Origin of the sequence: Corynebacterium sp. KPL4015, from assembly GCF_040225725.1 — a bacterium.
Taxonomy (GTDB): Bacteria; Actinomycetota; Actinomycetes; order Mycobacteriales; family Mycobacteriaceae; genus Corynebacterium; species Corynebacterium rhinophilum.
The window spans coordinates 1-54,857 of sequence record NZ_JBEHGF010000017.1; the positions used below are offsets into that span (position 1 = coordinate 1).

Consider the following 54,857-nt stretch of genomic DNA (forward strand, 5'->3'; position numbering starts at 1 on the left):
GCGCAGAGACACCATCCCGCCCCAAGTTGTGCACCCAGCTCGCTAGCGGGCCGCGATGTCCGCCACTGTCAGAGTGGTCGCAGTGGTGGAGGGATGGGGCGTCGGCAAGCTCCGCTAGGCGATGGTGCGTGTGCCGAGCGCGCCCTGAGCGGGCTTTATCGAGCAACCCTAGAGAGCTCCTTTTCGACGATATCCTGTGAGTTGATGAATCTAAGAGGCACCTTTAGGAGCTCGTCGCCGAACTGCACCACCAAGCCTCACTAAGAAATTGAGAACCGCAGTCATAGGAATAGTAGCGATTGGCTCGGACGAGCTTGGTCGCGGCCGCGACTGCGTCCACTGTATGACCCGCTCGATTTCCGCGACGAGGTGTAGTGTTAGAAAATAGAGTTGATGACTACTTCCAAGCCCCACGCAGATGACACCGGCGATAGTGCTGCCGGGGCGGCGTCGACAAGCAGTGCAGCCACCAAGTCCGAAGGTACTGCCTAGAGTTGGGTGCTCGCGCTGTTTCGGATGGCATTGGGTGCCGGCATCCTGTTCCTGTCTCTACAGGCGCTCATCAGAAAGCGCCGACTTCACCGCGGAGAGCTGATAATCCAGCGGATCCGCCAGCATCTGCGTGGCCACCTCCAACCGCTTTTGGTACAGCGGCACCGGCGTGCGGCGCAGCGTCGACTCCAACCACAAGCGAGTATGCCGAAAGTGCGAAGACTCATCCGGGGTCACCGCGACATTGGCTGGGTCAAAGACCGTGATGTCATCAAGCGCGGTGAAGAAGGTCGCGGTGGTATCCCGCACGTAATCACTGACACCACGCGCACGAATGCGGAACCCATCAGTGGTGCGGGTGACGTTGCTGACCAGCCAATGCTCATCGCGGCACTCGATGGTCACACCGGGAGCGAGCTGGGAGAAATCGGGAAGACTCATGGACTCCAAAGTAGCAGCCAGGGGTGGGCTCGGACGTGGATTATACGGACCATAAATTCGGGCTATGCGTAACCGAGTAGGTGCTGATCCAGAGCTCAAAATCGTGGCCACGGGCAGCAGGTTGTGCACGCCGGCTGGTCAAGTCCGGTTGAGGAAATCTGCGGCAAACCATGTTGATCCGTCACGTACTTCGGTCCGCGTGCCGGACTGTGAACAAGACCTGCCACAATACTCACTTGCCAGAAAGCGCCGGTGTAGTTAGGTAAACTAGAAAGGGTTGACCATTATCCCCGATTAGTACATGGATTGAGACTACTTACGTGTCTGAAGAACCAACCCTGTATCCCGATACGCCCATTGAGGATGTCACCCTCGAGCGCATCGGTGAGATTTTTGACTCCGAAAAGCTCGAGTACCGCGTAGAAGAACAGACCGTCGGCGAAGGTGGAACGGTAAAGATCCTGCGCACCGGCTTTTCCAATATCGCTATTGCCCTGCAGGTGCGTGACGATGTCCTCGTGGCGGACTCCGTCTGGCGCGGTAATGCCCCAGCCTCGGAGGGCCCACAACTGCTCATGGTTCTCAACAAGTGGAACCAACAGCACTTCGCGCCCACCCTGCGCTTTTTTGAATCGTCCGAAAATAATCTGGCCGTCTCCGGCGTGCGCGAAATCAACATTTCCCATGGCCTGTCCCGCAACCAGATCGGTGCCTTCGTAATGTCCACCTTGGACTCCATGCTGCAGTCCATGGCTTTTGTTGAAGAGCACTACCCACAGCTTGTCACCTGGGAGGAGCATAACCATGACTAATGCATCCACCGCATCCACCGAAAACAACTTGCCCGAGGTCGATCTGGACCGCGTCGTTGCCGCCATGGGCACCTTCGATATTGAGCTGACCAAGGTGGAAGGCGAAATTGACGCCGCCACCGCCAACCTCAATGGCCTGCCCACCATGTTTGCTGTCCTGGATTCCGTTGTCATCGTGCGCTGCGATGTGCCAACCGATGCCTCATTTTCCAAGGCCGATGCCGGGCTCTTCCTCGCCGCCAACCAGATCAACTCTGTCGCATTTGGCGCGCGAGCCGTTATTTCTGAGCACGATGACATGCTCGTCGTCCGCACCGAGCGCGATATTCCCGCCGCCGCCGGAATGACCGATGAGCAGCTCACCACCGCTTTGAAGAAGGCCGTCGACGCCGTCATCAACGGCCAGGACGCCATGGTTTCTGCCGCCGAGGAAATGGCCAAGCTCGGATCTGAAACCGCCGCGAAGGCCGGAAACGGCAGCGAGGAAAACTCCACGCCGTCTGACAACGCTTAAGCCGCCTTACCTAAGGCCTTCTCCCCCGCACTTGTTTCGCCCCGCCTCGCGCATTCGCGTGCTAGGGCGCGGCGACAGTGCGGGGATTTTTTGGGCGCCTTGCCCTCTTGGGCTCTAGGCGCCGCGGCTAGTGCCTAGTCCGCGTCGAGGATACGCTGCTTTTCTTCCTCCGGATCGAATTCGGGCGCAGGCCACGACAGGTTCAGGTGCCGCAGTGCATCAACAATGAGGTACTTCAAGGCCATGCGCGCGTATTTCTTATTATCCGTGGGGATAACAAACCACGGCGCCCAAAGCTCATCCGTCCGGCGAATGGCATCCTCATAGGCGGCCATGTATTTATCCCAATAGCCGCGCTCTTCAAGGTCTGAAGGATCGTACTTCCAGTACTTATCCTCACGCTCGGTTCGCTCGATGAGGTTTTCCTTTTGGAACTCCGGTGAGATGTGCAAAAAGACCTTCAATATCTTTACCCGCTTTCCGGCGAGCTCTTGCTCATACTCACGAATCGCCTCAAAGCGGCGGTCGATTTCTTCCTCATCTACCCACTCGTGCACGCGTTGGATCAAGACGTCCTCGTAGTGGGAACGGTCAAAGGCCACTACCTGGCCGGGAACCGGATCGTGTTTGCGGATGCGCCACAGGAAATCGTGTTCCATTTCCTCTTCCGTGGGCTTACCAAAACCCACGGTCTTGGTACCCTGCGGATCGAAGACGGAAAAGACGTGACGAATCGCCCCGCCCTTGCCGGAGGTATCCATTCCTTGCAGGACCACTAAGAGCGAAGGTGCGTCATCGCTGTGTGCCCTGCCATTGGCAAAAAGGCGCTCCTGCAAATCATAGAGCTCATCGTCATAGCGTTCGAAGCGGTCCTCTAAGTCAGACTTTGAGCCATCGAATCCTGGAGTCGCCGTGGGATCGACATCCGCAAGCCGAAAGGTTTTACCGGCGCGCAGGTCTAGCGCATCTTTGATCTTAAATTTACCCATGACACACAGTGTACAAACGCCAGGGTGTGGAGCGGGTGGAGCGGGCGAACCGGGGCTGGCTCCCGCGGCTCCCCGCGGTGGGAAGGCAGAAGCAATTCCCCGGCTGTTGTTTACCTTTTACTTAGGAAGCCGAGGAACTAGGACTGGATTAGGAGTTGTCCTCGTCCGTTTCGGCGCTCGGGGACGACTCTTCTGGCGTCGCTGACTCCTCTGGCACCTCTGCATGCGCCGAAGGCTCAGAGTCCTCCCGGGAATCCTCGGCTTCCGCGTCGTCGCTTTCTTCCTCTTGACCGACGTTATTCATCGGGCTTAACTCAGAACGAGATTGCGCGACGTCATCCAGGACCGCGTGGATATACGGTGCGGCTTGATCGTGGGAATACTGCGAGGCTAGCTCCACGCCTTCGACGACAGCCGTCGCGGTGGGAACGTGCGGATTAAATAGCAGCTCCCAGACCGATAGGCGCAGGATAGCGCGGTCGACGGCGGGGATCCGGTGCAGCTCCCAGTTCTGGGAAAGATACCGCGAGATCGTGTCATCGATAGCGTCTAGCTCTTCTGCGACACCTTGGACGATGACCTTGGTGTAGTCCGCAATCGGCGCTACCGCGTGGCGATCTTCGCGCGCCAAGGCAACGCGATCCTCAACGATAGCCACGGGATCAACGTCCCGGTTCTCCGCTTCATAGAGGATATCCGTTGCGCGCCGGCGTGCGCGGTAGCGCGCGGTATGGCGTTTATGATTGATATCCCGCTTAGCAGTGTTATCAGACAAGATAAAGCCCTAGTTATTGACGCGGGACAGGTACTCGCCAGTGCGGGTATCGATCTTTAGTACATTGCCGATTTCAATGAACAGCGGAACCTGGATCTCGGCGCCGGTCTCCAGCGTCGCGGGCTTGGTGCCGCCTGAGGAACGATCACCCTGCAGACCTGGTTCGGTGTGCTCTACCTTGAGGTCGACGGAGATAGGAAGCTCTGCGAACAATGCCTCATCCTCGTAGAAGGAGACCTGCACGCGCATGTTTTCCAGCAGGAAACGGGCGGCATCGCCAAACTTCTCCGGCGAAAGCTCGAACTGCTCGAAGGTCTTTTCATCCATGACGACATAGCTGGTGCCGTCGTTGTACAGGTAGGTCATATCGCGACGGTCCACCGTAGCGGTTTCTACCTTGACGCCCGAGTTCCAGGTCTTGTCCACGGTCTTTCCGGAGACAACGTCCTTGAGCTTGGTGCGCACGAACGCTGGGCCCTTGCCCGGCTTCACATGCTGAAACTCGGTGATCTGCATCAGCTTGTTGTCAATCTTGAGAACGAGTCCGTTCTTGAAATCAGTAGTATCAGCCATTGCGGTTAAACTCCCGAATATTGTGGTTGAAAGGTTGAAAGCAAAGTATAAGCCTACCGGATAGCCTGCACCCGCTGAGCCACCGGTACCCCCTAAAATCTCCGCCCCTAGGAGGGAGGAGTTACGGGACCAAGCCTACCTATGCCGGCAGCTCCGTAAAGTCCTTGGAAGCGGCGGTAATGATCTTTGGGGCTCCATTGGTGATGATGAGCGTATCTTCGATGCGTACGCCACCCTTGCCCGGCACATACACGCCCGGCTCGATGGTAAGGGTCATTCCCGGGGCCAGTTCTCCCTTACCGGTCGTGGCGGCAAAGGGGGCCTCGTGCACGTCCAAACCCACGCCGTGCCCAGTGGAGTGCACGAAGTAGTCGCCGTATCCGGCATCGGCGATGATGGTGCGGCAGGCGGCGTCGACATCGGAAAGCGACGTGCCCGCAACCGCAGCCTCGACACCGGCCTGCTGGGCGCGCAGCACCACATCGTAGATCTCCTTGGCAAAGTCATTTGCCGTACCCACGACGTAGGTGCGGGTGCAGTCAGAGTTAAATCCGCGCAGGTGAGCGCCGAAATCGATGGTGACCAAGTCTCCATCTTCAATCACGCGATCGTCCGCGCCGTGGTGCGGCATCGCAGAGTTCGGACCAGAGGCCACGATGGTATCGAAGCTCACCCGCTCCGATCCCAGGATGCGCATGCGAAATTCTAGGTCAGCAGCAACTTCGCGCTCCGTGCGGCCCGCCCGCAGCTCGCCGACGGAAATGAGGTCTTCCAACGCCTGATTAGCAAGCGCCGCGATCTCCTCCAGCTTTTCCAGCTCTACGGGATCCTTCGTGATGCGGATATCTTCGATGATTCCAGAAATGGGTACCAAGGTGACCCCATCCGGTGCAGAATCCTTCAGCTCTTCCAATTCCGATACAGACATGTAGTCAGCCTCAAAACCGACGCGAACCGGCGACTGAGCATCATCGAACTGCTGCAAGAGCACCTTGCCTACAGCACGGCCCTCTACAGCTTCTAGATCCGGAACTTCCTGGGCAATCTGGGTGGTATAGCGGCCATCGGTAGCCATGAGCGCGGAGAGATCCTTGCGCAGCAAAAGCCCACCGTTGGAACCGGAGAACCCGGACAAGTAGCGGACGTGGATTAAGTGGGTTACCAATACCGCATCAATGCGCTGACCAGCTAATTCGGCGGCTAACTTCCGGCGGCGATCGCTGAACCGGGTATCTGCAAGTGCCATAGAATCATCCTTTGCGGGAATCGTATTGAAGTGTAAAAATTTATTCTTCCACTATATCTATTTCCGCGGCGATGATGGCTAGGTTCAGTACCTACGTACCGCCTGCACCCGAAAAGGCGCGATTCGGGCCGGCAATTATTGGCACAAATAATCCACCGCGGCGCAGTACCCAAAGACCCCCAGGCCGGCGATGACGCCGCGGGCAATGGGGCTCAAATAAGAATGATGGCGGAATTCTTCGCGGGCATGCACGTTGGAGATATGCACCTCGACGAAGCCTGCGCCATCGGCAATTTCCGCCAGGGCATCGCGCAAGGCGACGGAGGTATGCGTCAGCCCACCTGGGTTAATGATGACGGCACTTCCGGCATCGGCGGCCGCATGGACCTTCTCGATGAGCTCGCCTTCAAAATTAGACTGGAAAAACTCGATGTCTGCCCCGTGCTTCGCCGCATGCTCGGACACGAGCTTTTCAACATCGCTTAGCGTCGTGGAACCGTATACGTCCGGTTGGCGCTTGCCCAACCTATTTAGGTTCGGGCCATTGAGAACAACGATTTTCATATCTACTCCGTGATGGCGGTATATGCCGCTTCTAGCTCTTCGCGCGTCGGACCCTCTATCCGCGTCGTCGCGCCGATACCGGTGAGCGCCACGAAACGTATCTTCCCATCGCGGTTTTTCTTATCGTGGGTCATTGCCTCATATAATTCCGCGAATTTGCCCGGTTCATACGTCGTAGGCAGCCCGATATTGCTCAAGATACTGCGGTGCATATCCACCAGTTCTGCATCTATGAGGCCCCGGTGGTGGGAAAGATGGGCAATGAACATCATTCCTACGGCTACCGCGTTGCCGTGGCGCCACACATACTTTTCCTGCCTTTCCACGGCGTGGCCAAAGGTATGCCCATAATTGAGGGTCTCGCGCAACCCGGCTTCCTTGAGATCTTCTCCCACCACCGCAGCCTTTACCGAGATAGATCGCTCGATCAATTCAGGCAGAACACCGCGTGGGTCAAGGCAAGCACCTGGATTTTCCACGTAGTGCTGCACAATGACCGGATCATGAATGAACCCAGTCTTAATGATCTCAGCAGAACCAGCCACGATCTCCGCCTGTGGGAGGGTCTCTAGGCGCTCCAGATCGACGAATACAGAGTCCGGCTCGTGGAAGGCGCCGACGAGATTCTTCCCGGCCTTCGTATTAATTCCAGTTTTCCCGCCCACTGCGGCATCAACCATGGCGAGAAGGGTCGTAGGGACCTGAATCACTTTGATTCCGCGCATCCACCCGGCAGCGACAAAACCCGCCATGTCCGTGGTTGCCCCGCCGCCGACGCCGATGACGACATCACTGCGGCTAAAGCCCGCCTCACCAAGGCGGTCCCACACGTTTCCCACCACGCTAAGTTGCTTCGCCGCCTCGGCATCCGGCACCTCGAACAAGACTGGGATGACGCCGTGTGCTTCAACGGATGCTGCGAGCTCTTCTGCTGCGGTGCGCAGGGCCGGCTGAAAGATGATTGCTGCCTTATCAGCGCCTGTGTCCGCGCAGCGCCGTGCGATATCTTCGCTGAGTCCAGCTCCTATGCGGACCTCATAAGGGCTCGGCCCGTTAACGGCGATGGTGGGCATGATGGTGTCCTTTCTACGGAGCGATAGCCTGCAGGATTGCGCGGGTAGGTGTAACTCCCCGCCTAGAGGGTTTCTAAAAAGCCCAGGATATCCCCCACCACCTGCTGCGGGGAGCGAGTATCCGTGCGCACGCGGAAATCGGCCACCTCCAGATAGAAGGGCCTGCGCGTTTCCACAATAGACCGATAATGTTCAACCGGATTATCTGCCGCTAACACCGGACGATTGCGATCGCCGGCCGTGCGGCGCGCGCCTTCTTCTGCGGAAATATCGAGGAATACGACCGTGTGGCGCTCTAGAAGCTCACGTGTGGAGGCCGTCATCACCGCGCCCCCACCAAGGCTTACTACCCCACCCTTTTGCAGGGCTGCAGCGACATGTTCGGCCTCAAGCTCGCGAAACGCTGGTTCGCCTCTCTCACTAAAGACCTCACCGCAGGGTTTTCCCTCGGCCATTTCAATCAGGTGATCCGAGTCCACCAGATCGCAATTCAGCGCATGCGAAAGCCGGCGGCCAATCGTGGATTTTCCCGCACCTGGCGGGCCAATCAAAACGACGCAAGGATGTGGCTGTCCCGTTACATCGGTTGGCGTTGTCATCATTTACTCCTGGTTAAAGGCGAGACGCTGCGATACGTATTCTTCATATGCAGCAACGGCGCGGGAGGTTTCGCTCAAGCTATCTCCGCCAAATTTATCTAAAACTGCGCGCGCTAGCACGAGTGAGACCATGGCTTCAGCCACCACTCCTGCTGCCGGCACTGCGCAGACATCTGAACGCTGGTGAATTGCCGTGGCATCCGCACCTGTTTCCATGTCAATCGTGTGCAAAGCGCGCGGCACCGTGGAAATCGGTTTCATGGCGGCCCGGACACGCAATTGCTGCCCGTTGGTCATGCCGCCTTCCAAGCCTCCGGCCCGGTTGCTGAGCCTTGTGACACCATCCTCGGTGCGGACCATCTCATCGTGGGCTTCGGAACCGCGTCGACGTGCCTCTTCGAAGCCATCGCCGATTTCTACGCCCTTGATGGCCTGAATACCCATCAAGGCTCCGGCAAGCTGCGCATCCAAGCGGTCATCGCCGGAGATATGTGAGCCGAGGCCAATAGGTAGACCATCGACGATCACCTCTACGATTCCGCCTAAGGTATCGCCCTGCTTCTTTGCGGTTTCAATCTCTGAAATCATCGCCGATTCGGCGTCTTTGTCAAAGGCGCGCACCGGAGAATTATCAATATCCTCGATATCCGCAAAGCTCGGGGAAGCTCCGGTATAGGGCTGCGATGCGCCGATAGAAATCACGTGGGAGAAGACCTCAACTCCCAACGTTTCCCGTAGGAAGTTCCGCGCTACCGTCGCGGCGGCAACACGTGCGGCGGTTTCCCGGGCAGAAGAGCGCTCCAAGATGGGGCGGGCCTCGCTGTGGTTATATTTCACCATGCCCGCGAAATCAGCGTGGCCTGGGCGCGGGCGCTGCAAGGGTGCACCCCGGCCCGAATTCATCGCCTTCGCTACGTCCTCATCCTCCATATCGATGGGATCTGCGGACATGACGGTAGTCCACTTCGGCCATTCAGTATTGCCAATCATGATGGCAATGGGGCTACCAATCGTCAGCCCATGGCGGACGCCGCCGAGCAGCGTTACCTCATCGGCTTCGAATTTCATGCGCGCGCCGCGGCCATATCCTAGGCGGCGCCGTGCAAGCTGATAGGAAATATCAGCACGGGTAATGGGCACTCCGGCCGGCATGTGCTCCAGCATGGAGATCAGTGCCTGGCCGTGGGATTCACCAGCGGTAGTCCAACGAAGCATGCGGGTATTATCGCACGGCCCCTATCCACAAGGAGCAACTAGGCACCTCAATATATTCGCCTCCCCCTCAATGAGGGGATAAACCACCATAACCAGCCCAGCGGATACCACCATCGAGGGACCGTGAGGCACGCCGCCCTTGACGCGCGCGATACCGCTTGCCAGCAATGTGACTACAGCGGCGCCACCACAGGCCATGAGGACGGCCAATGGTCCTGCTGTGGCACCAACGAGCATCCCCAGTGGCAGGGCCAATTTAATATCTCCCCCGCCGATGCCAGCACCCCGCAGAGCCACTAGGAGGTACAATACTGGCCACAATAAACCGCCCCAATTGAAAAAAGTGACAGATAAAAGCCCAGCCGGGATGGTCAGCACATCCGGCAAACGCCGCTCGCGGATATCCCACCAGGACAACGCAGACGCCCACAGGCCATAAACTATTCCCCCGAAAATCCCCATGACATAAGGCTAAGCGCCGCCCTGCCACTCTTCATGGCATGGCGGCGCACATGGGCGTATTCCCAGAAAGGTTAGAGATTGCGAAGGCGAAGCTCTTCTTGCAGTGCCGCAACCATCTCTTCGCGCGGTGCGGTAAGACCGGTGAATTGCTCGAATTGACTAAATGCTTGATGTGCCAGCATGACGTGCCCACCCACGGTGAAATAGCCATTCGCAGCGGCGCAGGCGGCGAGCGTCGTGGGCCACGGATGATAAATCACATCGAGTACTGGGGCGTGGGCAAGCTGGAAGCGATAATCCTCTAACGCTGCCGAAGGAACGGTAGAAATAATCAAATCCGCGGAGCGAGAAAGATCCTCGAGATCATCGTCAAAAGTAGCGTACTGCAGATTGAGTCCCAGCCGGTCCGCCAAAGGCTGGAGCTCTGCTTGGCGGTTCGAGCGGTTCAAGATGGTTACCTGGTCGATTCCGCGTTCTGCTAAAGCCCACAGCGCCGGACGGGAGGTTCCACCCGCGCCAATGATAAGGGCCTGAGACACGGGCCGGAGCCCGATGAGTTCTTGCAGCGCGCCGCGCACGCCCTCAGTATCTGTGTTGTCCGCGCGCCAACCGTGCTGGGTGCGAACCAAGGTATTAGCAGAACCGATGAGCTGTGCACGCTCGCTTTGTTCTTCCGCAACCTCGAGCGCGGCGAATTTACCGGGCATGGTCACGGAAAAGCCGCGGTACTCGGGGCCGCATTCTTCTAGGAATGGGGCGAGGGTATCGGCCGTAACCTCAAAGCGGGTATAGGACCAGTCCTTGAGCCCCACTGCGGCATACCCTGCGTTGTGCAGGATAGGCGATAAAGAGTGAGCGATGGGGCTACCGAGTACTGCGGCGCGCGGCATGAAGAGCGTCTACCTTTCTGGCTGCGGCCTAGTGCCTACTCAGCCGGTTGATCCGAGGCGGCATCGCCGTTGCCGGCTCCTGCTCCCTCACCCTCGCGCTGCGAGTCGAGGACGCCGGAGCGGATGGCATCGTCCACACGGTCCAGGTGCTCATCGTAGGTATCAGAGAACACGGTGGTGCCGTCCTTATCCACGGTGACGAAGAACTTCCAGCTACCTTCGGCGGGTTCTTCCATGGCGCGAATTGCCTCATCAGAAGGCGAGGAAATCGGCGTATCCGGCAGGCCTTCCTTGGCGTAGGTATTCCACGGAGTCTTTTCCGCACGAGCCTCATCGGTGGTGGCAAGCTCAACGTCTTCCAGTCCGTAGTTCACGGTGGAGTCGAACTCTAGGCGCATGGGCTCGTCAAGGCGGTTCAGGATGACGCGAGCGACCTTGTCGAATTCGCCGGCAGGCGCCTCACGCTCAACCAAGGACGCAGAGGTCAAAAGCTCGTACGGCGACAGGCCGATGGCCTTGGCGCGATTTTCGATATCGGTTTCCTCATAGCGCTTGGCAGAGCGGGTAATGAGGTCCTTCAAGATATCCTTGGCGCTCATATTCGGGTCCAGGACGTACTGACCAGGGGCAATCAGGCCCTCAATACGCTTCGGGTCATTGCCGCGCTTTTTAATCGCGTCAAGTGCCCATTCGGGTGCGCCGAGCTCCTTAGGATCAGTTTCTGCCGCCGCCTTTTCCAGCTCTTCCTTGTCCAGGCAATTGCCGTCATCGCAGCTGACCTGGGAGATCAAAGAGTAGATACCAAAGCGCACGTCACCGCCGACGACCTTCACGTCCTCCAGGGTGGCACCGCCTTGGACCTCAAGCATGTCCACACGGTTGTTTTCATCGAGCAATGCCTCTACCGCATTCGCCGCGCTCATTTCTTCCTGCAGGCGGTAGAAGCCAGGCTGAATCTGGCTGGCGCTGTGGTTCATCGACGCCGCGGAGTCGAATGCCTCTTGGGTCTTGACCACATTCTTATCCACGAGCGTGGGGCCCAGCTCGGACATAGACGACCCTTCGGGGACCTCCACCAATTGCGTGGTGCCGTTACCGGCCCCTTCGTAGTCGGCCGAAGAAGTGCCGATGCGTACTCCGATGTAGATCAGAGCTCCTAAAATGACGATGACGGATGCGACCACCACGGCGATGCCGCGCTGGCGCCGCTTGACGTACTTATCATCCATCGATCGCCCGAGGCGTTGTTGGTTACGGCTCACGTGTTTAGTCTCCTGAGTTTGAAGGCTGGGCTACTGCATCATCCGAGCGGAGCGCGTTAGCACGCCCATCCAGCCAGGACTGTAGTATTTCCACCGCTGCAGCTTGGTCAATGATTTTTCTGCCCTTCTTTTCGGACACGCCGGACGCGCGCAGCGCGGTGGTTGCCGTTACCGTCGTCAAACGTTCATCAGCCAAGCGTACTGGTGGTGGAACTTTATCTATATTTTCATCTTGATTCAAGCGGCGTCGAATCCGAAACGCAATTTCTTTCGCGTGTTTTACACTTTTTGACCCATTTCCTTGTAAATCACGCGGCAAACCAACAATGACTTCTACCGCGGAATATGCCTCAATAAGCTCCAGAATTCGATCAATGTCTTCTTGATCGCGGTCTTTGAATCCGGTCTTCCTGGGAACGGTTTCCACAGGGGTAGCGAGGGTGGCCTCCCGGTTGGATACCGCAACGCCAATTCGCACTGTGCCTACGTCGAGTGCTAACCGGCGGCCCTCGCCTGGGTCACCTACTCCCGGGGAATCTGGTTTAACTTTTGCCATAATAAGCCCTTAGCGCGACTGCAAAAGGTCCTTGACGGCCTCGAAGCCCCGCTGCGCACCTTCCGGCGCGGTGCCGGAGCCCTGCGCCATGTCCGGCTTGCCGCCGCCGCGACCGTTGACGTATTCGCCGAGGCGCTTGACGATGTCCCCAGCTTTCACGCCCTCGTCCACCGCCTTGGCCGTAGCGGCCGCAATGAACGGGAACTTACCCTTGTCCACTGCACCGAGCACGATGACAGCGGCCGTATCCTTCATGCGGTTGCGGATATCGGTGGCCACGGTGCGCAGGTCGCCGCCCGAGGTGCCATCGGGAAGCTGCAGCGCAATGGTCTTGATCCCATTGACCTCGGTAGCCGAGTCGATGAATTCAGAGGCGCGCGCGGTCAGTTGCGCCTTGCGCAGGACCTCGATTTCCTTCTCAGCGGCCTTGAGCCTCTCCGAAAGCTGCGAAATGCGCTCTGGGAGCTCCTCCGACTGCACCTTCAGCTCGCGAGAAACGCCTTCTACCAGCGCAGTTTCCTTGGAGTAGTACCGGAAGGCATCCATGCCGGAGTAAGCCTCAATGCGGCGGGCACCGGAGCCAACCGAGGACTCACCGAGCACGGAAACGGGACCGATCTCTGCCGAGGAACCAACGTGGGTGCCGCCACAGAGCTCGATGGAAAATGGTCCGCCGATTTCCACCACGCGCACCTGGTTTCCGTAGTTTTCACCGAACAGGGCCATAGCACCCATCGCCTTAGCCTCTTCCAGTGAGGTGTCGATGGTGTTGACGGCCATATTGGAGTCGATCGCCTGGTTAGTAATCAGGGCGATTTCTTCCATTTGCTCTTTGCTCAACTGCTCGGTGTAGTTGAAGTCGAAGCGCAGGTAGCCCGGACGGTTAAGGGAGCCTGCCTGCACGGCAGTGGGTCCCAGCACCTGCCGCAGGGCTGCGTGAATGAGGTGGGTGGCCGAGTGCGCCTGGGTCGCACCGTGGCGCCACTTCTCATCTACGGAAGCCTCAACAGACATGCCAAGATCGAGCCCACCGGCGGTAACGGAAGCCTTGTGTACCCACAGCTTCTTGCCAATCTTCTGGACGTCATTGACCTCCAGAAGGGATTCGCCCGCAGAAATGCGGCCGCGGTCAGCCATCTGTCCGCCGGACTCAGCGTAGAGCGGCGAGTGGTCCAAAATAACCTCAACCTCATCGCCCTCGTGGACCTCGTTGACCTTCTGGCCATCTTTGACCAGGCCGATGACGTTCGCCCCCGAGACCAGTTCCTCATAACCGGTGAATACGGTGGGGTTATTATCTACCCAGTCGCGGTACAAGGAGAGGTCGGTGTGGCCGTGCTTCTTGGCTTGGTTATCGGCCTTGGCGCGGCGGCGCTGCTCGCCCATGGCGGCATTAAAGCCTTCCATGTCCACGTCAAGGCCGGCTTCCTGCGCCATTTCCAGGGTGAGGTCAATGGGGAACCCATAGGTATCGTGCAGCTCAAAAGCCTTATCACCGGAAAGCACCTTTTGGGTCTTCGCGCGGTGGGTAGAGCGCAGGTCATCCACGGCTTCATCGAAAAGCTTGGTGCCAGATTCCAGCGTCTTCAAAAACGCCTTTTCCTCATTGATGGCCACGCGGAGGATGCGCTCGCGGTTATCCGCAATCTCAGGATAAGACGGGGTCATGGTATCCATGACCGTATTCATGAAGCGCTCCATGGTGGCGCCCTCGGCGCCGAGCAGCTTTGCGGAGCGAATGATGCGGCGCAACAGGCGGCGCAAGATATAGCCCCTGCCCTCATTACCTGGGGTAACGCCATCCAAGATGAGCATCATGCCGGTGCGCGAGTGGTCAGCCACCACGCGGAAGCGGATATTATCCTGCTGCGTTGCCTTCTCGCCGTAGGTGGCGCCGGTAAGCTCCTCAGCAACGTCAATAACCGGGCGGAGCAGGTCGGTTTCGTAGACGTTGTCTACTCCCTGCAACAGGCAAGCGACGCGCTCGATGCCCAAGCCGGTATCGATGTTTTTCTTCGGCAGTTCGCCGACGATCTCAAAATCGCCCTTTCCGGTTCCCTCGCCGCGCTCATTTTGCATGAACACGAGGTTCCAGATCTCCATGTAGCGGTTATCATCCGCAATCGGGCCGCCGTCCTTGCCGTATTCGGACCCGCGATCGTAATAGATTTCCGAGCAGGGCCCACATGGTCCCGGCACGCCCATGGACCAGTAGTTATCTTCCATGCCCAGGCGCTGGATGCGCTCTTCTGGCACGCCGATCTTATCCCGCCAGATTTCCGCTGCCTCATCGTCATCGAGGTACACGGTGACCCACAGGCGCTCCGGGTCCAGGCCAAACCCGCCGTCTTCTACGTCTTTGGTCAGCAGGTTCCATGCATTGGAAATGGCGCCTTCCTTGAAGTACTGGCCAAAGGAGAAGTTACCCGCCATTTGGAAGAAGGTGTTGTGGCGGGTGGTAATGCCAACTTCCTCAATATCCAAGGTGCGCACGCACTTTTGGATGGAGGTAGCAAGCCCTTGCGAAAATGGTGGGGTCTGCTGGCCCAAGAAATAAGGCTTGAAGGGCACCATGCCCGCGTTAACGAAAAGCAGGTTAGGGTCATCCAGGATCAAAGAGGCGCTGGGGACAACCTCGTGACCAGAATTGACGAAGTGCTGGGTAAACCGTTCCCGGATCTCATGAGTCTTCACGAGCAATAATCCTAACTGTCTAAGCTTTTATCTTCCATCAAGAAGCTTTCTAACCCATCCAACTTTACCTACTGGTGGGCAGGCCTTGCCCATCGGTGGGGCCAAAACCAGCCGAGCAGGCTCGCACTCAGCGGCGCTTGCCGCGAAGTATCCTGCGCAAACGGCCAATATAGTCAAAGATTCGTTTTTCAGCGCCGTGCTCGGTGGGCTCATAATATACGGTGCCCTCGAGCTCATCGGGCAGGTATTGTTGCTCCACTACCCCGCGCGGATCATCGTGGGGATAGGAATACCCCGTCGCATTTCCCAGCCGTTTTGCGCCCTCATAGTGCCCATCGCGCAGGTGCGGCGGCACGTGGCCGACCTTGCCGGCGGCGACATCGGCTTGTGCCTTAGTAATGGCAGCGATTACGGACGGCGATTTCGGCGCCGTCGCCAAGTGAATCGTTGCCTGCGCCAGCGGGATGCGCGCTTCAGGCAAGCCGATTAGTTGTGCCGCCTCTGCGGCCGCGACTGCGACTTGCAAGGCCGTGGGATCAGCCATGCCAATATCCTCTGAGGCGTGAACCATCAGACGGCGGGCAATAAACCGCGGATCCTCGCCAGCCTCAACCATGCGCGCTAAATAGTGCAGCGCGGCATCGACATCAGAGCCGCGGATGGACTTGATGAAAGCGGATGTCACGTCGTAGTGCTGATCGCCGTCGCGGTCATAGCGCACCACCGCCCGATTCACGTTATCCGTAATCGTGGCCGCGGTGATCTCGCCGCCATCATCAACCGCTTCCGCGGCCGCTTCGAGGTAGGTCAGACTGCGCCGAGCGTCGCCCCCAGAGAGCACGACGAGCTGGTTTAAGGCCTCATCAGTAATGATCAAGTCGCGCTCCCCTAGCCCCCAGTCGCTGTCTAGCGCGCGGCGCGCTACGCCCTTGAGATCCTCCTCGCTCAGCGAGTGCAGCTGCAGGAGGAGCGAGCGGGATAACAACGGCGAGACGACCGAGAAGGATGGGTTTTCGGTCGTCGCTGCAACGAGCAGGACCGTCCGGTTTTCCACCGCTGCCAGCAAGGCGTCCTGCTGGATTTTGGAGAAGCGATGAACCTCATCAATAAAAAGCACCGTCCTGCGGCCGTGGATAAGTTCCTGCCGGGCGTGGGTAATGACTTCGCGCACCTGCTTCACCCCTGAATCAAGGGCGGAGAGACCAACGAAGTTTTGGCCCATCTGGCTCGCGATGAGCGAGGCAATCGTTGTCTTGCCGGTCCCGGGCGGACCATACAAAATGACCGAGGCCTCGCCGGATCCTTCGACCAGCCGGCGCAGCGGCTTGCCGGAAGCAAGGAGGTGGTCTTGCCCCACGACCTCTTCCAAAGTCTGCGGGCGCATGCGCGCGGCCAAGGGCGAACCGGAGTGCGTGGCAAAGAGATTGGCCGTGGGAAAAGACGATGCCGAGCCATCGCCTCCCATGCTGCCGCCGGCATTGGGAGAGGCGCCGAAGAGAGAATCCTGGCTCATGTGGTTTTAGCTCCCCAAAAAGGTGTAGTGATTAGTCGTCGTGGACGCGGCGGGCAACTAAGTTGCCAAACTCCGCGATGGCCGTACACGGTGCGGTCCCGCATTGGGCGGCGTAGCGCGCGAGCGCGTCGAAGGTTTCATAGAGGTCTTGGCGGACCATTAGCTCGTCCTCGTTAAATGGCCCGCTGTCCGGCGGGCGCAGGATCGAGCGCTGCGGGTCATGAACAATCTCTGCGTCCCCGCTAGCAAGGGCAACCAATCCCTCAATTCCCCCAGCGTGCATGGTAGTCACGCTAGACAAGGCCCAACCAATGAGGGAGGCGACGATAAGGCCGTGTAGCTCTTCTTCATCGGCAAAGCGCGGCCATACCTCAGATACTTCGCGCGACCATGCGGCGAGGAATGTATCTGCTTCCTTATCCGTGATTGGTTTAGAAAATAGGAACTGTGGGAAGCCCGCGATAACGCACGCGACGTCAAAGCCCACGTTCCTAAACCCCGCCCATTCATAGTCCAAGAAGTGCAGGCGCTTAGAAACGATGATGTTATCCGGCGAGAGATCGAAGGGAGTAAAGGCCCTATCCTTGCCGGAGGTGAGGGATTCGGCGGCTTGATCGGCCAAGCTGCGAAAACTCTCTGGGGCCTTGAGCCCTGCCTCATCAAGCAGGTTCAGCCCGATACCAATGGAGCGATACAAGGATTGATCGCGCACGGATTGGTGATCGGCGTATTCCGGGTTATGCCGCAAGGTGCGGTTGAGCAGGGTCTCAAAATCCTGCTCGTGATCTGCGGTTCCTACGTGAATATGCCCCAATGCCGTACCCAAAGAGCGCAGGATGCGGATGCGATCCTCATCGGAGGATTCCAAAAGCACATCCGCAAGGGTCTCGGCTTCACCCAAATCCGTCAGGACAATGATGCGCCGGTCTAAATCGTGCGCGAGCAGCACCGGCCCTGGGCGCACGTCTTCTGCTAAGGCGGTGGTAAATTGGTAGGCCACGACCTCGCGCAGCATCGCTGCGTCATCAACGCCGTAGCCGGTTACTGGATTGTATTTGATAACCACAGAGCGATGCGGCAAAAAGGCGCTAGGGGCAACTTTCGCGCGCAGCACTAAGGCATTGCCGGATCCGCCTAAATCCTCAATATCCGACATTTCTGGCGTGCCACCAAAGCGACGCGACAACATTTCCGATGCGGCACTGATGACCTCATCGGCCGAAAGCACTGTCTGTGTATCAACCATAGTTCTATCCAGTATGCCCTCCACCACAAAGCGCGGGGGCTACACCCCTTGCCGCACAAGTTTCTGCTGCGGCGAGGGCGCGCGCCCCGCTTGACCTAAAAATGGTGTCGTGATGGCGAGCCTAAGGGGCTAGTTCTCCTACCCCTTGTTCGCGACCTTTGCCTCTTCGCCGTTCTTTTTCTTCTCCGGCTTGAAGTCCACGCCGGTTTCCTTGCGCTGTGCGGCAGGGATGGGTGCGGGGGCATCGGTAAGCGGATCCACGCCGCCACCGGACTTCGGGAAGGCAATGACGTCGCGGATGGAGTCAAAGCCGCCCAGAAGGGAAACGATGCGGTCCCAGCCAAAGGCGATGCCGCCGTGTGGCGGTGCGCCGTAGGAGAAGGCATCGAGCAAGAAGCCGAACTTCTCTTGTGCTTCCTCATCGCCAATGCCCATGACCTCAAAGACGCGCTTTTGCACATCTTCTTGGTGGATACGGATGGAACCGCCGCCGATTTCGTTGCCGTTGCAGACGATGTCGTAGGCGTACGCCGTGGCCTCGCCTGGGTTCTCATCGAAGGAATCGATCCACTCCGGCTTCGGCGAGGTGAAGGCGTGGTGAACCGCGGTCCACTTGGAGTGGCCCAAGGCCACGTCGCCGGAAGCGGTGGCATCGGCAGAAGGTTCGAAAAGCGGGGCGTCAACGACCCAGGTAAAGGCCCAGTCGCCCTCCTTGATGAGGTCGAGCTTCTTGGCAATTTCGCCGCGGGCTGCACCCAACAGCGCGCGGGAAGACTTGGTGTCGCCGGCGGCGAAGAAGATGGCGTCACCGGGCTTTGCGCCAACGTGCTCGGCGATGCCCTCGCGCTCCGCGTCGGTAATGTTTTTGGCCACTGGCCCGCCCAGGGTGCCGTCTTCTGCGACGGTGATGTAGGCAAGGCCCTTGGCGCCGCGCTGCTTGGCCCAGTCCTGCCATGCATCGAACTGGCGGCGCGGCTGCGAAGCACCGCCGTCCATGACTACGGCACCGACGTATTCGTTCTGGAAGACGCGGAAGGTGGTGTCCTTGAAGAATTCCGTGCACTCGACGATCTTGATGTCAAAGCGCAGGTCCGGCTTATCGGAGCCGTAGTACTTCATGGCATCGGCATAGGTCATGCGCGGGATTGGGGTCTGAATATCGTAGCCGATGAGCTTCCACAGCTCTTTAACGATCTCTTCACCAAGCGCGATGACATCGTCTTGATCTACGAAGGACATCTCCACGTCCAGCTGGGTAAATTCCGGCTGGCGGTCTGCGCGGAAGTCCTCATCGCGGTAGCACCGTGCAATCTGGTAGTAGCGCTCCATGCCGGCCACCATCAGCAGCTGCTTGAATAGCTGCGGCGACTGCGGTAGAGCGTACCACGAACCCGGCTTCAGGCGGGCAGGGACCAAAAAGTCGCGCGCACCCTCTGGAGTGGAGCGGGTCAAGGTAGGGGTTTCGATTTCAGCGAAGTCGTGCTTATCCAGCACGTTACGAGCCGCACGGTTGGCAGCAGAGCGCAGGCGCAATGCCTTTGCCTGGCGCTCGCGGCGCAGATCCAAGTAGCGGTACTTCAGACGGGTTTCCTCGCCTACCTCGCCAGAGGCGGAGGGATCATCTACCTGGAAGGGCAGCGCTGCGGATTTATTGAGCACCTCCAGGTCGGTCACGTTGACCTCGATCTCTCCGGAAGGCAGGTTCGGGTTTTCGGAGCCTTCTGGGCGCGGCTCGACCACGCCGGTTACCTTGACGCAGTATTCCGAACGCAGGTCGTGGGCGCGCTCTGCGACATCGGATTCGCGGAAGACTACCTGGGCAATACCGGAACGATCGCGCAGGTCAATGAAGATGACGCCGCCGTGGTCACGGCGACGAGACACCCAACCGGTTAGGGTTACGGTCTCTTCTGCCAGTTCTTTGCGGAGCTCACCGGCCAAATGGGTACGCAGCACTATAATTCAATCCCTTCTAAAATGGAGTTACTTGCGGGTCCAGCCACGCGTAAACAGCGCGCGCCCAACCAAGCACAAGACTAGGAACTTGGCCAATTCTACATCCCACCGCTACTTCCGCTCCTATTAAGCCCAATTAATCCACAGCACACGGTCACGAGCCCAGTGCCACTGCCCGCCCCGGAAAGGGAGTGCCCGCTGCGCACTGACGACGCTGAAAAGGTGTGGCACTATTTAGTCATGACATTTAAATCTGGTGCCGATTTTGATGGCCAGCGCGCAACCTCCGGCGGTGGCGGTGGCCTCGCAATAGGCGGCGGCGTCGGCTCCGTCGTACTGGTAGGGCTCTACCTCTTATTGGGAGGAAATCCCTCCGATATTGGCGCCCTCCTGGGCAATGAACAGTCACAATCCAGCACCCAATCTGGCGCCGATGATTCTGCCTTCGATCACTGCCAAACGGCAGAGGACGGCAATAAATACGATGACTGCCGGGTGATGTTTACCGCCATGAGCGGGGATAACGTGTGGACCGCCGAGCTGCCAGAGCAAGCCGGCATTGAATACACCAACCCTGGCCGGGTGATTTTTAATGGCTCCACCAATTCCGGTTGCGGCACCGCATCTTCAGCCACCGGGCCGTTTTATTGCCCCGCCGATCAATCGGCATACTTCGACACCACGTTTTTTGATTCGCTGAGCAACTACGGTGCACACAATGCCCCGTTCGCGCAAATGTACATTGTCGCCCACGAGTTTGGCCACCACATTCAGCAGCTTGAGGGCACGCTGCAGCTTTCTGACTATAACGACCCCGGCGCGGATTCCAATGCGGTAAAGATCGAGCTCCAGGCAGATTGCTACGCAGGTATTTGGGCTTCTCACGCGGATAAGGGCGAGGATGCTCTGCTTGAGCCGATTTCCCAACAGCAAGTTGCGGATGCGGTCACTGCGGCGCAGGCTGTGGGTGACGATAATATCCAGCGCCGTTCCACCGGGCAGGTCCAGCCCGATGCGTGGACGCACGGGTCTTCTGAGCAACGCCAGCAGGCGTTCCTTGCTGGGTATAATTCTGGCCGGATGGCTGAGTGCGACACCTTGGGGCGCGGGGTCTACCGCTAATTCCCTTTCTCCGCTTTACCCAATTGGGAACAATCTCCCCTCCTGCGTTGTTGACACGTCACGTACAATGATTATAAGCAGGAATCAAGGGTAGAAAGGGATATCATGCAATTTGGCATCTTTACGGTCGGAGACGTCACCACCGATCCAACGACGGGCGAAACCCCGTCTGAGGCGGAGCGAATCCGCAATATTACGGAAATCGCGCTCAAGGCAGAAGAAGTGGGTCTCGATGTCTTCGCCACCGGCGAGCACCACAATCCGCCCTTCGTTCCGTCTTCTCCGACGACCCACCTAGCCTACATCGCAGCGCAGACCGAGCGCTTGCAGCTTTCTACCTCCACGACGCTAATTACCACCAATGACCCGGTAAAGATCGCGGAAGATTACGCCTTTTTGCAGCACCTCTCTGGCGGCCGCGTGGACCTGATGATGGGACGCGGCAACACTGGCCCCGTCTACCCGTGGTTTGGCAAAGATATCCGCCAAGGCATCCCGTTGGCCGTGGAAAATTACCACTTGCTGCGCCGCCTGTGGCGGGAGAATAGCGTCAACTGGGAGGGCAAATTCCGCACCCCATTGCAGGCGTTTACCTCTACCCCGGCTCCCCTTGATGGCGTCCCGCCGTTTGTATGGCACGGCTCCATTCGCTCGACGCAGATTGCAGAACAAGCCGCCTATTACGGCGACGGATTCTTCCACAATAATATTTTCTGGAATCAAGAACACACAGCCAAGATGGTCAGCATGTATCGGTGCCGCTTTGCCTCTTATGGCCACGGCCAGGCTGACCAAGCCATCGTGGGGCTCGGCGGCCAGGTATTTATTGGCGATACTGAAGAGGAAGCAAAGAAGTTCTTCCGCCCGTACTTCGATAACGCACCCGTGTACGGGCACGGTCCGAGCCTTGAGGAATTTACCGATTACACCCCGCTGACCGTGGGCACTGCAGAGCAGGTTATTGAGCGCACCCTGAAATTTACGGACTATGTGGGCGATTACCAACGCCAGCTTTTCCTCGTTGATCACGCGGGGCTGCCGCAAGAAGTGGTGCTCAAGCAGATAGAAATTCTTGGCACGCAAGTCGTCCCTGAGCTCCGTCGGCGCTTTGAGCAGCGACGACCAGACCATGTACCCTCAGATCCACCGACGCATGCCACGCTCAAGCAACACCCAGATTCCCCACACTTTCGCGTAAGCCCTGGAAAGGAGGACTAAGCAATGCGATCTTTGGTTGTCCTCACGGCCGGGCTCTCGGAACCATCATCTACCCGGCAATTGGCTGAGACCATTGCAGAAGCCACCGAGGCGAAGATTTCCGCGCGCGGTGAAGGCGTAAACACCCACATTATTGAGGTGCGCACCCTTGCTTCTGAATTGGCCACAGCCATGACCAATTGGGCGGCTCCAACGCCCCAACTGGATGAAGCGAAAGAGCTGCTTTCCACGGCCGATGGCTTTATTGCCGTCACCCCTGCCTTCCAAGGCAGCTACTCCGGGCTGTTCAAGATGTTTTTTGATGTTCTGGATGCCCACGCCTTGGAGGAGCTGCCCACCATCGTGGCAGCTACGGGCGGTTCACCGCGCCACGCGCTCATCTTGGACTATGCGCTGCGCCCCCTATTGAATTACCTGCACGCCCACGTCGTTCCCACCGGCATTTTCCAGGCAACCGAGGATCTGGGCACCGCCGAGGGCGCACGCATTCGCAGCCGCATCGAGCGTGCCGCCACCCAGCTTGCAGATCAGATGATTCGCCCCACGGATCGGGTCGCCGGGCTTGCCGATGCCCCCAAACCCAGCCCCCATTCCCGCCCTACCGGAATCGGAGTGGACGAAGAGTTTCTGCCTTTCGAGGAAATTTTGTCCCAATACGACGGAAAGCACTAGCACCGCAATACCTATCGCATATTCTAAAATTGATACATGTCACATATTTCTCTACGCTTGAATTTTAGAATGTTCGACCCGAATCCCCGCGCCTGAGAAAATCTCTTTTTCACGCTCTTGGACCGATAACTCTCTTGCTACGAAGAAAGGTTTCTTAAGGCTTTCACCATGACTATTAGCGTTACTGACATTTTCGCCATCGGCATTGGCCCATCCTCCTCTCACACGGTTGGGCCGATGCGTGCCGCGAAGCAATTTCTAGAATCCCTCAATACCCATCCCGCCCGCGTCTCGGCGGAGCTGCGCGGTTCGCTGTCCGCCACTGGGCGCGGCCACGCCTCCGACCGCGCCGTCATCCTAGGACTCGCCGGCTGGGAGCCGCTGACCGTTCCTATCGATGCCGAGCCGCAAGCCGGCGGCACAATCCCCAGCGAAGGCACCATTTCTGGCCCTTCTGGCAGCGTCGACTACGAAATCACCTTTGACAACGAGCCACTGCCCCAGCACCCCAATGGCATGATCTTCCAGGCCTGGGATGCAGATGGCAATATCCTTGCTGAAGATGAACAGTACTTCTCCGTCGGCGGCGGCTTCATCCTCTCCCGCAAAGAGCTCGATGCAGAGGTCGCCGATAGCCACGAAGTGCCCGCCGGCGTTGCCGCAGCAACCGTAGAAGACACCGTGCCATATGAGTTCACCACCGGCGAAGAACTGCTCAACCTCTGCGAGGCCAACGACAAAGATATTTGGGAAATTGTCCTCGCCAATGAGGAAGTACTTCACAAGGACGAAGGTGGCGCGGATTTTGTCCTGCGCCATTTGGACCTCGTATGGGACATCATGCGCGAATGCGTGACCGATGGTATTTCCACCAAGGGCATCTTGCCCGGTGGCCTCCGGGTACCGCGGCGCGCCCCCAAGATGTATGCGCAGCTGCTCGAGCAGAAAAATGACCCACACTCTGGCTTTTCCGCCATGGAATGGGTCAATCTCTTCGCCTTAGCGGTCAACGAGCAAAACGCCGCGGGCGGCCGCGTTATTACCGCGCCCACCAACGGCGCCTGCGGCATCATTCCCGCAGTCTTGCACTATGCGCGCGACTTCCATGGTGGCTTCTGCCGCGAATCCGCACGCCGTTACCTGCTCACCGCAGGCGCAATCGGCATGATCATCAAACAGAACGCCTCCATTTCCGGCGCCGAAGTGGGATGCCAGGGCGAAGTCGGCTCCGCCTCATCCATGTCCGCTGCGGGAATGGCAGCACTCCTTGGTGCGACCCCCGCCCAAGTGGAAAATGCGGCAGAGATCGCCCTTGAGCACAACCTCGGCCTTACCTGTGACCCGGTCGGCGGACTAGTGCAGATCCCTTGTATTGAGCGCAACGCCATCGGCGCGGTGAAATCCATTAACGCCGCCCGCATGGCAATGATGGGCGAAGGCACCCACCACGTCACCCTGGATAACGCCGTACAAACCATGGCAGATACGGGCCGCGATATGCTCTCCAAGTACAAGGAGACCTCCCTCGGCGGCTTGGCTAAGACGATGGGCTTTAGCGTTTCCCAAGTGGAGTGCTAATCAGTTAAAAACACACAAAAGGGGGGCACCGAATTTAATCGGTGCCCCCCTTTTTTACTCCTGCGTTTAGCTTTCTAGATCCCGTCCTAAAATGGCAACCAGCTGCGATAGCTCAACATCGCGTTGCTCGTGGGCCGCCAAGTCCTTCACCGCAACGGTACCGTTTTCTAGTTCTTGATCTCCCAGGACCAGAGCAAAGCGCGCGCCCGCGCGGTCAGCGCCCTTCATCGCGCCCTTGAGGCCGCGATCACCAAAGGACATATCCGCCGCGATTCCCGCCTTGCGCAGGTCATTGATGATGCCGGTCATGCGGCGCTTGGCCGCTGTACCCAAGGCAATGCCATAGACATCCACGCGGGAATCACTGCCTTCTAAGGTGATTCCCTCAGTTTCTAGGGCGAGGATGGCGCGGTCAACGCCGAGGCCATAGCCGATGCCCGAGAGATCTTGCCCGCCAAGCTGCGCCATCAGGCCGTCGTAGCGGCCGCCGCCGCCAATACCGGATTGCGCACCCAGGCCATCGTGGACGAATTCAAAGCAAGTCTTGGTGTAGTAGTCCAAGCCGCGCACCATACGGGGGTTGATTTCGTACGCCACGCCCATATCCTCCAGCATGCCGGTTACGGTCTCAAAGTGCTCGCGGCACTCGGCATCGAGGTAATCGAGCATCAAGGGGGCATCGGCAAGCTGCTCCTGCATATCCGGGCGCTTATCGTCTAAGACACGCAAGGGGTTGATCTCCGCGCGGCGGCGGGTTTCCTCATCAATGTCCAGCTTGAACAGGAATTCCTGCAGCTTTTCGCGGTAGGCGGGCCGACAATTCCGGTCGCCCAAGCTGGTCAATTCCAGGCGGAACCCGCTCAGCCCCAGGGCCCTGTAGGAGCGATCCGCCAGTGCGATGACCTCAGCATCAAGTGCTGGATCGTCAACGCCAATAGCTTCCACGCCAACCTGCTGAAGCTGGCGGTAGCGCCCCGCCTGCGGGCGCTCATAGCGGAAGAACGGACCACTGTAGTTCAGCTTTACCGGCAGCTGACCGCGATCCAAATTGTGTTGGATGACCGAGCGCATAACGCCCGCAGTTCCCTCCGGGCGCAAGGTCACAGAGCGATCGCCGCGATCTGCAAAGGTGTACATCTCTTTGGAGACCACGTCGGTAGATTCGCCCACGCCGCGGGCAAAAAGCGCGGTATCTTCAAAAATGGGCAATTCAATGTGCTGAAAGCCGGAAAGATGCGCCTGTTCCACCATGGTCTGGCGGACCTTATAAAAAGTCGCAGACTCTGGTGGGTAATAATCTGGCACACCCTTCGGTGCGGACAGTGCCTGGAACCGCTTCTCTTCACTCATGGTCACTAGAGTACCCCATGGGATTTTCGCAGGAATGGGTTGGTCGCCCTCTCCTCACGCATGGTCGAGGTTGGGCCGTGGCCGGGAAAAATGTCCAGCTCATCGTCTAAATCCCACACCGGGCCCGCCAATGAATCAAGCATGGCCTGTGGATTAGAATCCGGAAGATCGACGCGCCCCATTCCCCCGGCAAAAAGTACGTCACCGGTAAGGGCAAAAGTATCCGAAAAGATCAATACGCACCCCGGCGAATGTCCAGGGGCGTGTTGGAGGGTAAATGTATTCCCGATTAGCTCCAGTTCTTCCCCACCGTGGAGTTCGCGGAGATTGGCAATGGGTACCATGCTCGAGGCTTGGAATAGCTCCTGCACCTGGGCAGAGACGCCCTCCCCAGAATCCAACATGAACCTATCTGCGGGATGAATATAAACGGGGATATCGAGCTTTTGTGCCAAGTCCCCGGCCTCGCGGGTGTGGTCAATGTGCCCGTGCGTGAGCACGATGGCTTCATAGTCATAGTCGTGCGCCAGAACCCTCGACATGGAATCCATGCCCGGATCCACGATGAAAGCGCGCTTTCCCTCCGCCACGATATAGGTATTTGTGCGAAATGGGCCTACAGTAAATCCTTGAACGTCCATGGCTCAAGTCTAACGAGAACCGCCCCTTGAGCACCCCGCACGTATCAGCCTTCTTGATCCAAGGCCGCGCAAGCATGCAAAAAGCACCCAGCCTTCGCGCCCACAACCACGGTGGGTTATGGGGAAAGGCTGGGTGCTGGATTTAAATATCCTGCCAGCTTAAAGCTTTATTGCAGGGCTGCAAGAGCCTTGTCGTAGTCCGGCTCAGTGGTTACCTCCGGCACCAACTCGTTGTAAATGACCTTGTGGTCAGCGTCGGTGACTACAACGGAGCGTGCCAATAGGCCCTTGAGTGGGGAGCCTTGCAAGGTCACGCCGAACTTCTCGCCAAAATCGGAGCGGAAATCGGAGGCGGTGTCCACATTTTCAATGCCCTCTGCGGCGCAGAAACGATCCAGCGCGAAGGGAAGGTCGCGGGAGACAGACAAGACAACGGTGTTGTCCAGGCCCGCGGCCTTCTCGTTAAAGGTGCGCAGCTGCTGCTGGCACACGCCGGTATCGATGGAAGGGAAAATCGAGATAACGAGGCGCTTGCCCTCGAAATCCTTATTGGTGACCTCAGAAAGGTCGGTGCCAACGAGGGTGAACTCTGGGATGGACTCCCCTACTGCGGGAAGTTCACCAGCGGTTTGGGTAGGTTCGTCAGAAAATTTAACTTCAGCCATGGCCCCGAGCGTACTGATACTTTTGCTTCCCCGCTATAGCTCACCGCTTTTTGCTGATGCCAATCCCCGAGCCAAGTCAACCCCACGTCCGCAAAGCCGCTAAAATCATCCTAGTTGAGACACGTCACCGATAATCGCTAGAAAGGTTGTCCCACGGTGCCAGATAATAAAAAGCGCGGAGAAGACGCGATGCACAAGCTCGACCGCGAGCTAAAGTCCCGTGACCGCAAACAAAAGACTCGTCCTTTTGGTGTCGCCGTAGCCTCGCTCGTCGTCATCCTCGGCATCGCGGGAGGAATTTACTTCCTCTCCACCCGCGATGGCTCTGAGGGCGAAATCCAGGCGGAAGATACCTCGGAAGCTAAGACCACGCAGGAAGCCCCCAAGGCAGAGTCCTTGAGCGGCAAGCGCGCGGAAGCCCTGCCGGCAACCGTCCAGTGCGAGTACAAGGACAATGGGCAGGATGGCCACGGTGCCAAGAAGCCCGACGGCAAGGATATTTCCACCGAGGGCACTGTCACCGTATCCTTCGATACCACCCAGGGCCCGATCGAGATGAACCTAGATCGTGCCACCGCGCCTTGTACCACCCACGCTATTTCGGAACTGGCTGACTCCGGCTTCTACGATGACACCGTCTGCCACCGTATGACCTCTGGTGGCTTGAACGTGCTCCAGTGCGGCGATCCCACCGGTTCCGGTACCGGCGGCCCAGGCTTCAGCTTTGCGAATGAATACCCCACCGATGAAACTGATGACGAGGACTTGCAGAACCCAGTTGTCTACCCCCGCGGTTCCGTCGCTATGGCCAATAGCGGTCCGGATACCAACGGCTCCCAGTTCTTCCTTAACTACGATGACTCGGAGTTGCCTCCTAACTACACCTACTTTGGCACCATCACCGAAGATGGCCTCAAGACCCTAGACAAGATTGCCGAGGCCGGCGTAGACACCGGCGAGCAGGGCGGTCTCCCAGGCGGCCAAGAAGACGGCAAGCCTGCAGAAGAGGTAAAGATCAAAAAGGCTACGGTAAAGGCCTAGTCTGCGGCATCGGCGCTTGCCGATGCCTCCCCCCTACATTTGCCTCACCCCAGCGCAATGCACGAACTAAATCGTGGCGTGGCGCTGGGGCATTTTCATATCCGATGCTTTGCCTTGAATACCCTCCTACCTGCACTTAACTCCAGAAAGCACATCCTTCCCATTCACACCATCTGTATTAATCACCCCCTCAAAACACCCCTATTCCTTAATGATAATGTTTTTTATTAAAATCAGCTTGGGGTAATTCGGACAGCTACGAAGCCGTCTAATATCTAAAAATTTGAACACCACAAGCTTGATAGGAAACACAATGAAGCTTTTCTCCCGCAAGGCCTTCCTCGCCGGCGCAACCGCCCTATCCGTTACTCTCGCTGACACCACCGTGGCCACTGCCGCAGAGAATGTGGATACCGCCGCTCAGGTCTCATCTGCCACCTCCACCGGCGCTCCTAGCCAGAAGATTGATTCGGACGCAAACAAGCAAAACGACGCCAAGAAAACGCAAGACTTGTCTTCCAAGGACGCGAATCCTGAGTCCATCAAGGCCTGGATCGAAGTTATTACTGCTGCTGTCGGTGCACTGGGTACTCTCTTCGCTTTCGCCAATAAGTACATCAACATCGATGACCTTCTAAAGAACTTCAAACTTCCTTTCTAAACGCTAACGCGCCTTGAGAGTGCTTAACCGCCGTGCTCTTATTGAACTGCACGGCGGTTCTACGAAAGGTAGTTCTGAAGTTCTCCCCCCTCTATCAAATCTTTAAGACTCTTTGGCCTGTTTGATATACCCAGAGCCAACGAGGTCATTAAAGATATCTGGGTCTATGTCCTGACCATTCTTGATGACAGATATGTGCCCGGTGGGTTCTAAAACCATAATCTGAACGTCTTCCATGCGGGCCAAACCAGCCTTTCGCACCGCGGAATACACGTCAGAGCGAGTGATGTGGGACACGGTGAGATTATCGTCAATCATCTCGCCCTGAAAGACGATGAGAACAGGGCGGCGATCCAAAAATCGCGTCCACTTCACCACCTTGCGGATGGTGCCGAATGCAGCTTCCAGGGCCATCAGCGTGGTCAGCCCGATAACACCCGCCGCTAATGTGGGTGGAACACCAATGATCACACGCCCGGCAACGGCACCGAACATAATGATGATGATCGCGTCAGAGGCCGTCATGGAGGTCAATACGCGAGAACCAAAAAGCTTTACCAAGACCATAAAGGCAAGATAGATGCCTAATGTAGACAACATGACAACAGGAACTCGATGTAGCTCGATTCCTAGTTGAAAAGTAGCCTCGCGTAAAAACCGTTCAAAGATATCCACGGCTTTTGAGGTTACTAGGATGCAAGACACAGCACAGAAAAATAAGCGCTTTTCCCCCTTTAAGCGAGGAAAAGCGCTTTTCGCGTATCCGCAGGAATTGGATCCCTAATTAGATGTGAAAAGTCTTGCGCAGGTCATCAAAGATGGCCCGCAGTGGTGCCGGCAGCACCTGGGGATTTAAACCAATAAAGGCGATTCCTGCCGCTAGTGCCGCCACGATGGCAAGGGCTGCGCCACCAAAGGAAGAGCCTTGCGGTATCTTCGGGGCACCATTGGCGTCACCCAATTCCACGGGCAGGATTGCTTGCGTACCAGCGTCGGTGGTGATTTCTAGGTTCTGAGAGCCAGTTAGGCCTTCTGGAACGGTAAGCGTCACTTGCGCACGTCCGCGCTCGCCAAATTGGTCATCGCCTTCCTGCTTGGAGTTGTCGATATCGGCAGATACTTCCTCATCCCCCAACTTCACCGTAACCGTCTTAGCCATTGGCTCGCCCTCACTGGTGTAGTTCAAGCTGGACAGTTCGACGGTGATTTCTTTACCTGGGACAATATCGCCATCGATGTGGGCGCCAATTTGGCCCTGTCCCTTGCGGACCTCGGACTCACCGGACGCAATGTAGTCGATCATGGCTTGGGCGTCCATGTATCCCACATCGTTCTTGTCCTTGATGGAGCCTGCTTCAAAGTAACCATCGCCACCCTTTTCGCTGTCGCTGGAAGCAAGGAAGGAAGAAAGCGCGATGGAATAGTCCTTATTCGGATCGAGGGGCTCGCCATTAACAGTCACCGCCTTGACGCGCTGGCCGTGAGATGCTTTTTGGTCATAGACCACCTGGACATTATTGGACAGCCCCATGGCTAGACGCGGCCTACTACCCTCCTGCCACTGGTTTTCTAGTGCGGTGATGAAGTCCTTGCCGGAGACCTTCGCGGTAATAACAGAGTTACCAAACGGCTGGACCTCAAAGATGTCCTTGTACGTTACATCGCCACCCTGCAAATCGGCGCGCACTCCGCCTGCATTCATGACGCCGAGGTCAATGTCCTCACCCACCTGCTTGCTCATGGCATAGCGCTGCCCTTCCGCGATGAAGTTATTCAGGGTGGACTCGACACCGCGGTTAGAGCCTGGCTTTTGCCCCTCATCGGAACCGCGGAACAAGTCGGTTTCGACTGTGCCAGCGCTCTTCGAGCCTTCTACCTCGGCTTCATCCTGTGCCTTCTTAACGATGCCCGCAATGTCAGCATCGGGTTCTACCTGCGCCGCAGCAGTCGCGTCGTACTGCTTGAGATCAATGCTTTTCACCTTGCCCGCGGCCTTGTCGAAGGTAATATCGGCATCGTTCAGCAGCTTGCCGTACTCATAACCTTGCGCCCACTGCAGTGGCAGCGCGCCGTCGCGTTCAACCGTTCCCTGGGTGGTCTGGTGGGTATCGCCGCCAAAGAGGATATCGACGTCCTTATTAAAGCCCTTTGCGTATTCTTCCGCATCCTCGTGGAAAAGGGAAACCACGACATCTGCCTCGCCGCTTTCCTTCAAGCGAGTGGCTTCTTTGTTCGTTGCCTCGATAGGATCGGTAAAGGTAACGCCCGGAATCTTTGCCGCGGATACCTTGAACTTGGTGTTTTGGGTGACGGTGCCGACGTAGCCGACCTTCACGCCATCGATTTCTTCCACATGAGAGGCATCCAAAAGCGGCTTGCCGTCTTTTAATACATTGGCGCCGAGGATGGGATAGTCAGAAGCGGGCTGGATACGATCCGTTAGGTCCTCGGTGCCTTTGTCGAATTCGTGGTTGCCCACTGCGGTTGCCTTCATCCCCATGGCATTGAGCGCTTCCAGGGTGTATTTGTCATCCGAGATGGCCGAGACGAATGCAGAACCGCCCACGTTATCGCCCGAAGAGGTGAGGTTGAACTCCTGGGCTTCGTTGACCTGCTTGATAAGCGATTGCAGGCGAGCCACGCCAATCTCATCGCCCGCCTTAGCAGGGTCGCTCAGACCATCTTCCAGGTGACCGTGCAAGTCAGTGATATTGGTAACCGAGATGGTGGTCATGTTCTCCTGCGCTAGGGCCTGCGTGCCGGAGAGAGCGACGGCGGTGACGGTGGTGGCGGCCACCAACTGGCCGATGCGGCGGAACTGCATAATTACTCCTGTGTCGTAGAAAGTATTCAGATAATTTATATCGCTTTCTTAACCAACTCGCAGAAAGCACACCACCCGTGAACTGGTCTTTTACCTCTCCTCCGCCCAGAATTCACACAATCGTCACCTGCCCGTAGCCCGCGCGTTGCTCTACCAAGCAACCGCGCAGGGAGGTAGCCAGGCAGTCAAACGGTTACGCGGTCACGCGGTAGACGTCAAAGACGCCCTCGGTATTGCGCAGCGTCGTCATCAACGAACCCAGCTGTTTGGTATCCGAGACTGAAAAGGTGAATCGCATCGTGGCAATTTGGTCCTCGCCGCGGTTCGAATTCATGGTCAACACATTAATGTTCTGGTCACTGAGTACCCGCGTTAGCTCAGACAGCAAGCCCTGACGGTCCAATGCCTCAAGCTGCAGCGTGGCAGAAAAGGCGCCGGTAGAAGAGGTACCAGAGGACCATTCGACCTTCAACATGCGTTCCGGTTCGGATTTGAGCTTTTCCGCGTTGGCGCAGTCCGCACGGTGCACGGATACTCCCCCACCGCGGGTGACGAAACCGAAAATAGCGTCCCCGGGCACCGGCTGGCAGCACTTCGCAAGCTTGGCCATGACATCGGGGCTTCCCTCCACCAAGATGCCCGTGCCGGAGGCGGAGTCCTTAGTATGCTGCGCGCGAGAATGCTCGAGCTCCGACAGCGGGGTCCGAGAAGCCAGCGCATCCACGGCATCATCGCGATCGCCGAACATGGCGACCAATTGGTTGGCCACGTGTTGTGCGGAAACATGTCCTGCGCCGATGGCAGTATACAGGGCATCGACATCAGAATAGTGCAGCTGTTCTGCCACCTGCTTCATGGAGCTGGCGGTAAACAGGCGGTGCATCGGCAAGCCGCCGCGCTGCACCTCAGTGGCCAAGGCATCGCGCCCGGCTTCAAGGTGCTCCTCACGCCTTTCCTTGGCAAACCACTGGCGGACCTTTGCCTTGGCACGCGGGGAGACCAAGAATTCCTGCCAATCGCGCGACGGGCCGGCGTTAGGATCCTTGGAGGTAAAGATTTCTACCTTGTCGCCAGATTTCAGCGGCGATTCTAGCGCCACCAATTTGCCGTTGACCTTGGCACCAATGCAGCGGTGCCCGACCTCCGTATGCACGGCATAGGCAAAATCCACCGGAGTAGAACCCGCCGGCAGATCCACCACATCGCCCTTCGGGGTAAAGGCGAAGATCTGGCGCGCCGTCAGGTCATAGCGCAGGGAATCGAGAAACTCATTGGGGTCAGCCGCTTCTTTCTGCCAGTCCAGCAGCTGGCGCATCCAAGCCATCTGGTCCACCTCTTCTTGGTGCCCAGAATTCTTTCCCTTCGTTTCCTTATAGCGCCAGTGCGCGGCGACGCCGAATTCGGCATTGTAGTGCATCTCGTGCGTGCGAACCTGCACTTCTAGGGTCGCTCCGCCGTCCGCGAGCACCGTCGTATGCAAAGACTGGTAGACGCCGAAGCGCGGGGAGGAAATATAATCCTTAAAACGCCCCGGCAGAGCCTGGTAGATGGAGTGCACGACGCCAATGGCGGCGTAACAGCTATTGCTGTCATCCACCAATACGCGAATGCCCACCAAGTCGAAGATCTCCGCGAACTCGCGGCCGCGGACGACCATCTTTTGATAGATAGACCAGTAATGCTTCGGCCGGCCCATTACTTCGGCCTCGATGCCATTTTCCTTTAAGGCGGCACCCACTTGGTTGATGATTTCCTTCAGGGCACGATCGCGCGAGGGCGCGCGCTCTGCCACCATGCGCACGATTTCGTCGTACTTTTTGGGATAGAGGATGGCAAAAGACAAATCCTCTAGTTCCCATTTCACGCTCGCCATGCCCAACCGGTGGGCCAAGGGGGCAATGACTTCTAGCGTTTGGCGCGCCTTTTTGGCCTGCTTTTCTGGAGGCAAGAAGCGCATCGTGCGCATATTGTGCAGCCGGTCGCTGACCTTGATGACAAGGACGCGCGGATCGTTGGCCATGGCGACGATCATCTTGCGGATCGTCTCAGCCTCGGCCGCAGCACCCAAGGCCACCTTGTCCAGCTTGGTCACGCCATCAACGAGCCGGGCAACTTCGGGCCCGAAGTCTCGGGTCAGATCCTCCAGCGTGTAATCGGTATCCTCCACCGTATCGTGCAGGAGCGCTGCAACAATGGTGGTGGTATCCATACCGATTTCCGCGGCAATCGTAGCTACGGCCAGAGGGTGGGTAATATACGGCTCACCCGACTTGCGGAATACTCCCTCATGCAACCTTTCCGCGGTGTTATAGGCAGCGTTGAGTAGTTCCGCATCCGCCTTGGGATGGAATTTCCGGTGGATAGACATGAGGGGATCGAGCACGGGGTTAATCTTGACCCGCCCGCCGGTCAGTGACCGGGCAAGCCGAGCAGACATGCTCCGCATCCCGTTATTAGCCTGGCGTTTTGCTGACTTATCCGTGGCCATCTCTACCGCCCTTCACAATGCCGCAGCCTTTATTGCTGGCTGCAGCGCCTTTCCAGATCGTGTGATCTAGCTTAGACACACCATCTTAGTCAGCGTCATCCAGCACAATGAGCGGCGGGCCCGATAAGCGTTCACGACCATTAAGACCCTTAACTTCTAGCACCACTACATTGCCCGCGACCTCGGCACCTGCAGACTCCAGCAACAGTTTGGCTCCGTGGAGGGTGCCACCGGTGGCTAGGACGTCATCGACAAGCACCACGCGCTTGCCCTTCACATCAACGCCGCTGGCGGGGATCTCCAACGCGGCCGAACCATATTCCAGTTCGTATTCCTCGGTATATACCGGCGGCGGAAGCTTGCCCTTCTTACGAATGGCCAAAATGCCCAAACCCAGTTTGTACGCCACGGCAGAGCCAAGCAGGAACCCGCGGGCATCCAAGCCGCCAATGAGATCCGCACCCAGCTCCTCGCACGCGGCCGCGAGTCCATCAACAACGGCCTGAAATGCCTCAGGATCGGCTAATACCGGTGTGAGGTCTTCAAAAAGAATCCCTTCTTCTGGAAAGTCCTGCACAAGGCGCACGTTATCGCGCAATGCTTGTGCTGCTGATTCGTAGTGAGAGGTCATCATCTTCCTTGAGAACTAAATAGCGAGAATTAATTTAGGAGCGAACAAGGCCTAGGCCTTTTCCACAGGTTCTTGTGTCGACACGTGCCAACGGTCCATATTCCAGCCGATGCCCGAGATGCCAGTGTACGGCAGGACACCCTCCACGTCGCGATGAACGATGAACACGCGCGGCTGCGCAGCGACCGGAATGGAGGGAACACTCTCCCACAGCTGCTCTTCCTGCTCCTTGAGCTGAACGGAGTTTTTGATGCTGGAATCAGCGGCGGAGTACTCGGTCAGCGGATCGACTGGGCCCAAGAAGGCATCGATGGTTGGCTGCCCCGTTTCCGGATCAGGGTTGAGATAAAACTGCGATAGGTTCTCCTCCGCAGCATCCTCGATGGTAATCCCCGCCGGTTCGCAGGAGGCGCGCAGCGCATCGACCATCGCCTGATAGCGCTTATCCGGGCCAACGTAGCCCACCTTGATGGTGGATCCATTCAACTGGCCGGCCGCAGCCATGTCCGTTCCCTCGTGGTCCTTCGCCACCGAGCCTAGCGTTTGGGCTACCGGATCTTGGACAGAGACGGTACGCACATAAGCCGGTGGAACATCGACACCAGATATTTCGGAGCTCTTTTGTGCTAACGCCGCTTGGTCGACGCAGGCAGCAAATGCCTTCCTAGCAGAAGGCGCTGCAAAAATCCCAGCCTGCGACAGCGTCAACGTATCGGTTTGCAGGCCCACCTTGGTGGTTGTTTCAAACTCGGTATTGTCAGCGCCCGCGGAGTCCTCCCCATCGGAGCCGTGTTCTTTATTCGAGTCAGATCCATTTGTGGATTCTGGGGCGTCGTTACCTTCCTCGGATTCTGCGTCCTTGCCCGCGTTCCCTGAGAGCCAGTCGGGCGCCGCGATGGCGGAGTCTGCCACCTTGAGAACGCCCTTATCCGCAAGTTCCTGTGCGTTCGCCGTACTTGGCCAAATAACGAGGCGATCCAAGGCAGGTTTGTCGCCGCGATACTGCTCATTGGCTTTTAAGAAAACCTCGCCGGAATCGCCCACCTTATCCGCGGTAAATGGGCCGTAGGACACCTGTAGCTCTGGGTCAAAGTCATCCTTGGCTGTAGAAAACCCATAGCGCCACAATTCCGCTACTGGCTGCAACGTCGCCATGTCTTCTGCGTGCAAGGCCGCGTTGAGTTCCTCTACGGTCAAATCCGTCTTCTGCGCAAGCGCGTGCGCAGGCATGACGGTGCCAGGGCCAAACATTTGGCGCCACCGATGTCCCTGGTCTTTCTGAAAAGTCAGTGTAAAGGCCTTGCTCTGCGGTGCGCACTCGATATCCGCGATGTCATTCATCAGCGGCATATGCGAGGCAAATTCAACCGGGTGCGTGCCAGCCGTATAGGCAAGCAGGTAATCATCGCAGGTGACGGGGGCACCATCGGAGAATGTGGCGTCATCGGCAAGCGTCACACGCACGCTTTCCTGATCACTATCAGCTGCCGGCGGAAGCTCTTCGGTCTCTACCAAATCCGCATTGGGAATAAGCTGCCCGGAGGGCCCCGGGACAAAAAGGCCGGGATAAAGCCGCGTCGAAAGTTGGGCCGCTGAGGTGGTGCTGCCGAAGGCGGTGCCGGCATTCGTCGTGGTCAGCTGAGAGTTAACCATATATCCGGCGTAGTTGTAGGACTCCGGATCGCTGGGCGTAGCCTGGTCACCGCTCTCGGATTCCTCACTGCTGCACGAGGCCGCTACCAGCGCAAGGGCGGAAAGCCCCGCTGCAACCGCCGTGATTTTGGGACGGCGCCCCCACCACCGTGTGGTGCCTAATCTGCGTTCCACGGTACGCACAACCCCTTTTCTCCTAAAAAGACCAAGCTTTAGTCTGCCTGATTATGCCGTGTTCAAGGGCACTTAGCGGCCCGGGCGCCACGTAGCACCGGTATGGCCGGAGGCACTGCTGCCGTGATCAGTTTGTTCTTCTGCCACTTCCTTGTGCGTCTTGGCCCCGACATCGGAAGGCGTAACCACCTTGCGCTTTGCAGAACCCGCATCCGCTGGTTCACCTTCCTCAGATTTACCTGCGCGGTAATCTAGCACACGCTGCGTGTGCTGCTTGACGCGCTTAGTCCAGTTAGCAAACGTCACCACCAACGGAGTGGCCAAGAAAATCGAGGAGAAAATACCCTCGATAACGCCAATGAGCTGGATCAGCGCCAAATCGCGCAGCGTACCGATGCCCATAAGCCATACGGCAATGACGAACAGCGCGATAATAGGCAGCGCGGAAATGATAGAGGTGGAAATGGAACGCATGACCGTCTGGTTAATCGCCAAGTTGGCGAGTTCCCCATAGGTCTTAGATCGTTGGCCTTCCAGCCCGGCCGTATTCTCATTGACCTTGTCAAAGACGATGACGGAGTCATAGATGGAGAAGGTCAGGACGGTGAGCAAACCGATGATGACGGCGGGAGAAACTTCAAACCCGAAGAGGGCGTAGATACCGGCGATGACGATGCCATCAATAATTAGCGCCAAAATGGCGGCAAAAGCCATAATCTTTTGCAGGCGTACCGCCACATAGATTGTCGCTGCAACGAGGAATACGATCATGGCGAGGATCATGCGCTGCGTAATCGAGGAGCCCCACGATTCGGACACGGTGGAAGAACCGATGGCGTCCGGGGTGGCCTCCCCGTTTTCATCCTTGGGTTGGAATTCCTCGTAGATGGCAGACCGAGCGCTGTCTACCTCTTCTTGGCTCAAGCGCTCAGAGGTGATTTCGAGCGTCTCAGAATCACCGGCACCAACGATGCGCACTTGCTCCGGTTCAACGCCAGTGGAGTCCTCGAAGACGGTAGCTACGTCGTCTTCTTTCAAGTCCCCAGCAGGCATGGACAAGGTGGTGCCACCCTCAAAGTCGAGGGAAAGCGTAAATCCACGAATCAAGATAGCGACGATGGCACCGACGAGGAGCCCGGCGGTAATCCCGTACCACCGTTTGGTATGGCCAATGAAGTCATAGCCACGCTCGTCTTCATAGAGGCGATCTAAACGCGAAATCTTATTTTTAGTCAATACGGCCATGATTATTTCTCCTCATCTTCCGCAGCTGCTGAGGGCGAAGAACTCTCAGACGAATCGGCGCCAACGGATGCCGAATTTTCAGTGGAGCGCTCCTGCGGCGTAGTAGCGGCAGAACGGGAATCTCCGTAGTAGCCGCGCTCGCGCCGCTCTTCAATTAGCGCATAAATTCCACCCAAACCATTCATCGATGGCTTGGCTGCCGCAGGGCGGCGGCCAATAATCTGCATCAACGGTGCCATGACCAAGAAGGACACGACGAGGTCGAAGACCGTGGTCAGGCCCAAAGTAAACGCGAAGCCCTTCACTTCACCGATGGCGAGGAAGTAGACAATGACAGAACCGATGAGTGTCACCGCATTACCGGTCACGATGGTGCTGCGCGAGCGCTCCCAGGCCTTCTGCGTTGCTGACCTAAAGGTTCTACCTTCTAAGAGTTCATCCTTGATGCGCTCGTAGTAGACCACGAACGAGTCCGCTGTCGCACCGACACCGATGACCAAACCGGCGATACCGGAAAGGTCGAGCGAGTAACCAATCCAGCGCCCCAGCAGCACAATAGCGCCGTAGGTCAGCAGGGCAGAGCCGAGCAAGAAGATAACGGACACACCACTGAGCGCGCGGAAGTAGTACAGCGAGTAAAGGATGACCAAAATCAAGCCTGCCAAGCCAGCCCAAAGACCAGCTTCTAGCGCTGCCTTACCCAGTGTCGGAGGAATGGACTCCACCGTGCCACCGGGCTCGCCGTTTTCGCCGGCAAAGGACAGCGGCAATGCGCCGTAGCGCAGGTTATTGGCTAGGTTATTGGCCTCTTCTTGACTGAAGTCGCCGTTAATGGAGGTAGCGGAACCGTACGGGGTAGCTCCCTGGATAACCGGCGCCGAAATCACGGCCGAGTCAAGGGTGATGGCAATCTGATCGTTCAGGTGCTCCCGCGTGAGGTCCGCCCAGGTCTGGGAACCGTTCGGGCCATTACCGGTCTTGAAGGAGAAGCTGATCTCCATCTGGCCGGACTGCGGGTTGAGGCCACCGTTGATCGGGGAATTGGTATCAATCTCATTACCCGTCAAGCGGGTACCGTCTTCATCCTCGATGCCGCTGAGCAACGGGGCCGGCTCCAAGACATAAGGAGTGCCGCTGTCGTAATCACAGGTAACAAAAGGCTTGGACGGATCGTCTGCGCCAGCCAGCGGGTCAGCGGCTCCCTGGCACGTCAAAAGTGAAGAGGCCGCTGCCTGCGTAGTCGGATCCTCCGATTGACGGTCCTTCAACAACATCTCGGTGATTTCATCGCGACGCTCGGTCTGCTCAATTGAGTTGGACGGCTCATCCAAAGGCTTAGCGGAAACCTTCGGGGCCTTGACGTCCTTCGCTTCCTTGCCCTCAGCCTGCGCTTCTTGCTGGGCCACGGCGTTGGTGACGTCTTCCAACTTCTTGTTAGCTTCGTCCTTATCTAGGACGCCGTATTTGACCCAGCGGTTGGCCATATCCTCCAGCTCTTTGTCGAGCTTGTCCAAATCCGGCGCCGAGGGTTGCGCCACCGGGCGGAAGTACAACTGAGAGGTCTGCCCCACTGCTTGGGCCTGCGAGGCGTCCTCGCCCGGTACTGTGATGACGAGGGTATTGCCGTTGATGACGACCTCGGAACCAGAAACGCCCATACCGTTCACGCGCTGTTCCAAAATATTGCGCGCCTGCCGTAGCTGGTCCTGGGTGGGGTCTTCACCTTGTGGTGCCAAGGTAACGCGCGTGCCGCCCTGCAGGTCAATGCCTAGCTTTGGGGTGGCTTGGCGGTTTCCGGTGAAAAAGACCAGCGCATAGATAACGACCACGATAAGCCCAAAAAGCGCGAGGGCGCGTTTAGGCCATTGGCGGTTGCTATTTTTCATAGCGCCTCGAGATGATGCGGACAACGATATTCTCCTGTGCACTGCAAACCAGGGTGATTAAACATTAAATACGGCCCGCCCAATTCGGCACGGGCACGTTAACAACGCACAATCGTACGTCATGGAACAACATTTTCCTTAACGGGGTCCGCGATTCAGCGAAAATGTGTCAGGTTCTACGTTTCCCTTAAGCCAATTGCAGGTGCAGAGAACACTAGCCGTGTGCACAGGGTGCGCCCGCGTCTGCCTTCGTTGAGAGCACGGGCGATAACGAGGAATTAGCGGTTAGAGGGCTGCTCGCCTTCCCCACCAGTGAATCCGTCATCATTATTGTTCTCACCGTTGTCGCGCTGTGGCTCTCCAGCATTGTCTGCACCACCGCGGGCGAGGTTCTGAGCTTCGCTTTCGGTGCGAACCACCGCCATCTTGTCAAAGGTAAGGGTAACCCCCGGGGAAACCTCGAGGTCCACACTGGTATCGGTGGTTCCGCGCACCACGCCGTGGACACCGCCAGCGGTCACGATGCGATCTCCATTCTGCAGGGAGTTCTGCAGCGATTGCATGTCGTTTTGGCGCTGGCGTTGCTTACGCATCGCCATAAAGGAAGGAATGATGAACAAAATGACAATGATTATGAGAAAGATGATTTCCATAACTTTCCAGTATGCCAGACTGTTTGGTTCACAAAAACCATGGGCTAGTTCCGCCTCACTGACACCATCAGCGAGGTGTTCATGCTCCCTCAAAACAGCCCAATTGCCCTATCCGGAGGCGTCAGGCCCAGGTGCTGCCAGGCGGCTGCGGTGGCTACTCTGCCCCGCCCGGTGCGCGAAATCATGCCCGCGCGAACCAAGTACGGCTCGCACACCTCCTCCACAGTGGAGGGTTCCTCACCAACGGCGATGGCCAAGGTATTAACACCCACCGGCCCGCCACCATGACCATTGATCAGGGCATTAAGAACGGCACGGTCTAGCCGGTCCAACCCCATTTCATCAACATCGAATACCTCCAACGCCCCCTGCGCGGCGGAAAGATCGATGCGCCCGTTGCCATTGACCTCCGCATAGTCGCGCACGCGGCGCAGTAGGCGGTTGGCGATGCGCGGAGTGCCGCGCGAACGCGAGCCGATTTCAACGGCGGCATCATCGTCGATGGCGACGTCCAAGATATGTGCCGCACGCTTTATCACATGGGTGAGATCCTCGGTGCTGTAGTACTCCATTTGGGCGGTAAAGCCGAAGCGATCCCGCAGCGGACCAGTGAGCATTCCCGCTCGCGTTGTGGCTCCGACCAACGTAAACGGCGGGATCTCCAAGGGGATCGAGGTAGCTCCCGGCCCCTTGCCCACAATCACATCGATGCGGAAATCCTCCATGGCCATATAGAGCATTTCTTCGGCGGGCCGGGCTATGCGGTGGATCTCATCGATGAAGAGCACGTCGCCTTCCATGAGGTTCGAAAGCATGGCCGCGAGATCTCCCGCCCGCTCCAGCGCTGGACCCGAAGTCATGCGCAGCGACGTCCCAAGTTCCTGCGAGATGATCATGGCCATCGTGGTCTTACCCAGGCCGGGCGGACCCGATAGCAGGACGTGGTCCGGGGTGACCCCGCGGTTTTTCGCGCCGGTCAGCACGAGGGACAGCTGTTCCCTCACCTTTGGCTGCCCAATAAATTCCGTCAGGGATTTCGGGCGCAGGGAGCGCTCGATATCGTGTTCTTCGGCGTGAGCGGTGGCTTCCACATCACTATTGTGCTGTGAATCGTGCGTCTCATTCATTCCCTCCGGGAGGTTGAACTCGGTACGCTCAATATCGGACATGCTGTAGCCTTCGTGTCTTCTTGACGTCGTGTTCTTTTAACCCTGCTTACCCAACTGGGCTAGGGCCGCGCGCAGCAAGGTCGACGTATCCGCCGCGGGGGCTTCGGCATATGCCGCCTCCACCACGGGACGAGCCGCCTTCTCAGTAAATCCTAGGCCCAAGAGGGCTTCAGTAACGCTATCGACAACTGGGCCACCGCCGCTTGTTGCCGCCGGTGCCGCATCAGCCGTTGGAGTTCCAGCAAAGCGCTTTACCTTATCTTTAAGCTCCAAGGTAAGGCGTTGGGCCATCCGCTTGCCGACGCCCGGAATTGACTGCAGCGCCTTAACATCCTCCCCGCCAATGGCTGCAGCCAGCTCTTCTGCTCCCATGACGGATAATGCAGCCAAGGCGAGTTTAGGGCCCAAGCCGGACACGGATTGCAGCACCTGGAACATTTCGCGATCGTCATCGCTGGTAAAACCGTACAGGGTCAACGCATCTTCCTTGACCACCAAGGTAGTGAGCACAAAGGCAGTTTCCCCACGGCGCAGGGTTCCCAACGTCTTTGCAGTGGCCAAGAACTTATAGCCCACCCCTCCGCAATCAATAACGCCGTGATCTAAACCAATGTGGAGGACTTCTCCCCGCAATGCCGCAATCATTTTCTACCGTGCCTTCCTACCTGTGTACGCGTTCGCCATGACTTTGTATTTAATAAAACTTAGTGGGTGAGCAGTGCATTAGGGCTTGATGCTCTTCCCCCGCCCGCGGACACCACTGGTCTTTGCACCAAGCCCTAAACCGGTACTATCCATCCTGACAATCGCTGGCGCCCGCCAGCAATGGCAGACAGCCAGCGCCAATGCGTCCGCTGCATCCGCCGGCTTGGGCGGCTCCGTAAGCCCGAGGATACGAGTAATCATCGCCGTCATTTGTTTCTTATCGGCGCGCCCGTTGCCAGAAATAGCCTTTTTCACCTCGGACGGGGTGTACATATACACCGGAATATCCCGCTCGGCGGCCGCGAGCACGAGGACTCCTACGACGTGTGCAGTCTGCATGACGGTCGAAACCTGGCCGCGTTCGAAGACGCGCTCTATAGCAACCACATCCGGCGAATAATCGTCCATCCACTCCTTAGCCGCAACGGACAGCCGCAGGAGCCGCTCGGTTAAATCTTTATCGCTCGGGGTCCGCACCACGCCAACGGAGACGGGAAGAATTGCGCGCCCGCGGCCTGCTTGGACCACGGACAGGCCACAGCGAGTAAGCCCAGGGTCGATGCCCATCACGCGCATGCCTTCGATATTCACACCCGCCCACTCCCCGTTCCGCGGCCTCGTCGTTTCTAGTCTCAATTCCCCATTATGTCTTACACACACATGTTCTACAACACGGCGTGAATTTTAGACTGCCCCAATAAAACACAACAAAGCTCGGCGCCGGAATCTCCGCATGCGCGAAGACCCGCCACCGAGCTAGTGCCCCAATAAATGCAGGAACCCTATTCTGCGTTGAGCTCCGCTAGGACCTCTTCCGATAGATCCATATTGGTATATACGTTCTGGACGTCGTCGGATTCTTCCAAAACATCGATGAGGCGGAAGATCTTCTTGGCGTCATTGGCCTCGAGGGGAACCTCAACTGAGGCACGGAAATCGTTATCGGAGTCATCGACTTCGATATCTGCTTCCTTAAGGGCTTCCCTGACAGCCTGCACATCCGTGGGAGCGCAGATGATCTCAAATTTCTCGCCCTGGTCTTTGACCTCTTCAGCGCCGGCATCGAGCACTGCCATCAAGACATCGTCCTCACTCAGCTCACCCTTTTCCACCAAGACATAACCGGTGCGGGAGAACATATAAGCAACCGAGCCGGATTCACCCAGGTTGCCGCCATTTTTGCTCATCGCTGTGCGGACATCGGTAGCCGCGCGGTTGCGGTTATCGGTCAAGCATTCAATCAGCATTGCGACGCCATTGGGGCCATAGCCCTCGTACATGATGGTCTCCCAGTCGGCACCACCAGCTTCTTCACCAGAGCCGCGTTTGCGGGCGCGCTCGATGTTGTCATTGGGGACAGAGGCCTTTTTGGCCTTCTTAATCATGTCATCGAGCGTTGGGTTGGCCGCAGGATCACCACCGCCGGTTCGCGCCGCCACTTCAATGTTCTTAATGAGCTTGGCAAATTCCTTGCCGCGCTTGGCGTCATTGGCAGCCTTCTTGTGCTTGGTAGTTGCCCATTTTGAGTGGCCTGACATTAAGTCCCTTTCTAATTGGGTTCTAAATCTGTTGACAATTATACGTGCCCTGCACGAACTGGGAAAAGCGCCCCCATGATACAGACGCTTTTCTAGCCGTTATGCCAATTGCCGTGCGCAGAACCGCTACCTAAGTTCTCATCAAGGAACCGAGTCAAGCCTTCCTGGTTGACCAATGCAACGAGTTCGCCCTGCTCATTGAATAACTTACCGCGCGCGATCGCCGTTCCTTGCGCTGCTGTGGGCGATACCTGCTCATAGAGCAACCACTCATCCACGCGAAAGGGGCGAAGAAACCATACCGCATGGTCAAGGCTTGCCAGTTGCACCTTCTCCCCCTGGTGCGGAATGAGCGCCGCCCGGATAAGGGTCATATCGGACATATACGTCAGGGCGGCGCGGTGGAAGGCGGGATCACTCCCAAGCTCACCGGTATTGCGAAACCAAATATGGCGATATCCGGCACCTGTCACCTCCGCGGCGGCATCATCGCGGCCCTCATCGGGCACCAAACGAATATCCCAATCGGCCCACTCCTTCAAGATAATCCGGGTGGAATAGGGCGCCCCGCCGCCACGACGCGCGGCTTCATCGGGGCTTAATACCTGCGGTGCCACATCCTGATGTTCGGGACCTGCATCACCATCGCGGTGGAAACTAGCCAGCATAATAAAGACGAGGCGGCCACCTTGGATGACCCGAACCTGCCGGCTGGCAAAGGAACGGCCATCACGCAGCCTTTCTACCTGCAACTCCAGCGGCTTTTTCGTATCACCTGGGCCAACGAAATAACCATGGAGGGAATGCACCTGCTTGCCCTCCACCGTCCTTTGCGCCGCGGCAAGGGCCTGCGCGGCAACTTGCCCGCCAAAGGTGCGTTCAATCTGCGAGGGGATCGCCGGGCCAGAAAAGACATCCGCATCTTGGGTGCCTTCTAATGCCAAAACCTCAGAAATGGTGCCCACAGTCATCCTTTCTTGCGCGCCTACTATGCGCTACATCACGTAAGTCTTCGTCTGCCTTGCCACCCTACTCCCCGAGGCAGTTCAACCCCCGGTGACGAGGAACCTGATTCGAACTACTCAACGACCAAATTATTCCCTAGAATCTTTTGGGTGAAAAGATTCGCGACAGTTCCTGCGGTATGGGTGAGCTGGGTGCTCGCCCGCTTGGTTTTGGTCTATTTTTTGAAGCTCGACCAAAGCGCACGCGGCGATGTTGCCTATTATTTCGCCGGCCTTTTTGGCACCGATCCTACGAAGATGACCGAATACCCCCACGCGGGCACGTGGCCCACCATCATCTTAAGCTGGTTCACCGGTGGAGACCGCGGCGTATTCTATATCGGCTTTACCATCATGGCGCTGCTTGTCGATGCCACCTTCCTCGCCCTCCTGCTGCGCCACTACGAACGCAATAAGCGGGTTTTTCTCGCCGGCTGGTTCTGGGTATTTTTTGGCACGGCTGCAGGACACGTCTTTGTGTGGCGCCTCGATATTTTTCCTGCCGTCGCCGTCGCCGGTGCCGCAGCGCTTCTTATTTCTCATCCCAAGACAGGCGCCGTCCTATTGGGCTTCGCTACCACCATGAAGCTCTGGCCAGGCGTCCTCGCGGCCGGACTGGTAGGGCGTTTTAATAACTCTAATTCCTGGCTGCGATTGACGTCCTTTTTTGGCTCCGTTGCTGCTCTTTCTGCGTTCACAGTTTTTACCTCCGGTATGGACCGACTCCTTTCCCCACTGAATTATCAGGGGGTGCGCGGGCTCCAACTCGAATCCATTCCGGCGACATACTTGCTATTGCAGGCACATCTCAACCCGGGTAAATGGCGATTAGGTTATGCGCCCTCCAAGAGCTTTGAGATTTCTGGCCCGGGAGTCGATACCGCCATCATGTGGAGCACTATCGCGACGGCCGGGATGCTGGTATTCGCCCTGAGCTGGGCGCTATACCGTTTCTTCGCCGGAGGGTGGACCTCGCGAACGACCATCGCCTTCTTCACCCTCATGGTGCTACTACTCATAGCCACCAATAAGGTATTTTCGCCCCAGTACATCATTTGGCTAGGCCCCCTCTTCGCTGTGGTCGTACGCCAACAGCTCCCCGCCGGGTTTGTACCCATCAAAATCTGTCAGGGCCTCCTCGCTGTATGCGCAGTTGCAGCCGCCGCGCTTGGCACCTACATCTACCCATTCCACTATGACTACGTGTGGAAGTATGTGGGCGAAAATCTGACTCCGGTCTACGTGCTCGTCGCCCGCAACGTCCTCATCCTCGTAGCGGTGCTCTTTGCGCTTATATGGTTCATCCTTGAGGTGAGCCTGTCGCGCCGCTTAGAAAAAGCCATCGTGGCAGCAGGCGGCTTGGAAACAAGCCCGGAAGCCGGCGCAGAGAACGCGTCCTCGCCAAATACGGGGAGAATTAACGTGCCCGGTTCTGACACCCCTGCCGAAGCTGAAGCGAGCACCGATGCCGCTAAGGAGGTAACGCGCGGCTAAGTTTTTAATCCGCCAGCATGTAGTCGAAGTACTCAGGTAATTTAGCGGTTCCGCCGAGGCGGAAGAAACGCACTGCTGGGCGCAGGCGCAGCGCACGCGTATCGCTGACTGCCTCGTTATAAAAGCGATGCGCTAACTGGATGCGGCCTTCTGCATCCGCCAAGGCGGCAGGGCGCTGGCCTACCGGAAAATCGCGCACAATGGCGGCCGAAAGCTCGCGTTCAACCATGGTGCGGGCTTGAAAATGCCCTTGCGAAAGCTCCGTGGATTCGGCCTTTTGTGCCAAGGCCGCAAGATCCGGAGCAACCGCCGCCGTTACCGCCGCGCGCCGGTCCAGCGCAGCCTGCAGCTGCGCCAGCGCAGCATCGGTGCGGATGTGCAGGAAATTTAGTCGCTGCGCTGTGAAAATGGCCCACGATCCCACAAGAATGAGAATAAGCAGCGCGATGGTTATTTCTATCGCCATCATCGCTTCACCCTCACCTTCGTGCCATCTTGCACCGTTTCATAAACTTGCATGACCGCCGCGGCAACATGGTCCCAGTCATACATCTGGGCGCGTTGCACGCCATTGCGCACCAATCGCCGCCGGTAGTCACCATCATCCAAGACCTGGTTGAGCACGCGTGCCAAATCGGTGGCATCGCCAGTGCGGAATAGTGCTCCTGCAGGCTCTTCCGATTCTGCGTTGCAGACCGCACGAAAGGCCTCTAAATCAGAAGCCACGACGGCCGCACCGGCGGCCATTGCTTCTACCAGCACGATGCCAAAGCTTTCCCCGCCCGTATTGGGCGCCACATAGACATCGGCCCGGCCTAAGATCTGTGCCTTTTCTGCATCGCTAACGCGCCCGACAAAATCCACACCCTCGACCTCGCGGGCGCGGCCGCCACCCATAATGGTGACGCGAATATTCCTGTTGACTTGGCGCAAAGCGGCTAACAGGATGTCTAGGCCCTTGCGTGGCTCGTCGAGGCGGCCGAGGAAGACGACCTCGAGTGGGGCATCGGCAAGCGCGGGCTGGCTTTTCTTGCGCGCAAGCGCGTAGACGGAGGTATCGACGCCGTTGGGGATCAGGACGGGATCGCCGCCCAGTTGCTCCACCTGCCAGCGCCGCGCCATATCCGATACCGCAATGCCGCCGCGAATCTTTTCCAAAAAGGGTACGAGCAGCGGCTTTGCCAGGGTAAGGATGAGTGAATTGGCCGCCGAGGCGTGGTACGTCGCCACCATGGGGCCGTGCGCCACGGCCAAGGCGGTCATGGAAAAACTCGGGGAATTGGGCTCGTGGATATGCAGGACATCAAAATCGCCGTCCTGGATGAAGCGCTTGACCTTGCGCGTTACCTTCGGCCCCACCGACAAGCGCGCGACCGAGCCGTTATACGCAATCGGGAAGGCAGGTCCACCCTTGACCACAAAATCCGGCAGTGGTGTGGTTTCCGCGGCGGGACCAAGGACCTGGACAAAGTGGCCTTGTTCTATAAAAACGGTGGCCAGATCAAGGATATGAGCCTGCACGCCACCAGGTTCGTCAAAAGAATACGGGCAAATAATACCGATGCGCATTAACTGGAACGTTCCTTTCGCGCTTGCCGGCGCCGCTCCACGTCCTCATTCCATTGCGGCTGCAGCATGTGCCAGTCCGCGGGGTGGCGTTGGATATTAGCCGCAAACCCATCCGCCATCCGCTGGGTGGTCTCTTGAACATCGGTAACCTCAACTTCTGGCGACACCGACAAGCCCCAGCCATCGCCTTCAAACCACGAGTGCACCACGTGGAGCGCCGCGCCGGTTTCAATGGCTAGCTGCGCGGGACCGGCCGCCATATTGGCTTCCTCATCCATGAAATCTACCGTGATACCGCGGCGGGTAATATCGCGTTCTGCCAATAGGCACACTACCCCTCCCTCCTGCAGGGCTTCCTTCAGGCGTGCAAAGGGAGGGGCCGCGCCACCGGTAAGTGGCAGGACCTCAAAACCCAGTTCCTCGCGGTAATCCACGAAGGCATCAAATAACACCTCCGGCTTTAAACGCTCCGCCACGGTGGTAAATTGCCCGTAGTGGCCCACCAAGAAGACCCCAGCCATATCCCAATTGCCGGAGTGCGGCAGCGCCAAGATCACGCCGCGGCCAGACTGCGCGGAGGCATCAAAGTGCTCGAGCCCTTCCAAGCCGCTCATGAGGCGCTCATGGAGTTGGGGATCCGCGTGAATCGCGGGCAGGCGGAACGCCTCCATCCAATAGCGCATATATGAACGCATGGAATCACGCACCAGCTGGCGGGTGACGTTTTCTGCCCCCACTACGCGGGTGAGGTTTCGTCGCAGGCCGTCCATGCCGCGCCCGTGGTTACTCGCGAAATCCGCCACCCACCGGAAGATCGTGCGCGCTACCGGTTCGGGCAGCCGGCGAACTACCTTCCAGCCCGCCAAATACCCGGCCGCTGCTACATCTTCTTTATCCCACATGGTGCCGGATCCTCCAGAAAAGTTTGTGCGCAAACCACGAACTAGCCGGAACGATAGCCCCCGCTGCGCCCATGTTCGCTTGATTTTACATCTCGGCGTCTTGGCGCGCTGCAATGGCAATGCGCTGGTACACGGTAAATATTGAGCCTACTGCCAAGATCCACAGCGATACCGCCGCGGCGTACTCTACGCCCAAGCCCTCTAGGCCAATGCCGCCTAAAGCCAGGATGAGGCGCTCGGGGCGCTCAATCAGTCCGCCCACCATGGTGAAACCGGAGGCCTCTCCCCTAGCCTTGATATAGGAAATGACCTGGGAGCATACCAAGGTAATGAGGCAGGCCGCCACGGTCCATTTGGACGCGTCTGCGGTATACACCAGCCACCAAGCGATAGCGCAGAATAATGCGCCATCGGTAATGCGGTCACAGCTCGCATCCAGCGTGGCGCCGAAAGCGCTCGATTTACCGGTCAGGCGGGCCATGGTGCCATCGAGCATGTCAAAGGCGGCAAAGAGGCCGGATAGTACTGCAGCGATAAAGAGATGGCCGGTAGGAATGAGGATCACCGAAATAGCGATGGTCACAATAGTGCCTACAACCGTGACCACGTTGGGTGTCAATCCCAACTTTAAAAAGGTCTTGGCTATAGGTTCCACCACCACGGCGGCGGGCTTTCGCCCATGCACGCTAAGCACGCGAGTCCTCCTCTTCCATGTCACGCCAACCCTCTGCCAGGACACGACGGGTGTCTTGCAGTAGTTGCGGTAATACCTTAGTCCCATCGAGGACAGTCATAAAGTTACTATCCCCGGGCCACCTTGGCACCACATGCAAATGCAGGTGGTCTCCCACTGAGCCGCCGGACGCGCGCCCCAGGTTAAAGCCCACATTAATGGCCTCTGGCTGTGATACGCGCTTGAGCACCCGCACGGCCTGTTGGGCAAAGGCCATGAGCTCGTGGGATTCCGCCTCGGTGAGGTTTTCCAGCTCGGATTCCTTGCGGTACGGCACCACCATGAGGTGGCCGGCGTTATAGGGGAACAGATTGAGCAGCGCATATACCGACTTACCGCGCGCAATGATGAGTCCATCCTCATCGCTGCCCTTGGGTGCTTCCACGAAGGGATCCTCGGACCGCTGCGCGATATAGGCCATCCGGTACGGCGCCCACAGTCGCTCCAACCGGTCCGGCTCACCGGCACCGGTATCGACGAACGTCTCCTCGCTATGTCCCTTCTGCGGGTTAGCGCCGGGCACGAATGAGCTCTTCTGTCGGCTGCTCGTTGGTGCGCTCTGCCACCCACGTGGAGATGAGCTCAACGGCTTCCTCGACGGGCGCTCCATTGACCTGCGTGCCATCCAAGAAGCGGAAGGACACCGCACCGGCTTCCACATCGCGGGCACCGGCGACCAGCATGAAGGGCACCTTACCTGTCGTGTGGTTGCGGATCTTTTTCTGCATGCGGTCATCGGAGGTATCCACGTCCGCGCGAATGCCCTTGACGCGCAGCTTGGCGGCGACGTCTTCCAGATGCGGGACGAAGTCATCCGCCACCGGAATGCCCATGACCTGGTGCGGTGCCAACCACGCCGGGAAGGCGCCCGCGTAGTGCTCAAGGAGCACACCGAAGAAGCGCTCGATGGAGCCGAAGAGGGCCCGGTGAATCATGATCGGGCGCTTCTTCGTGCCATCGGAGGCGGTGTACTCCAGCTCAAAACGCTCGGGCAGGTTGAAGTCCAGCTGCACCGTGGACATCTGCCAGGTACGTCCAATGGCATCGCGGGCCTGGACGGAGATCTTCGGCCCGTAGAACGCGGCGCCCTCAGGGTCAGGAACGAGCTCGAGGCCGGATTTTTCCGCCACAGACTGCAAGATCGTGGTCGAGCGCTCCCAAATCTCATCGGAGCCGACAAACTTATTGGGGTCCTTGGTGGAAAGCTCCAAGTAGAAATCGGAAAGGCCGTAATCCTCAAGCAGCGAAATGATAAAGTCCAGAACCTGGGTAAGCTCTTCTTCCAGCTGCTCTTCGGTGCAGTAAATGTGGGCATCGTCCTGGGTAAAGCCGCGCGCACGGGTCAGGCCATGCACCACGCCGGACTTTTCGTAGCGGTAGACCGTACCGAATTCAAAAAGGCGCAGTGGAAGCTCACGATAGGAACGGCCGCGGGATGCAAAGATCAGGTTGTGCATCGGGCAGTTCATCGGCTTGGCGTAGTAGTCCTGCGGCTCCTTGACCGTATTTCCCTCGGCGTCATACTCGCCATCGAGCTGCATCGGCGGGAACATGCCATCGGAGTAGAAATCAAGGTGGCCGGATTTACGGAAGAGGTCGCCCTTGGTGATGTGCGGGGTATTGACAAAGGAGTAACCCGCCTGCACGTGGCGGTTGCGGGAGTGGTTTTCCATCTCCATGCGCACGGTCGCGCCATTGGGGTGGAATACCGGGAAACCGGAACCGATTTCATCCGGGAAGGAAAACAGGTCTAGTTCTTGGCCCAAGCGGCGGTGATCGCGCTTTTCTGCCTCTTCCACCATGGTCTGGTAGGCGGCCAATGCGTCCTTGGACTCAAAGGCGGTGCCGTAGATGCGCTGCAGGCCAGCGTTAGCCTGGTCGCCGCGCCAGTAGGCGGCGGACGAACGAGTCAGGGCAAAGGCTGGGATATATTTTGTGGTGGGAACGTGCGGGCCGCGGCACAGGTCGAACCATTCCACCTCATTGGTGCGCGGGTTCACGTTGTCATAGTGCGTCAAGTCACCGGCACCGACCTCGGCGGCCTCATCGGAGTCTGGGTCCACATTGCCCTTGTCCTGGATAAGTTCCAGCTTGAAGGGCTCATCCTGCAAGGCCTGCTCTGCCTCAGCCGTGGACACGTAGGTGTGGCGCTCGAAGCGCTGGCCACCCTTGATGATCTTCTTCATCCGCTTTTCCAGGGCCTTGAGATCCTCCGGGGTGAAGGGCTCAGCGGTCTGGAAATCGAAGTAGAAGCCGTTTTCAATGGATGGGCCAATGCCCAGCTTGGTGCCGGGGAACTCGGCTTGCACGGCCTGGGCCATGACGTGGGCGCAGGAGTGGCGAATGACGGCGCGGCCATCTTCCTCACAGGCGGCTACCGGAACAAACGTCGATTCCTCATCCGGGGTGTGCGAGAGGTCAAAAAGAGTACCGTCCACGCCGCGGACTACCACGACTGCCTCTGGGCCCTTATTGGGCAGGTCCAGCTCGCGGAGGACCGCGCCAACCGCTTGTCCGGCCGGCACGGTGAAGGATTCGTAATTTACCGGTGCCGCGGGAATAAGTTCCGCCATATTCGCGCTCCTTTTTGCGCTCGCGCAGATACGGCATACCTGGCCGCATCCACTAGTTAAATTTACGGATAGTCATTCTACAGGCCTGCATGCGTGCAAAGCGATTCCGCCCACCACGTTTCTTTACCATCGCCGCCTTTGGTTCCCGGCGGGCAGAAATACATCGCCGAACCAATGTGGGTCAGCCACTCATTCAGCAGGTCCGCCTCATCAAGGCGCGCCTGGATGGGCTCGAATTGCTTGGTGGGATCCTGTTGGTAGCAAATAAAGATTTGACCAATATTGGATAGTTGGCCATCCTTGCCATCCGGCGGCAGCTCGTAGTTAAAGGGGCGGCGCAAAATCTTTTGCTCTGGGTGGTCCTTCGGCGCGGTGGCGCGCGCCATGTGGGAATTCTTATCAATGACGGGCAAGCCATACTCATCCGTAGCCTTAAAGTCCGCCTCATCGAATTCCTTATCACCCGTAAGCGGTGCCCCATTTTCCAGTTTGCGGCCCACCGCATTTTCGCGGGAAGGCCGATCCAGCTTTTCCCAGGTGTCGAGGTTCATGCGGATGCGGCGCACCACCATGGCCGTACCGCCCTGCTGCCACTTTGGTCCGTCCTCGATCCAGACCTGGTCGGCGAATTCTTCATCGCCGTGCGGGTTAACGGTGCCATCTTTTTGGCCAAACATATTGCGCGCGGTTTCGCCCTTTTCGTGGCTGCCGTAGGCGTTGATAAATCCCTGCTGCAGCCAGCTAACTTCGGCATAGTGCTCACCTGAGCGCACCATGTGCCGCAGGGCGTAGGTATTCATCAGGGGGTCATCGCTGCAGATTTGCAGGACGATGTCAGTCTGGCCCCACTTTTCTTCTAATTGGTCGCGGGAATAGGCGCGGACATCGCCAAGCCACTCCGGTTTATCCACGCCCAGCAGCGAGAAAATGCTCTCACCCAGCCCACACGTGATGGTGAGGTTCGCCGGCTGGCGCACCATTTCCGGCTCCAAAGTCCCCAACGGGGGCTGGCCCGTACACAGCGCCCGCGCATCCTCGGTCCACAACTTCATCAGGCGGGCAAAGCCCTGCTTGCCGATGTCCCCTTTGAGATCAAAGCCCACCAAGTTCAGGTGTGCTTGCTCCGGCGTGTCAATGCCGGCCTGGTGTGGGCCGTCGAAAGCTACGGTGGCATCGGCAAGCGGAGTGTTCTCCTCCGCTTCAGCGTTTGATGTTGATCTATCCGAGTTGCACCCCACCAGCGCAAAGGCACTGGTAGACACTGCAGCGCCGGTGAGAAATCCCCTTCTGCTGAATCCCGTCATGACTAGTGCTTGTGATTTTCTTTCTCGTCGTCCTTGCCGGAGTGATCGTGGCCCGCGTGGTCGCGATCCATGCCTTCCATGTCGCCGTAGTCCTCGTCGCCAGCGCCCATGGTGCGGGCCTGGATGGTGCCCAGGTCAAGCTCATCGCCGCCAGACAAGGTCACCGTGAGCTCGAGGGAATCGCCAGGCATGATTCCTTCCTTCATGCCCATCAACATGAAGTGATCGCCACCTGGCGCAAGCTCGTGGCTCTCGCCAGCCTTGATGACCAAGGGACTGGACTTTTCGCGCATCTGGCCATCGACGGTCTCGTGAATCTGGTTCATCTCTGCGTCCAGGTTCGTGGAGAACCCAGTGATCTCGATGTCTTCATCCGAGTGGTTGACCAAGGTGCCGAAGATGGCGGTCATATCCTTGTCTTCGCTCGCGCGTACAACAGCATCCTCGAAGGTCAGGTCCTTATCCGCTGCCGCGGTGGATTCGCTGGTTTTTGCAGTGGAAGAAGCAGCCGAAGTCGACTCTGAGTTATTGGAATCGCTCTCATTATCCGGAGAGCAACCAGCAAGAACCAGGGCGCTGAGGGAAACGCTGGCAATCAGGCGGGAAATTTTCTTAGTCATTATTTGTGACCTTTCGAGTCGTTTCGACGAGTTTTAGCAATCAACAAAGCCAGAACGGCCGCTATGGCCAGCACACCACCCACGCCCAAAATGATTTTCACCGAGGTGGGCATATCGCTCGAAGAATCTGCAGCTCCATCTGCATCTGCAGCGTCGGTGGAAGAAGCATCATCGCTATCCTCACCTTTCACCGTAAATGAGACCCCACCGCGCGTGGCGTGTCCATCCGAGGAGGTGATGTTGTAGCCCACCTGGTAGTTTCCTGGCCCGGGATCGACATCATCTGGAGTCGTGATCGTGAGATCGCGGTCATCTAGCTCCGGCTCCTGGCTAAAGATCTGTTCGCCAGTGTCCTTATTGGTCACCGCAAAGGTGTTGAACTGATCCTTTGGGATGCCGGAAAACTCCAGGGTGATTTCCTCAGGAAACTCCTCGAGCTGGTCGCCCTCCTTTACGGTTCCGCCCACGACGGAATCGTGCGCCAGTGCTACAGGTGCGGATCCGCCCGCGATAAGTGCGGTAGCTCCCACCGCAACTGCCGTGCGACGCAACCAAGGTACGCGATGGCTCATTTTCAGCTCCTTCAGTTCTGAATTTTGCGTATGCATGCAAAGACATCCTATCCCCAACGAACATCTTGGTGACATTCGTGGTCATCAGGGTATCTCTATCAATAGTCGGTAACCGTATCTTCATAGTTCCGCATCGAAGCGAAAAAGTCTGCGATCTCCATCACTTCAAAAGTGTGGGGTGTGGCGGATACAAAAAAGCCGCCTTGGTGACAAGGCGGCTTGAGTGGAGCGGATGACGAGACTCGAACTCGCGACCCTCACCTTGGCAAGGTGATGCGCTACCAACTGCGCTACATCCGC

General features: G+C 57.9%; 50 protein-coding genes, 1 tRNA gene and 1 pseudogene. 9 read left to right on the plus strand and 43 right to left on the minus strand.

Annotated elements, in window-relative coordinates; genetic code table 11:
* Nucleotides 1-552 precede the first annotated feature (552 nt).
* Nucleotides 553-933: pseudogene (locus tag ABRP64_RS07470) on the minus strand (helicase); the annotation flags it as partial.
* Nucleotides 934-1,253: 320 nt separating this feature from the next.
* On the opposite strand from ABRP64_RS07470, the gene ABRP64_RS07475 reads away from it, so the two are divergent.
* Both ABRP64_RS07475 and ABRP64_RS07480 read left to right on the plus strand, forming a co-directional pair.
* Nucleotides 1,254-1,745 carry a YbjN domain-containing protein gene (locus tag ABRP64_RS07475; protein WP_284622930.1) on the plus strand — a complete coding sequence of 164 codons (492 nt, stop codon included), beginning with the start codon at nucleotides 1,254-1,256 and terminating at the stop codon, nucleotides 1,743-1,745.
* Nucleotides 1,738-2,259, plus strand: a complete 522-nt coding sequence (locus ABRP64_RS07480; protein ID WP_302521201.1) for a YbjN domain-containing protein — start codon at nucleotides 1,738-1,740, stop codon at nucleotides 2,257-2,259. The genes ABRP64_RS07475 and ABRP64_RS07480 overlap by 8 nt, the downstream gene beginning before the upstream one ends.
* 134 nt (nucleotides 2,260-2,393) lie before the next feature.
* Here ABRP64_RS07480 and ABRP64_RS07485 read toward each other — a convergent pair whose 3' ends face one another.
* From ABRP64_RS07485 to aspS, 16 genes are all read right to left on the minus strand, one after another.
* Nucleotides 2,394-3,248, minus strand: coding sequence for a PPK2 family polyphosphate kinase (locus ABRP64_RS07485; protein WP_349866003.1), 855 nt, complete (start codon nucleotides 3,246-3,248; stop codon nucleotides 2,394-2,396).
* 148 nt (nucleotides 3,249-3,396) lie between these two features.
* Nucleotides 3,397-3,996 (minus strand): transcription antitermination factor NusB, encoded by a 600-nt coding sequence (nusB, locus tag ABRP64_RS07490; RefSeq protein WP_410757597.1) that lies wholly within the window; start codon nucleotides 3,994-3,996, stop codon nucleotides 3,397-3,399.
* A gap of 36 nt (nucleotides 3,997-4,032) precedes the next feature.
* The gene (efp, locus tag ABRP64_RS07495) at nucleotides 4,033-4,596 is read right to left on the minus strand and encodes an elongation factor P (protein WP_005283196.1); all 564 of its coding nucleotides are present in this window, start codon (nucleotides 4,594-4,596) and stop codon (nucleotides 4,033-4,035) included.
* Nucleotides 4,597-4,735: 139 nt separating this feature from the next.
* Nucleotides 4,736-5,842 carry an aminopeptidase P family protein gene (locus ABRP64_RS07500; RefSeq protein WP_349866004.1) on the minus strand — a complete coding sequence of 369 codons (1,107 nt, stop codon included), beginning with the start codon at nucleotides 5,840-5,842 and terminating at the stop codon, nucleotides 4,736-4,738.
* 135 nt (nucleotides 5,843-5,977) lie between these two features.
* Nucleotides 5,978-6,406 carry a type II 3-dehydroquinate dehydratase gene (gene aroQ, locus ABRP64_RS07505; protein ID WP_284769733.1) on the minus strand — a complete coding sequence of 143 codons (429 nt, stop codon included), beginning with the start codon at nucleotides 6,404-6,406 and terminating at the stop codon, nucleotides 5,978-5,980.
* Between the two features lie 2 nt (nucleotides 6,407-6,408).
* The gene (aroB, locus tag ABRP64_RS07510; RefSeq protein WP_284796091.1) at nucleotides 6,409-7,479 is read right to left on the minus strand and encodes a 3-dehydroquinate synthase; all 1,071 of its coding nucleotides are present in this window, start codon (nucleotides 7,477-7,479) and stop codon (nucleotides 6,409-6,411) included.
* 62 nt (nucleotides 7,480-7,541) lie between these two features.
* Nucleotides 7,542-8,081 carry a shikimate kinase gene (locus ABRP64_RS07515; protein WP_284769731.1) on the minus strand — a complete coding sequence of 180 codons (540 nt, stop codon included), beginning with the start codon at nucleotides 8,079-8,081 and terminating at the stop codon, nucleotides 7,542-7,544.
* The gene (gene aroC, locus ABRP64_RS07520; RefSeq protein ID WP_284782020.1) at nucleotides 8,082-9,293 is read right to left on the minus strand and encodes a chorismate synthase; all 1,212 of its coding nucleotides are present in this window, start codon (nucleotides 9,291-9,293) and stop codon (nucleotides 8,082-8,084) included.
* A gap of 21 nt (nucleotides 9,294-9,314) precedes the next feature.
* Nucleotides 9,315-9,755 (minus strand): prepilin peptidase, encoded by a 441-nt coding sequence (locus tag ABRP64_RS07525; RefSeq protein WP_284796088.1) that lies wholly within the window; start codon nucleotides 9,753-9,755, stop codon nucleotides 9,315-9,317.
* 71 nt (nucleotides 9,756-9,826) lie between these two features.
* A complete protein-coding gene (locus tag ABRP64_RS07530) occupies nucleotides 9,827-10,645 on the minus strand; it encodes a shikimate dehydrogenase (RefSeq protein WP_284852034.1) in 819 nt (272 codons plus the stop codon).
* Between the two features lie 35 nt (nucleotides 10,646-10,680).
* A complete protein-coding gene (mltG, locus tag ABRP64_RS07535; protein WP_284852061.1) occupies nucleotides 10,681-11,874 on the minus strand; it encodes an endolytic transglycosylase MltG in 1,194 nt (397 codons plus the stop codon).
* A 37-nt stretch (nucleotides 11,875-11,911) separates the two neighbouring features.
* Entirely contained in the window at nucleotides 11,912-12,463 is a 552-nt protein-coding gene (gene ruvX / locus ABRP64_RS07540) for a Holliday junction resolvase RuvX (protein WP_349866006.1), read from the minus strand.
* A gap of 9 nt (nucleotides 12,464-12,472) precedes the next feature.
* Nucleotides 12,473-15,157, minus strand: a complete 2,685-nt coding sequence (gene alaS / locus ABRP64_RS07545; protein WP_284782026.1) for an alanine--tRNA ligase — start codon at nucleotides 15,155-15,157, stop codon at nucleotides 12,473-12,475.
* Nucleotides 15,158-15,284: 127 nt separating this feature from the next.
* On the minus strand, nucleotides 15,285-16,670 hold the full coding sequence (locus ABRP64_RS07550; protein WP_349866007.1) for a replication-associated recombination protein A: 1,386 nt from the start codon (nucleotides 16,668-16,670) through the stop codon (nucleotides 15,285-15,287).
* A 31-nt stretch (nucleotides 16,671-16,701) separates the two neighbouring features.
* Nucleotides 16,702-17,916 (minus strand): phosphotransferase family protein, encoded by a 1,215-nt coding sequence (locus ABRP64_RS07555; protein ID WP_349866008.1) that lies wholly within the window; start codon nucleotides 17,914-17,916, stop codon nucleotides 16,702-16,704.
* A gap of 138 nt (nucleotides 17,917-18,054) precedes the next feature.
* On the minus strand, nucleotides 18,055-19,872 hold the full coding sequence (gene aspS, locus ABRP64_RS07560) for an aspartate--tRNA ligase (protein ID WP_284849946.1): 1,818 nt from the start codon (nucleotides 19,870-19,872) through the stop codon (nucleotides 18,055-18,057).
* A gap of 240 nt (nucleotides 19,873-20,112) precedes the next feature.
* Here aspS and ypfJ point away from each other — a divergent pair, with 240 nt between their 5' ends.
* The 4 genes from ypfJ to ABRP64_RS07580 all read left to right on the plus strand — a co-directional run bounded on the left by ypfJ (nucleotide 20,113) and on the right by ABRP64_RS07580 (nucleotide 24,462).
* Complete coding sequence (gene ypfJ / locus ABRP64_RS07565; protein ID WP_349866010.1) at nucleotides 20,113-20,994, plus strand: KPN_02809 family neutral zinc metallopeptidase; 882 nt, start codon at nucleotides 20,113-20,115, stop codon at nucleotides 20,992-20,994.
* Between the two features lie 105 nt (nucleotides 20,995-21,099).
* The gene (locus ABRP64_RS07570; protein WP_284796082.1) at nucleotides 21,100-22,212 is read left to right on the plus strand and encodes an LLM class flavin-dependent oxidoreductase; all 1,113 of its coding nucleotides are present in this window, start codon (nucleotides 21,100-21,102) and stop codon (nucleotides 22,210-22,212) included.
* Between the two features lie 3 nt (nucleotides 22,213-22,215).
* Nucleotides 22,216-22,884, plus strand: coding sequence for an FMN reductase (locus tag ABRP64_RS07575; RefSeq protein ID WP_237791858.1), 669 nt, complete (start codon nucleotides 22,216-22,218; stop codon nucleotides 22,882-22,884).
* A gap of 168 nt (nucleotides 22,885-23,052) precedes the next feature.
* Nucleotides 23,053-24,462: an L-serine ammonia-lyase gene (locus ABRP64_RS07580; RefSeq protein ID WP_284816842.1), complete on the plus strand. Its 1,410-nt coding sequence runs from the start codon at nucleotides 23,053-23,055 to the stop codon at nucleotides 24,460-24,462.
* A gap of 66 nt (nucleotides 24,463-24,528) precedes the next feature.
* On the opposite strand, the gene hisS is transcribed toward ABRP64_RS07580, so the two are convergent.
* From hisS to tpx, 3 genes are all read right to left on the minus strand, one after another.
* Entirely contained in the window at nucleotides 24,529-25,812 is a 1,284-nt protein-coding gene (gene hisS / locus ABRP64_RS07585) for a histidine--tRNA ligase (protein WP_349866012.1), read from the minus strand.
* A 5-nt stretch (nucleotides 25,813-25,817) separates the two neighbouring features.
* The gene (locus tag ABRP64_RS07590; RefSeq protein ID WP_349866013.1) at nucleotides 25,818-26,453 is read right to left on the minus strand and encodes an MBL fold metallo-hydrolase; all 636 of its coding nucleotides are present in this window, start codon (nucleotides 26,451-26,453) and stop codon (nucleotides 25,818-25,820) included.
* A 167-nt stretch (nucleotides 26,454-26,620) separates the two neighbouring features.
* Nucleotides 26,621-27,118, minus strand: a complete 498-nt coding sequence (gene tpx, locus ABRP64_RS07595; protein WP_284769716.1) for a thiol peroxidase — start codon at nucleotides 27,116-27,118, stop codon at nucleotides 26,621-26,623.
* Nucleotides 27,119-27,274: 156 nt separating this feature from the next.
* Here tpx and ABRP64_RS07600 point away from each other — a divergent pair, with 156 nt between their 5' ends.
* Together ABRP64_RS07600 and ABRP64_RS07605 are read left to right on the plus strand one after the other, a co-directional pair.
* Nucleotides 27,275-28,159 carry a peptidylprolyl isomerase gene (locus ABRP64_RS07600; RefSeq protein ID WP_349866015.1) on the plus strand — a complete coding sequence of 295 codons (885 nt, stop codon included), beginning with the start codon at nucleotides 27,275-27,277 and terminating at the stop codon, nucleotides 28,157-28,159.
* A gap of 313 nt (nucleotides 28,160-28,472) precedes the next feature.
* On the plus strand, nucleotides 28,473-28,820 hold the full coding sequence (locus tag ABRP64_RS07605; protein WP_349838400.1) for a hypothetical protein: 348 nt from the start codon (nucleotides 28,473-28,475) through the stop codon (nucleotides 28,818-28,820).
* 102 nt (nucleotides 28,821-28,922) lie between these two features.
* On the opposite strand, the gene ABRP64_RS07610 is transcribed toward ABRP64_RS07605, so the two are convergent.
* The 13 genes from ABRP64_RS07610 to ABRP64_RS07670 form a co-directional block, all read right to left on the minus strand.
* The gene (locus tag ABRP64_RS07610; protein ID WP_410755690.1) at nucleotides 28,923-29,495 is read right to left on the minus strand and encodes a DUF421 domain-containing protein; all 573 of its coding nucleotides are present in this window, start codon (nucleotides 29,493-29,495) and stop codon (nucleotides 28,923-28,925) included.
* A 109-nt stretch (nucleotides 29,496-29,604) separates the two neighbouring features.
* A complete protein-coding gene (locus tag ABRP64_RS07615) occupies nucleotides 29,605-31,644 on the minus strand; it encodes a bifunctional metallophosphatase/5'-nucleotidase (RefSeq protein WP_349866016.1) in 2,040 nt (679 codons plus the stop codon).
* A 193-nt stretch (nucleotides 31,645-31,837) separates the two neighbouring features.
* Complete coding sequence (locus ABRP64_RS07620; RefSeq protein ID WP_284782045.1) at nucleotides 31,838-34,132, minus strand: RelA/SpoT family protein; 2,295 nt, start codon at nucleotides 34,130-34,132, stop codon at nucleotides 31,838-31,840.
* A gap of 85 nt (nucleotides 34,133-34,217) precedes the next feature.
* Entirely contained in the window at nucleotides 34,218-34,763 is a 546-nt protein-coding gene (locus tag ABRP64_RS07625; RefSeq protein ID WP_284782245.1) for an adenine phosphoribosyltransferase, read from the minus strand.
* Nucleotides 34,764-34,814: 51 nt separating this feature from the next.
* Nucleotides 34,815-36,590: an ABC transporter substrate-binding protein gene (locus ABRP64_RS07630; protein ID WP_284784223.1), complete on the minus strand. Its 1,776-nt coding sequence runs from the start codon at nucleotides 36,588-36,590 to the stop codon at nucleotides 34,815-34,817.
* A 72-nt stretch (nucleotides 36,591-36,662) separates the two neighbouring features.
* A complete protein-coding gene (gene secF, locus ABRP64_RS07635; protein WP_349866018.1) occupies nucleotides 36,663-37,835 on the minus strand; it encodes a protein translocase subunit SecF in 1,173 nt (390 codons plus the stop codon).
* A 2-nt stretch (nucleotides 37,836-37,837) separates the two neighbouring features.
* The gene (secD, locus tag ABRP64_RS07640) at nucleotides 37,838-39,721 is read right to left on the minus strand and encodes a protein translocase subunit SecD (RefSeq protein ID WP_284769709.1); all 1,884 of its coding nucleotides are present in this window, start codon (nucleotides 39,719-39,721) and stop codon (nucleotides 37,838-37,840) included.
* Nucleotides 39,722-39,999: 278 nt separating this feature from the next.
* Entirely contained in the window at nucleotides 40,000-40,374 is a 375-nt protein-coding gene (yajC, locus tag ABRP64_RS07645; protein ID WP_284853222.1) for a preprotein translocase subunit YajC, read from the minus strand.
* A gap of 89 nt (nucleotides 40,375-40,463) precedes the next feature.
* Entirely contained in the window at nucleotides 40,464-41,543 is a 1,080-nt protein-coding gene (ruvB, locus tag ABRP64_RS07650; protein WP_349866020.1) for a Holliday junction branch migration DNA helicase RuvB, read from the minus strand.
* A gap of 36 nt (nucleotides 41,544-41,579) precedes the next feature.
* On the minus strand, nucleotides 41,580-42,188 hold the full coding sequence (ruvA, locus tag ABRP64_RS07655; protein WP_284784230.1) for a Holliday junction branch migration protein RuvA: 609 nt from the start codon (nucleotides 42,186-42,188) through the stop codon (nucleotides 41,580-41,582).
* A gap of 78 nt (nucleotides 42,189-42,266) precedes the next feature.
* Nucleotides 42,267-42,839, minus strand: a complete 573-nt coding sequence (ruvC, locus tag ABRP64_RS07660) for a crossover junction endodeoxyribonuclease RuvC (protein ID WP_284769705.1) — start codon at nucleotides 42,837-42,839, stop codon at nucleotides 42,267-42,269.
* A 191-nt stretch (nucleotides 42,840-43,030) separates the two neighbouring features.
* Nucleotides 43,031-43,786 (minus strand): YebC/PmpR family DNA-binding transcriptional regulator, encoded by a 756-nt coding sequence (locus ABRP64_RS07665; RefSeq protein ID WP_284769704.1) that lies wholly within the window; start codon nucleotides 43,784-43,786, stop codon nucleotides 43,031-43,033.
* Nucleotides 43,787-43,878: 92 nt separating this feature from the next.
* The gene (locus tag ABRP64_RS07670) at nucleotides 43,879-44,757 is read right to left on the minus strand and encodes an acyl-CoA thioesterase (RefSeq protein WP_284769703.1); all 879 of its coding nucleotides are present in this window, start codon (nucleotides 44,755-44,757) and stop codon (nucleotides 43,879-43,881) included.
* Between the two features lie 144 nt (nucleotides 44,758-44,901).
* Between ABRP64_RS07670 and ABRP64_RS07675 the strand changes: the two genes are divergently transcribed.
* Nucleotides 44,902-46,284, plus strand: coding sequence for a DUF2029 domain-containing protein (locus ABRP64_RS07675; protein ID WP_349838404.1), 1,383 nt, complete (start codon nucleotides 44,902-44,904; stop codon nucleotides 46,282-46,284).
* Nucleotides 46,285-46,288: 4 nt separating this feature from the next.
* Here the strand turns inward: ABRP64_RS07675 and ABRP64_RS07680 are convergent, their stop codons facing one another.
* The 10 genes from ABRP64_RS07680 to ABRP64_RS07725 all read right to left on the minus strand — a co-directional run bounded on the left by ABRP64_RS07680 (nucleotide 46,289) and on the right by ABRP64_RS07725 (nucleotide 54,857).
* Nucleotides 46,289-46,750 carry a hypothetical protein gene (locus ABRP64_RS07680; protein WP_284769805.1) on the minus strand — a complete coding sequence of 154 codons (462 nt, stop codon included), beginning with the start codon at nucleotides 46,748-46,750 and terminating at the stop codon, nucleotides 46,289-46,291.
* Nucleotides 46,750-47,853 (minus strand): glycosyltransferase family 4 protein, encoded by a 1,104-nt coding sequence (locus ABRP64_RS07685; protein WP_284769700.1) that lies wholly within the window; start codon nucleotides 47,851-47,853, stop codon nucleotides 46,750-46,752. Before ABRP64_RS07685 ends, ABRP64_RS07680 begins: the two co-directional genes overlap by 1 nt.
* The gene (locus ABRP64_RS07690) at nucleotides 47,853-48,755 is read right to left on the minus strand and encodes a phosphatidylinositol mannoside acyltransferase (protein ID WP_284769699.1); all 903 of its coding nucleotides are present in this window, start codon (nucleotides 48,753-48,755) and stop codon (nucleotides 47,853-47,855) included. Before ABRP64_RS07690 ends, ABRP64_RS07685 begins: the two co-directional genes overlap by 1 nt.
* 85 nt (nucleotides 48,756-48,840) lie before the next feature.
* On the minus strand, nucleotides 48,841-49,449 hold the full coding sequence (gene pgsA / locus ABRP64_RS07695) for a phosphatidylinositol phosphate synthase (RefSeq protein WP_284769698.1): 609 nt from the start codon (nucleotides 49,447-49,449) through the stop codon (nucleotides 48,841-48,843).
* A complete protein-coding gene (locus ABRP64_RS07700) occupies nucleotides 49,442-50,011 on the minus strand; it encodes an HIT family protein (protein ID WP_284769697.1) in 570 nt (189 codons plus the stop codon). The genes pgsA and ABRP64_RS07700 overlap by 8 nt, the downstream gene beginning before the upstream one ends.
* Entirely contained in the window at nucleotides 49,998-52,061 is a 2,064-nt protein-coding gene (gene thrS / locus ABRP64_RS07705) for a threonine--tRNA ligase (protein WP_349838405.1), read from the minus strand. The genes ABRP64_RS07700 and thrS overlap by 14 nt, the downstream gene beginning before the upstream one ends.
* Nucleotides 52,062-52,138: 77 nt before the next feature.
* On the minus strand, nucleotides 52,139-53,365 hold the full coding sequence (locus ABRP64_RS07710; RefSeq protein WP_284852027.1) for a Dyp-type peroxidase: 1,227 nt from the start codon (nucleotides 53,363-53,365) through the stop codon (nucleotides 52,139-52,141).
* Nucleotides 53,366-53,367: 2 nt separating this feature from the next.
* A complete protein-coding gene (locus ABRP64_RS07715; RefSeq protein ID WP_349866022.1) occupies nucleotides 53,368-53,985 on the minus strand; it encodes a copper chaperone PCu(A)C in 618 nt (205 codons plus the stop codon).
* Nucleotides 53,985-54,593 carry a copper resistance CopC family protein gene (locus ABRP64_RS07720; protein WP_410757085.1) on the minus strand — a complete coding sequence of 203 codons (609 nt, stop codon included), beginning with the start codon at nucleotides 54,591-54,593 and terminating at the stop codon, nucleotides 53,985-53,987. Before ABRP64_RS07720 ends, ABRP64_RS07715 begins: the two co-directional genes overlap by 1 nt.
* Before the next feature lie 188 nt (nucleotides 54,594-54,781).
* Nucleotides 54,782-54,857: transfer RNA gene (locus ABRP64_RS07725), tRNA-Gly, on the minus strand.

What these genes read in the sequence shown, in the direction of transcription:
- ABRP64_RS07480 (WP_302521201.1), top strand. Translation starts at nt 1,738, where the DNA reads ATGACTAATGCATCCACCGCATCCACCGAAAACAACTTGCCCGAGGTC.
- ABRP64_RS07485 (WP_349866003.1), bottom strand. Translation starts at nt 3,248, where the DNA reads ATGGGTAAATTTAAGATCAAAGATGCGCTAGACCTGCGCGCCGGTAAA.
- efp (WP_005283196.1), bottom strand. Translation starts at nt 4,596, where the DNA reads ATGGCTGATACTACTGATTTCAAGAACGGACTCGTTCTCAAGATTGAC.
- ABRP64_RS07500 (WP_349866004.1), bottom strand. Translation starts at nt 5,842, where the DNA reads ATGGCACTTGCAGATACCCGGTTCAGCGATCGCCGCCGGAAGTTAGCC.
- aroQ (WP_284769733.1), bottom strand. Translation starts at nt 6,406, where the DNA reads ATGAAAATCGTTGTTCTCAATGGCCCGAACCTAAATAGGTTGGGCAAG.
- aroB (WP_284796091.1), bottom strand. Translation starts at nt 7,479, where the DNA reads ATGCCCACCATCGCCGTTAACGGGCCGAGCCCTTATGAGGTCCGCATA.
- ABRP64_RS07515 (WP_284769731.1), bottom strand. Translation starts at nt 8,081, where the DNA reads ATGATGACAACGCCAACCGATGTAACGGGACAGCCACATCCTTGCGTC.
- aroC (WP_284782020.1), bottom strand. Translation starts at nt 9,293, where the DNA reads ATGCTTCGTTGGACTACCGCTGGTGAATCCCACGGCCAGGCACTGATC.
- ABRP64_RS07525 (WP_284796088.1), bottom strand. Translation starts at nt 9,755, where the DNA reads ATGGGGATTTTCGGGGGAATAGTTTATGGCCTGTGGGCGTCTGCGTTG.
- ABRP64_RS07530 (WP_284852034.1), bottom strand. Translation starts at nt 10,645, where the DNA reads ATGCCGCGCGCCGCAGTACTCGGTAGCCCCATCGCTCACTCTTTATCG.
- mltG (WP_284852061.1), bottom strand. Translation starts at nt 11,874, where the DNA reads ATGGATGATAAGTACGTCAAGCGGCGCCAGCGCGGCATCGCCGTGGTG.
- ruvX (WP_349866006.1), bottom strand. Translation starts at nt 12,463, where the DNA reads ATGGCAAAAGTTAAACCAGATTCCCCGGGAGTAGGTGACCCAGGCGAG.
- ABRP64_RS07550 (WP_349866007.1), bottom strand. Translation starts at nt 16,670, where the DNA reads ATGAGCCAGGATTCTCTCTTCGGCGCCTCTCCCAATGCCGGCGGCAGC.
- ABRP64_RS07555 (WP_349866008.1), bottom strand. Translation starts at nt 17,916, where the DNA reads ATGGTTGATACACAGACAGTGCTTTCGGCCGATGAGGTCATCAGTGCC.
- ypfJ (WP_349866010.1), top strand. Translation starts at nt 20,113, where the DNA reads ATGACATTTAAATCTGGTGCCGATTTTGATGGCCAGCGCGCAACCTCC.
- ABRP64_RS07570 (WP_284796082.1), top strand. Translation starts at nt 21,100, where the DNA reads ATGCAATTTGGCATCTTTACGGTCGGAGACGTCACCACCGATCCAACG.
- ABRP64_RS07575 (WP_237791858.1), top strand. Translation starts at nt 22,216, where the DNA reads ATGCGATCTTTGGTTGTCCTCACGGCCGGGCTCTCGGAACCATCATCT.
- ABRP64_RS07580 (WP_284816842.1), top strand. Translation starts at nt 23,053, where the DNA reads ATGACTATTAGCGTTACTGACATTTTCGCCATCGGCATTGGCCCATCC.
- hisS (WP_349866012.1), bottom strand. Translation starts at nt 25,812, where the DNA reads ATGAGTGAAGAGAAGCGGTTCCAGGCACTGTCCGCACCGAAGGGTGTG.
- ABRP64_RS07590 (WP_349866013.1), bottom strand. Translation starts at nt 26,453, where the DNA reads ATGGACGTTCAAGGATTTACTGTAGGCCCATTTCGCACAAATACCTAT.
- tpx (WP_284769716.1), bottom strand. Translation starts at nt 27,118, where the DNA reads ATGGCTGAAGTTAAATTTTCTGACGAACCTACCCAAACCGCTGGTGAA.
- ABRP64_RS07605 (WP_349838400.1), top strand. Translation starts at nt 28,473, where the DNA reads ATGAAGCTTTTCTCCCGCAAGGCCTTCCTCGCCGGCGCAACCGCCCTA.
- ABRP64_RS07615 (WP_349866016.1), bottom strand. Translation starts at nt 31,644, where the DNA reads ATGCAGTTCCGCCGCATCGGCCAGTTGGTGGCCGCCACCACCGTCACC.
- ABRP64_RS07620 (WP_284782045.1), bottom strand. Translation starts at nt 34,132, where the DNA reads ATGGCCACGGATAAGTCAGCAAAACGCCAGGCTAATAACGGGATGCGG.
- ABRP64_RS07625 (WP_284782245.1), bottom strand. Translation starts at nt 34,763, where the DNA reads ATGACCTCTCACTACGAATCAGCAGCACAAGCATTGCGCGATAACGTG.
- secF (WP_349866018.1), bottom strand. Translation starts at nt 37,835, where the DNA reads ATGGCCGTATTGACTAAAAATAAGATTTCGCGTTTAGATCGCCTCTAT.
- secD (WP_284769709.1), bottom strand. Translation starts at nt 39,721, where the DNA reads ATGAAAAATAGCAACCGCCAATGGCCTAAACGCGCCCTCGCGCTTTTT.
- yajC (WP_284853222.1), bottom strand. Translation starts at nt 40,374, where the DNA reads ATGGAAATCATCTTTCTCATAATCATTGTCATTTTGTTCATCATTCCT.
- ruvB (WP_349866020.1), bottom strand. Translation starts at nt 41,543, where the DNA reads ATGTCCGATATTGAGCGTACCGAGTTCAACCTCCCGGAGGGAATGAAT.
- ruvA (WP_284784230.1), bottom strand. Translation starts at nt 42,188, where the DNA reads ATGATTGCGGCATTGCGGGGAGAAGTCCTCCACATTGGTTTAGATCAC.
- ABRP64_RS07665 (WP_284769704.1), bottom strand. Translation starts at nt 43,786, where the DNA reads ATGTCAGGCCACTCAAAATGGGCAACTACCAAGCACAAGAAGGCTGCC.
- ABRP64_RS07670 (WP_284769703.1), bottom strand. Translation starts at nt 44,757, where the DNA reads ATGACTGTGGGCACCATTTCTGAGGTTTTGGCATTAGAAGGCACCCAA.
- ABRP64_RS07680 (WP_284769805.1), bottom strand. Translation starts at nt 46,750, where the DNA reads ATGGCGATAGAAATAACCATCGCGCTGCTTATTCTCATTCTTGTGGGA.
- ABRP64_RS07685 (WP_284769700.1), bottom strand. Translation starts at nt 47,853, where the DNA reads ATGCGCATCGGTATTATTTGCCCGTATTCTTTTGACGAACCTGGTGGC.
- ABRP64_RS07690 (WP_284769699.1), bottom strand. Translation starts at nt 48,755, where the DNA reads ATGTGGGATAAAGAAGATGTAGCAGCGGCCGGGTATTTGGCGGGCTGG.
- thrS (WP_349838405.1), bottom strand. Translation starts at nt 52,061, where the DNA reads ATGGCGGAACTTATTCCCGCGGCACCGGTAAATTACGAATCCTTCACC.
- ABRP64_RS07710 (WP_284852027.1), bottom strand. Translation starts at nt 53,365, where the DNA reads ATGACGGGATTCAGCAGAAGGGGATTTCTCACCGGCGCTGCAGTGTCT.
- ABRP64_RS07715 (WP_349866022.1), bottom strand. Translation starts at nt 53,985, where the DNA reads ATGACTAAGAAAATTTCCCGCCTGATTGCCAGCGTTTCCCTCAGCGCC.
- ABRP64_RS07720 (WP_410757085.1), bottom strand. Translation starts at nt 54,593, where the DNA reads ATGCATACGCAAAATTCAGAACTGAAGGAGCTGAAAATGAGCCATCGC.